This window comes from Streptomyces iakyrus, from assembly GCF_000717055.1.
Classification (GTDB): Bacteria; Actinomycetota; Actinomycetes; order Streptomycetales; family Streptomycetaceae; genus Streptomyces; species Streptomyces iakyrus.
On the sequence record NZ_JNXI01000003.1, the window covers coordinates 1 to 57,236 of the forward strand.

The window sequence follows — 57,236 nt, forward strand, 5'->3', positions numbered from 1 at the left end:
ACATCTCGGCCAGCAACGAGCCGAGACTTCCGCGACAGCCGTGATCTCATGTCTGAGCAGCAAAAGTCGCACCTGAGGTTCGGAAAGAGAACGACCTCTGAGATGACCAGTTGGACGCCGGACAGGCCGCGGGCGATGAGCGAGCGCAGGAAGGCGAGCCAGCCGGCGCCGTTCTGAGGTTGGGGCACGGTACTGCCGACGAGCAGCAGCAGGTTCTCCAGTCGGCGACGGAGCTGTACGACTTCGTGGTCCAGTGCGTAGAGCCCATCCCTGAATTCGGTGTCCTGGTCGGAGCGGCGCTGCATGTCGTCCAGCTCCCGCAGCAGGGCGGCGACCGCGACCAGCGCGTGTTCGGCGGCTCCGGCGCAGAAGCGGTTGAAGCCCTCGCGTTCCCGGTGGACGGCGTAGGCCGAATCGAGGGTCTGCAGGGCGAGCCCGGCCACGGCATCTCTGGCGCACGGTGGGTTTGGGCAGATCGTGGGCGTTCACGTCCTCTCCGTGTCTGAGGCGCGCGATCAGATCGCGAAGGTGTTGCTGGGCGACCGTCAGGGCCATGGTCCGGGCATGATCGGCCCGCCGGGTCACCGTGCGGCTGATGACGAGGGTCAGCCCGGTCACCACGAGGCCGACGAGGCACCGGCTCCGGCGAGTGCATACGTCTCGCGTCGCAGCTGCCGTCCGGCTCCTCACCGCTGACGGAGCCGTCGACCAGGGCATCGGACTTCTGGAGCATCCAGGTCGTGCGCGCGACGACCAGGCCGGTCATGGCGACCGCGACAGTGATCGCGAGAAGACGAAGGAGGCTGCGCAGGGATAGCGGACCGGGCCAGGCATCGTGTCTGCGGAGCGGCAGGGATGGTGCCGAAGTGGGCGGAGAGAGCATCGATCCTGACGGAGGGTGGCAACGAGGGGAAGCAGGGGGACAAGGTACCGCCGGGCCGCGCGTCGGCTTCGGAAGGTGAACGAAGCCGAGGCGCGGCGCGGCCCGGCGGCCGATCTGGGCGACCGGCCAGGTCGTGTCCGACCATTCCCGTCGTCGCCCGGGAGGGCGGCCTCGCTGCGTCGTGTGTGTGCTCTCGGCCGCCGGGCGTAGAGCCTCGTACTGGGTGTACTCGGGTCTGCGCTCGGTGCGGCGGGAGTGCGAGCATGGCGTCGCGAGGCAGACGGGATTTGTCAGACAGGGCCTACTAGGCTCGGGCGAACCCACGCTGCCGGTCGACATCGGTCACGTGCGTGTGAACGACGTCCAGCTCGATCTCGGCGGCCCGGGAGTAGTGCTCGACCACGGCGGGGCCGAGGATACGGCACGCCGACTTGCTGTTCCGGAACGCCTCCAGTGCCTCGTGCAGGGTGGCCGGGACCGGCCGGTCCCCTGTTGCCTGGTACGCGTTGCCGGTCTGCGGCGGCGGCAAGGGCAGCTCATGGTCGATCCCGTGCTGTGCGGCGGCCAGAACCGCCGTGAGGGCCAGATAGGGGTTGACGTCCGCCCCTGGCAGCCGGACCTCCAGGTGGAGGCCTTCATCGTGGCCGACCACACGCACGGCGCAGGTGCGGTTGTCCCGGCCCCAGGTGAAGGCGGTCGGGGCGAATGAACCGGCACGGTATCGCTTGTAGGAGTTGGGGTTGGGAGCGTAGAGGGGCGCGAGGTCGGGCAGAGCGTCGAGCAGACCGGCGACGACCTCGCGCGCCGTCTCCGGCAGGCGACCGTCCCGCTCGGCGAAGACCGGCTCGTCTCCCCGCCACAGGGACAGATGCACATGGCATCCGCTGGCTACGCCGGTATCGGGGGCCGCCATGAACGTCGGCGCCATTCCGGCGCGCTCAGCGGTGTGGCGTACGGCGTGCTTGAAGACCACGTGTCCATCACATGCCCGTAGCGGATCCCCGTACGGAAAGGTCACCTCCACCTGGCCGGGGCTGCCTTCGCCCTTCACCGCTTCGACGGGGAGACCGGCACCCGCGAGGGCGGCTTGCAGCCTGCGCAGATACGTGTCCGTTCGCCGGGGCATGTCAAGGGAGTAGTCAAGATTGGTCATGACGATGGGCCGAAGCTCCCGGTGTCCGGACTGTTCAAGGTCGTGATGGGTTCCCCGGTAGAGGACGAACTCGCTCTCCAGGCCCACTTTGGCGCTCAGACCATGCCTGCGGAGCCCTTCCAACTGGCGGTGCAGCATATGGCGGGGAGCCACCTCCACGGGCCGGTCGGCGGTGTCCAGCGCATCGGCGAACACGAGAGCAGCGCCGGGAATCCAGGGAAGCATCCGAACGGTGCCCGGGTCGGGGAGCAGGCGCACGTCCCCGTACCCGCTCTCCCATGAGGTCAGCGCGTAGCCGTCGAGGGGACGCATGTCGACGTCCGTGGCGAAGACATAGGCGCACATCTCCGCACCGCCGGAGAGAACCCGGTCCACGAAATGGCGTGCGCCGTGACGCTTGCCCTTCAGCCGGCCCTGCATGTCGGGTGCGGCGAGCAGCACGGTGTCGACGTGTCCGGCGGTCACATGGTCGACGAGCTGGTCGAGGGTGAGCAGCCCGGAGGGCCGCTGCGGCCTGGAGCGGCCCGCGGGCGGCGCAGTGGCCTGGCGGGCTTGGCCGGCGAGTTGCCCGGGGGTGACAGCCTGTTGCTCAAGCGCCATCAGACGACGTCCCTCTGGATCGCGGCCATTTCGGGGTTGCCGCTGTACAGGGGGGTGGAATAGGACCGGTGAGCCACCCACCACCAGACACTGGCCAGCAGCAGCACCACGGCCAGTGCCACCGACGCGTAGTTGAAGGAATCGACCGTGACGGGATTGCTCTGCGGCAGGCAGAACAGAACGGTCACGACCGCTACCCACACCACTGCCACCCAGCCGATCGGCCTGCTCCAGGCTCCGAGGTTCCACGGCCCCACGGGGAACCGGTGGCCGGCGCGCAGCCGAAGATAGATGGGGATGGCGTAGGCCGGAGTGATACCGATGACGTTGATCGCCGTCACCGCTGCGTAGGCCGTCGCCGAGTACAGGGACGGAAGGGCCAGGACCAGGGCCACTCCGACCGAGAACCACACGGCCCGGGTGGGTGTCCCGGTCCGGGTGGAGACGCGCCGCCACTGCCCGGATCCGGGCAGTGCACCGTCCCGGGAAAAGGCGAACACCATCCGGCTCGCCGCCGCGACCTCGGCGTTTCCGCAGAACAACTGGGCCACGATGACGATCAGCAGCAGTGCCTTGGCCCCGGCCAGTCCGACGGCGTCAAGGAAGATCTGCGCCGGCGGCACCCCGGTCGCCGTGCCCTGCGTGGCGGCGTAGTCCTGAATCGCCCAGGTCAGCCCGGTCAGCAGGATGAAGCCGGCGATCCACGAGACCCAGATCGAGCGCACGATGCCACGCGCGGCGGACACCTGGGCCCGGGTCGTCTCCTCGGACAGGTGCGCGGACGCGTCGTAGCCAGAGAACGTGTACTGCGCCAGCAACAGCCCGATCGCCGCGACATAGAACGGACTCTCCCAACCGGTGCCGTTGGCGTAGTGCCCGAACACGAAGTCCGCGGACTGGTGGTGCGGCGGCACGATCGCGAGGACGCCGACGATGACGGCCACGCCCCCCAGGTGCCACCACACGCTGACCGAGTTGAGGATGCTCACCAGGCGTACGCCGAACAGGTTCAGCGCGGCGTGAAGGACGAGGATGCAGGCGTAGATGATCAGGATCGATCCCGGTGTGGGATCGAAACCCCACTGAAGGTTCAGCAGAGCGCCGGTGAACAGCGCGGCACCGTAGTCGATCCCGGCGATCGCCCCGAGCAGACCCAGCAGGTTCAGCCAGCCGGTGTACCAGCCCCATCGGGGACCGCCCAGCTGATGAGCCATGTAGTACAGCGCCCCCGATGTGGGGTAGGCGCTGGTGACCTCTGCCAGTGCCATGCCGACGCACAGGACGAACAGACCCACGGCGACCCAGCCCCACAGCATCACGGCCGGGCCGCCCGTGTTCAGCCCGAAGCCGTAGAGAGTCATGCAGCCGGACAGCACCGAGATGACCGAGAAGCTGATGGCGAAGTTCCCGAAGGGGCCCATACGGCGGGCGAGTTGTGGTCTGTAACCGAGCTGGGAAAGCAGCTCGTCGTCCTCCGCGGACGGCGAAACTGCGGATCGTGCCGAGTGCGACACCGAACTACCTCCATCAAGAGAATCTGTAAGGACGCGCGGAAACAGGCGCGGAGGGAAGCGGCCGCCGGAAACGCGCTACCTGTAGCGGGCACCACGTGCCGGTTCGGCTTGGGCCGCGGCGAGGCACTGCGCACGTGCCCACACGAACGCGCCCTCGGCCAGGTTTGCGCGGCCGGAGAGATCGGCGGTGTCCTCCCACGGCTGGTGCGTGGCGTACTGACCGATCGCGCGGAAGACGTCGGCGGCTTCTGAGAACCGGTGGCCGGCCCACAGGGCATGGGCGAGGTGGTTGAGATCCAGTGGTGGGCGAAGAACCTCTCCTGGATGCCTGAACCACCGGTGCAGGGCCCGGTCCACGTCGCGGACGATGTGTATGCGCTGCCATTGCTGACGCGCAAGTGGATCCGCCGCTTGAAGCCGCTCGCGTTGCAGGCGGTGGTGGGCCGCGTACGCGTACAGCGGCAGTACGAGGACCGCCGATCCGTCCGGCGCCGACGCAGCCGCCCACTGCACGAAGTGCAGCGCGTCCGCGAGCGACCCGCCGGCGCGGGCGTAGAAGAACTGCAGCATCCGGTGGCAGGCCTCGCGGTTGAACGGATCCCGTACGTGAGCCTCCCGCAGGAACTGCCACGGACCGTGGGGCAGGGTCGGGTCCGGCGGCGCCACCTGCTGTTCCTGGCGCAGTTGCTGCTCGTCGAGTTGCGCCAGCGCCAGCAGACACACCCATGGAACCGGGTCGTCCGGGGCACTGTGAGCCGCGAGCCGTACCGCCTCACGGGCCGACTCGGCCAGCTCTTTCTCCCTGGGATGCCGCCGGCGCCGGGCCTGCAGCGCCCGCTCCACCGCGACCCGGGCCCGCATCATCATCGCGTCCGCGTTGCCGGGGTCCTCGGCCCGCCATGTCTGCACCACGTCCGAAGCCGCGGCCGCCGCAGCCAGCACCTGACTGCGCGACGTCCTGAGCGCCCAGTTCCCGTCTGCGCGGGCCAGCACGGTCCGCATCGCCATCCAGCGTCCGGTCCGGAGGTCCTCCAGCGCCACCCGCAGTTCCTGGTCGTGACCGGCCGGGTGGTACACAGGCCAGAAGCCGTCACGTCCCACGAGTTCGCCTCTGCAAGTCAGCTCGCGTATCCCCGCACTGTGGGAAGCAGGGCCGGCGCACAGCCCCGCTCGGACTGTTCGATTCCTTATTCTGTTTCATCTGAGCCTCGTGGGTGGGCAGTTGTCGGCGTTGTGGGGCGGGGCGTTCGCCCCATGGCATGGGTCGAGCAGTCTTGTGAAGGCGGCGGGAAAGACGGGTGTGGCTCCTGTTGGTCTTCCAGGCCGTCGAAGAAGAAGAACCCGGTCCGGTCCCGTTTCGAAAGACACGGTCTTCACGGCGATCGGCGGTCGGGCACCACACCCCACACCGGGAGGGGACTCGCCTCGCCCGGTGATGTCGTGATCAGAATGCACCATCTGACGGGCCGCCGGAATCGGTGGAAACACCCATCCGTAGAACTACCTATAGAGCGCCATCCCTCACCGTGATCGCTGCCGAGACCCGGACTGCCATGTGACGACGTCCCCAGCCGTGCTGGGCAAGTCTTGGTCAACTCAGTTCGGCGTCCGCCCTCGGTACGAAGCCGCAGGGAACCTTGGGTACGGCAGTACCGGTCGGCAGGTGGCGTACTCGCAAGTCAGAGTTGCCGGAGCCCGGTGTTCACCCATACCACCCGAGCGTGTCTCATACTCCGAACGCTCTGACGGCGGTCGTTCCCGAAGGGTCTCAACAAGTCCGGCATGATCACTGTTCATCTGAAGTACGAGATCGACCCCGACAAGCTTGAGGACTTCGAGGAATACGGTCGCCGCTGGGTCCGGCTCGTCAACCGTCGCGGCGGGACGCACCACGGTTACTTCCTGCCGAGTGAGGGCGACAGCGACATCGCCTACGCCGGCGTCGATCAGGTGCGCGGTGAACGCGAAGGGACGTGTACTGACTGCCCGCGTCGCAATGGTGAACCAGCCCCGGTCCAGTAGGAGTTCCAGCGCGGGCACGTCGCCACAAGGCCATGCCGAGGGCGTCGCGGACGAGCTTGGCCCGCTTGCTGACGGCAGCGGACCAGCCCACGATCGTGCGGGAGAAGACGTCCACGACGAACGCGACGTAGACGATCCCGGACCAGGTGGCGACGCAGGTGAAGTCGGCCACCGACCGCTCGTGCGGACGGGACGTGGTGAAGTCGCGCTGGAGCAGGTCACCAGCCCTGTCCTGGCCGTCGTTCCGGATGGTGGTGCGGATATTCTTTCCGCGTTGGGCGCCCTCCAGGCCGAGGTCGCGCATCAGCCGGGCGACGGTGCAGCGGGCCGCTGGTATGCCCTCGCGGTGCAGTTGCCGCCAGACTTTTCGCACGCCGTAGACACTGAAGTTGTCCGTGTGCACGCGGCTGATCTGCGTCTTCAGCTCCGCGGCGCGGACCGACCGGGCGCTGGGGGCGCGGTTCTTGGCGGCGTAGTAGGTGCTCGTTGCGATCTTCAGTCCGTGGCTGGTCAGGACACGGCAGATCGGCTCGGCCCCGAACACCTGGCGGTGTGCGTCGATGAACGCTACGAGCGTTTCGACGGCCGGTCGAGCTCGGCCGCGAAGAAAGCCGACGCCGCCTTCAAAGTCTCGTTCGCCCGCCGCAGCTCGGCGTTTTCGGCCCGCAGCCGCTTGATCTCCGCGGCCTCCTCGGACGTGACGCCGGGCCGCTGGCCGGCGTCGACTTCGGCCTTGCGGACCCAGGTCCGCACTGTCTCCGCCGCACCGATCCCCAGCTTGGCCGCGACCGCCTTCAGCGCGGCCCACTCGGCCGGATAGCTCGGGCGGATCTCCGCGACCATGCGCACCGCGCGCTCACGAAGCTCGGGAGGGTAGGGGGACGGACGTGCCATGACTCGATCCTTTCAGGGAATCGAGCCTCCACCAGACCCGGAGCGGTTCACCGTAGTACTGCATCCAGCCACGCATAATGGCGTTGAACCATCGTGCGAACTCGCCGAGGGTGCAGCCGATCGGCATGTGGAGCCGCCAGGAGCGACCGGACCTCTTGGCCGTGTGCAGTTGAAGGCCGCCCTCATGTCGGATCTGCTCTACTCGCTCAGCCACCCCGCAAGTTGGGTGGCGGTCTTCTCGCCCGCTCGCTGCTTGATCAAGCCTTCCTTGGCAGCTGCACGAAGCCTGACCTTCGAGCTACCCATCCCGCAATTGGTCACCAGCGCCGTAACCACTACAGGATTCATGCCGAGCGCGCCTCCCCTGGTGACGACACGGATGGTCTTCTGGTCCACGCAAGGCTCGACATGCATGGGCCCCACTGCTCGTCCGGCGAGACCAAGCACGTTGGCGACACGCCTGACGGCATCATCGAACGGCAAGGGCATCTCGAGGTCGATCTCATGGACATTCTTCCTCATCAGCTGGGCCACAAGCCGGGTCAAGCGACCGCCCCTGGCTGCCAGATCAGCAAGCTCCTCGGCAAGGATCTCGTCCTCACTCCGGTCCACGCGCCCCCCTCACTGTCTGCATTTACCATGTAATCAGCCACACGCTCCCGCCCGCCCATCACGGGCCGGCCCTTACACGCCCAGCTCCTGAGTGACATCAGAACTCTGTTCTGGCACGGAGGCTTCGCCTTCGGACTGGCGGGGGTGAGGCTTCGTCAGGTTTGCGGCTGAAGTCACCGCCGAACGACTCCTGCGGAAACCGACACGGCCAACCGTTCCAGGGAGTATTCAGAGAAACGTCGCCCTGCCGGGGCCTTCCTCGACGAAGCTGCGCATGCCCCGCTCGCGGTCCTCTGTCGCGAACAGGCCCGCGAACCAGTTGCGCTCGATGGTGAGACCGGTGTCGAGGTCGGTCTCCAGACCCTGGTCGATCGACTCCTTGGCGGCCCGCAGGGCGAGTGCTGGGCCCTTGGCCAGTCGGGAGGCCCAGACCCGCGCCTGCTCGTACACCTCGGCGGCCGGAACCACGAGGTCGACCAGGCCGATACGAAGAGCCTCGTCGGCCTTGACCATCCGGCCGGTGAAGACGAGGTCCTTGGCCTTGGAGGGGCCCACGAGCCGGGACAGGCGCTGGGTACCGCCCGCGCCGGGGATCAGGCCGAGCAGGATCTCGGGCTGGCCGAGCTTGGCGTTGTCGGCGGCGATCCGGTAGTCGGTGCACAGGGCCAGCTCGCAGCCGCCTCCGAGTGCGTAACCGGTGATCGCGGCGACGACCGGCTTCGGGATGCGAGCGACGGCCGTGAAGGCGTCCTGAAGCGGGCGTGAGCGCCTGACCATGCCCGCGTGGTCGAGGAGCTCCATCTCCTTGATGTCTGCTCCGGCCGCGAACACCTTCTCGCCGCCGTACAGGATCACCGCCCGGATGTCGTCGCGCTCGGTCACCTCCGCGGCGAGCTCGCCGAGCCGGTCCTGGGTGGCGATGTCGAGGGCGTTCATCGGCGGGCGGTCGAGGCGGATCGTGCCGACGCCTGCGGCGACGTCAAGGTGGACGGACATGGGCTTCCTCAGCTGTCGAAGTCGACGGTCAGCGTCTCGGAGACGGGGAAGGTCTGGCAGGTCAGCACATAGCCGGCCTCGACCTCGGCGGCTTCGAGCGCGAAGTTGCGGCGCATGTCGGCCACTCCTTCGGTGACTAGGGCGCGGCAGGTACCGCATACGCCGCCCTTGCAGGCGAAGGGCAGGTCGGGGCGCGTCTTCTGGGCGCCGTCCAGCACCGTGGCCGCGCGCGGCAACGCGGCGGTGGTGGACCGGCCGTCGAGCGTGATGGTGACCTGGCTGACCGGGCCCTCGACAGCGGCTTCCTCGTGCCGCGTCTGCCGTACCGGCGCGTCGTCCGCGTAGAACAGCTCCTGGTGGACACGGGTGTCGGGCACCCCCAGGCCGGTCAGCACCTCCTGGGCATCGCGGACCATGCCGTGGGGTCCGCACAGCCACCAGTGGTCCGCGGCGGTGACGTCGACCAGCCCGCCGATGAGGGCGGAGAGACGATCGGCGTCCAGGCGGCCGGAGAGCACCTCGGCCTCGCGGGGCTCGCGGGAGAGGACGTGGGCGAGCTGGAAGCGCACCGGCTGGAGGTCCTTCAGGTCGGCGAGTTCGTCGGCGAACATGACCGAGCCGGTGCGGCGGTTGCCATAGAACAGCGTGACCCGCGAGCGGTCGTCGGCGGCGAGGACCGACTCGGCGATGGAGAGCATGGGGGTGATGCCGGACCCCGCGGCGATGAGGACGTGGTGGCCGGGTGCGGCGAGGTCGGGGGTGAAGGCACCGGTCGGGGCCATCACCTCCAGGGTGTCGCCGGGCCGTACGTCGTGGACCAGCCAGGAGGAGAACAGCCCGCCGGGCACTTCGCGCACCCCGATGCGCGGCGGTGCGCCCACCTGAGAGCAGATCGAGTAGGAGCGCCGCTCGTCCCGCCCGTCGACCTCACGGCGAAGGGTGAGCGACTGGCCCGGGGCGAAGACGAACTCCTCGGCCAGGTCGTCCGGGATGTCGAAGCCGACCGCGACCGCGTCCTCGCACAGCCGCTGCACGGTGGCCACGCGCAGGTGGTGGAAGGCCGGGCGGCGGCGCCGCACGGGCGTGGGGGCCAAGGTGCCGGGTGGCAGCAGGTCCTCCATCAGATCTCCTTGATGTACTCGAAGGGTTCGCGGCAGGCGCGGCAGCGCCACAGTGCCTTGCAGGAGGTGGCGCCGAAGCGGGAGGTCTCCTCCGTGTCCGCCGAGCCGCACTGGGGGCACGGCACCGCGGGCCGGGTGGGGGACAGGGCCAGCGGCACCGGGCCGGGGGCGGGGCGCGGCGCCGGCCCGGGGGGCGCGATGCCGTGCTCGGCGAGGGTGCGGCGGCCGCTCAGTGTGATCCAGTCCGTGGTCCAGGGCGGATCGAGCACGGTGCGCAACCGGACATGCGCGTATCCGGCAGCTGTGAGGCGCGCTGCCACTTCGGCGCGCATCTCGGCCATGGCCGGGCACCCGGAGTAGGTCGGGGTGAGGCTGACGACGACCGTCCCGTCCTCACCGACCTCGACGCCCCGCAGCACGCCGAGGTCGGCCAGGGTGAGCATGGGCAGCTCGGGATCCGGTACGGACGCGGCGATGTGCCGAGCGCGGCGCGCATCCGTCAGTACGGTCACCATGTCGCGTCCGGGTGGGCGCGGGCAAGGCTCTGCAGCTCGGCCAGAAGCGGGGCGAGGTGCTCAGTGTGCTCGCCGTCGCGGCCGGCGCCGGGCAGCGGCCGGCACGTCGGCAGAGGCACTCCGGCCGCCTTCGTGACCTGCTTCAGCACCGCCCCGACCTCGTCCTCGACGTCGTACGCGGTGAACAGCTCGTCCAGGTACGGCGCGATTTGCTCCAGCGCGTCCTGCATCCGGTGATGCGACTCGGCGGTGCCGTCGCCGAGGCGGACGACCCACTCGGCGGCGTACTGCCGGTGATAGCTCAGCTCCTTGACGCCCTTGGCGGCGATCGCGGCGAGCACCGGATCGTCGGAGGCGGTGAGCCGCTCGAAGTGGGCGAGCCTCCAGGCGGAGAGCGCCAGCAGGCGTGCGACGCAGAACGCGAAGTCGCCGCCCGGGAGTTCGGCGAGGCGAACGTTGCGGAAGTCGCCGGCGTCCCGGAAGTAGGCGTAGGCGTCCTCGTCACGGCCGGTGCCGTCGACCTGGCCCGCGCGCGAGTACAGCAGGCGGGCCTGGCCGAGCAGGTCGAGCCCGATGTTCGCCAGCGCCACCTCCTCCTCCAGCTCAGGGGCGCGGGTGGTCCACTCGGCCAGCCGTTGCGCCAGGACGAGGGCGTCGTCGGCCAGCGCGACACAGACGGCGGCCAGTTCACCGGCGTCGATGCCGTCGGGTACCGCGCTGTCCACGCCGTGCAGGGGGTCCTCGAAGCCGGTGCCGTAGGCCCAGCGGGTGTCGTCCTCGTGTCCCTCGGCCAGGGTCAGGTGGACGTGGTCGTCGCTCATTCCCTGCTCCTCAGATGTGGGGGACGTCGTCGGGGATGTCGTAGAAGGTCGGGTGGCGGTACACCTTGTCCGCGCTGGGCACGAAGAAGGGATCCTTCTCGTCGCGGGTGGAGGCGGTGATGTTCCCACTGCGCACCACCCAGATCGACACGCCCTCGTTGCGTCGGGTGTACAGGTCGCGGGCGTGCGTGAGGGCCATCCGGTCGTCGGCCGCGTGCAGCGAGCCCACATGGACGTGGTTGAGCCCGCGCTTGCCACGCACGAACACCTCGTACAGCTGCCAGTTGTCCTTCTCGGTGGTCATGCCACCGCTCCCTTCTGCGTACGGGCCGCCTGCTTGGCGGCGTGGGCGGTGGCCGCCTCCCTGACCCAGGCGCCCTCCTCGTGGGCAGCCCGGCGCCGGGCGACGCGCTCGGCGTTGCAGGGCCCGTCACCGGAGATCACCCTGGTCAACTCGGCCCAGTCGGGCGTGCCGAAGTCGTGGTGGCCGCGCTCCTCGTTCCAGCGCAGCTCCGGGTCGGGGAGCGTGACGCCGAGCTTCTCGGCCTGGGGCACGGTCATGTCGACGAAGCGCTGACGCAGCTCGTCGTTGCTGTGCCGCTTGATCTTCGGCGCCGTCCACGAACCAGCCGATCACGCCGACGTCCGCGAAGCTCAGCGTCGGGTAGTTGAAGATCGACGAGTACTTCTGGCGGCCCTCGATCAGCCGGTCCGTGAGGTCCGCGCGATCGGCACCCAGGGTCTCCGCCGCCGAGTACAGATACAGCCCGTGCCCGGCCTCGTCCTGCACCTTGGCGAACAGGATCGCCTTGCGGCGCAGCGAGGGCGCCCGGGTGATCCACTCCCCCTCGGGCTGCATGCCGATGATCTCCGAGTGGGCGTGCTGCGCGATCTGGCGGACGAGCGTCTTCCGGTAGCCGTCCGGCATCCAGTCGCGCGGCTCGATCCGCCAGTCGCGGGCGATCGTCGCCTCGAAGTGCTCCTGCAGCTCCGATCCTGCGCAGCCCACCGCCGACACGTCGGCGTGTGACGCGGTCATCTGTCCCTACCTTCCCGACCGACCGTTCGTTCGGTCGACATCATGGTTGAGCGTTCGTGTTCCCGCAAGTGCGGCAGCCGGATCAGTGTCCGGTGAAGGATGGCTGCTGACCTTCGAGAAAGGCCCGCACAGCGGCCCGGTGGTCCCCGGTCGTGCCCAGCCGTTCCTGGGCCGCCGCCTCGCGTTCCAGCACCACGGGCAGGGGCGCTCCGTCAGCACGCAGCAGCGCCTTGACTTCGGCGTACGCGGCCGTGGGGCCGGTAGCGAGACGCTGGGCGAGGGTCAGACCCTGCGCAGCGGCACCGCCGGCCGGCACGACGCTGTGGACGAGGCCCCACTGCTGCGCCGCCTCGGCGTCGAAGCGGTCGCCGAGCAGCATCAGAGCGGCGGCCCGCGACGGACCGACCGCCTGCGTCAGAGCCCCGCTCAGACCGCTGTCGGCGGCGAGGCCGATCCCGGTGAACGCGGTCGAGAAGCGGGCACCGGCTCCCGCGACCCGCAGGTCGGCACAGAGCGCGAGCCCCAGCCCCGCTCCGACGCAGGCGCCCTCGATGGCCGCGACCACGGGCTGCGGCAGCGTGCACAGTTCCTCGACGAGCGGGTTGTACTCGTCCCGGACGATGGCGAAGGCGGAGGCGGGTGCGCTCTCCAGGGCCCGCGCGTGCTCCTTGAGGTCCTGGCCGACGCAGAAGTGCCTGCCCTCGGCGGTGAGCAGCACCGCCCGGACGAGGTCACCGTCGGCGCGCACCCGGCGTACCGCGGCGATCAGTCCGGCGCGCAGCGACACGTCCAGAGCGTTTCCCGCGGAGGGCCTTCGTAGTTCGATGACAGCAACGCCGTCGTCCAGGGTGTAGCCGACGCCCGGCGGCGTCTCGTCGGCCGGAGGCCCGCTCGTCGCGCTCATTCCCACGTGTAGAAACCCTTTCCGGTCTTGCGTCCGAGCTCGCCGCGGGCGACCTTCTCCCGCAGCAGCCGGGGCGGGCCGAAGCGTTCGCCGAGTGTGGCGTGCAGGTGCTCGGCGATGGCGAGGCGTACGTCGAGCCCGACCAGGTCGGTCAGGCGCAGCGGCCCCATCGGGTGCTTGTAGCCGAGCCGCATGGCGTCGTCGATCGCCTCCGGTTCCGCGACGCCCTCCTCGACCATGCGGATCGCCTCCAGGCCCAGGGCCAGGCCAAGGCGGCTGCTGGCGAAGCCGGGCGAGTCCTTGACGACGACGTCCTTCTTGCCGAGGCAGCGGGTCCAGCCGAGGGCCGCCTCGACCGTGTCGGCCCCGGTGTCGGGTGCGACAACGATCTCGACCAGTTCGGAGGCGGGCACGGGGTTGAAGAAGTGCATGCCCAGGAAGCGGTCCGGCCGGGTGAGGGCTGCGGCGAGATCGGTGACCGACAGGGAACTGGTGTTGCTGGCCAGTACCGTCCCGGGGCTCACCGCCTGCTCGGCGGCGGCGAGGAGCCGGGCCTTGAGCGCGGCGTCCTCGGGGACGGCCTCGACGACCAGGTCGGCGTGCGAGGGCAGGGCGTCGACGGACGGGACCGTCGCCACCCTGGCCAGCACCTCCTCCGCGGGCTCGGCGAGTGCGCCGCGTTCGGCTGCTCTCTTCAGGCCGGCGGCGACGCGGTCCAGCGCCGCGGCCGCGGCCTGCTCGCCGCTCTCCACGACGGTCACGGCCGAGCCGGCCGTCGCGAAGGACTGTGCGATACCGGCGCCCATGCGGCCGCCGCCGATCACCCCGACGACTGCGGGTGCTGAGGTCATGCCCGGCTCCTCTTCTCCAGAAAGCGTGTCATGCGGTCCTTCTTGTCCTGTCCCTCGAACAGCACGGCCTGGGCCAGGTCGTCGGCGACCGGGTGGGCGCCGGGCGAGTCGACGACGAGCTTTGTCAGCCGCAGGGCGGTGGCGGAGGAGCGGGCCATGCGGTCGAGCAGGGCGTGCGCCTCGTCCAGCAGCTTCTCCGCCGGTACGACGTCGATGACCAGGCCGGCCGCCAGTGCCGCAGCGGCGTCGAGGTTCCGCCCGGCGAGCAGCACCTGCTTGGCGATCGACTCGCCCACGAGCTCGGGCAGCCGCCAGCAGGCCCCGGCCGCGGCGAGGATGCCGAGCCCCGGCTCGGGGTTGCCGAAGACGGCCTCCGGACCGGCGATGCGCAGGTCGCAGGCGTACGACAGTTCGGCGCCGCCGCCCAGCGCCCAGCCGTCGACGGCGGCGAGCGTGGGCATGGGGAGTCTGCGCACCCGATCGAACAGGCGGCTGTTGACGCCCTGGAGGGCTTCGTCGCGGCCGCGTCGCAGCAGTTCTGCGATGTCGGCGCCGCCCGCGAAGACGCGGCCGTGGCCGGTGAGCAGCAGCAGCTTCGGATCCGCTTCCAGCAGCCCGCACACCTCGTGCAGTTCGGCGATCATGCGGCCGCTGATGGCGTTGCGAGCCTCGGGCCGGTGCAGGGTGACGACGACCCGGTCTTCCCGTTCCTCGACGAGCAACGTCTCATAGGCGGTACTCACACCCGCTCCACGAGCATCGCGACGCCCTGACCGACTCCCACGCACAGCGTCGCCAGGCCCCGGCGGGCGTCCTCGCGCTCCAGCCGGCCGAGCAGCGTCAGCAGGATGCGCGCACCGGAGCAGCCGAGGGGATGGCCGAGCGCGATGGCGCCGCCGTCGGCGTTGACCCTCTCCTCGTCGAGCTTGAGACGGCGTATGACGGCCAGCGCCTGGGCGGCGAACGCCTCGTTCAGCTCGACCGCGTCCAGGTCGCCCGCCTGCCAGCCGGCCCGGGCGAGGGCCTTCTGCGTGGCGGGCACCGGGCCGAGGCCCATGATGTTGGGCTGGACGCCGGCCGACGCGGACGTGACGATCCGCGCCCGCGGGGTGAGCCCGTACCGCTCCACCGCCTCGCCGCTCGCGACCACCAGCGCGGCGGCGCCGTCCGACAGCGGCGAGGAGGAACCGGCGGTGACGATGCCACCCTCGCGGAAGATGGTCCGCAGAGCTCCGAGCTTCTCCAGCGTCGTGCCGGGGCGCGGCCCTTCGTCAGCGGTGACCTCGCCGTCCTTCACCGGGACCGGCACGATCTCGCGGTCGAAGCGCCCCGCCTCCCGTGCCGCCACGGCCCGCTGGTGACTGCGCAGCGCGAACGCGTCGGACTCGGCACGGGTGATGCCGTCCAGGGCGGCGACCTCCTCGGCCGTCTCCCCCATCGCGAGAGTCACCTTGGCCGTCTCGGGACCGGCCCCCGCGGGCACGGCCCGGTCGGCGGCTGCGAAGCGCGGATTGGTGAAGCGCCAGCCCAGTGAGGTGTCGTGCACCTCCCCCGGCTTGGCCCAGGGGGTGCCGGGCTTGGCCATCACCCAGGGGGCGCGGGTCATGGACTCCACCCCGCCCGCGACCACCAGATCCGCCTCCCCGGACCGGATCGCCTGGGCGGCACTTGCGACCGCGGTCAGCCCGGAGGCGCAGAGCCTGTTGACCGTGTAGCCGGGGACGGTGTGCGGCAGCCCCCCCAGCAGCACGGCCATGCGCGCCACGTCCCGGTTGTCCTCACCCGCCTGGTTGGCGGCCCCCAGGACCACCTCGTCCACGGCCTCCGCCGGGATCCCCGCGCGGCGCACGGCCTCACCCACCACCAGGGCGGCCAGGTCGTCGGGACGCACGGATGCCAATGCGCCGCCGTAGCGGCCTTGCGGGGTGCGCGCCCCGTCGATCAGAAAGACGTCGTCAGGCATGAGCGGACTCCTCGACGAGAACGGGCCGACGTGACTGCAGCGTCGCGAAGCGGCCGGTGACAAAGGCAGGATCGGAAAGGGTGGCACTGGCCGCCGGGTTGGCGGCACTGCCGTGGAAGTCGCTGAAGGCAGCGGACTGGTTGACGAAGACGCCGCCGGTGAGGTTCTCCGACAGGTGCACACCGGCGTCCAGGGCGGCCGACTCGGCGGCGGCCAGCACGTCTTCGCTCGTGGAGTGGACGGCGGCGGTCAGCGCGCCGTGTTCCCGCACGGTCTCCCGGAAGACCGAGAGGCTGTGCTCGGTGGAGTCGGTGTCTATGACGAAGGAGACGGGCCCGAACCACTCACTGGTGTAGGTCTCGCGGTCGGCAGTCGCATCCAGCCGTACCACCAGCGGCGTACGGACGACCGCTTCCGGGTACTCCGGATGCTCGACCGGCGCCGACGCACGCACCGTACGGCCGAGCCCGGCGGCCCGCTCCAGCCGCTCGCGCACACCGTCGTTGACGAGGGCGCCCAGGGTGCCGGCCGCGCGGGCCGGGTCGCCGAGCAACCGGTCCAGCGCGGCTCCGAGGTCGGCGGCGAACTGGTCGGCGCTCTTGACGCCCTGGTCCGTGGCGATGCCGTCGCGCGGGATCAGCAGGTTCTGCGGGGTGGTGCACATCTGACCGCTGTAGAGGGCCAGCGAGAAGGCCAGGTTGCCCAGCAGTCCGCGGTAGTCGTCGGTGGAGTCCAGGACGACGGTGTTCAGACCCGCCTTCTCGGTATATACGACGGCCTGGCGGGCGTGTGTCTCCAGCCAGTCGCCGAACTCGGTGGAGCCGGTGAAGTCAATGATCCGTACGTCCGGGTGGAGGGCGTACACCGACGCCGTACGGTCCTCGGGGCTCTCGGCGGCCAGGATCACCACGTTCGGGTCGAAGCCCGCCTCGGCCAGCACCTCGCGGGCGATGCGCACGGTGATCGCGAGCGGCAGGACAGCACCCGGGTGCGGCTTGACGACGACCGGATTGCCGGTGACCAGGGAGGCGAACAGGCCCGGATAGCCGTTCCAGGTGGGGAAGGTGTTGCAAGCGATCAACAGCGCCACCCCGCGCCCTACGGGCGTGAACTTTTTGTCCATCACCAGCGGTCCGCCCTTGCGCTGCGGCTTGCTCCAGCGAGCCGCAGCCGGGTGCCGCTTCTGCTCGGCCCAGGCATAGGCGACCGCCTCCAGGCCGCGGTCCTGAGCGTGCGGACCGCCCGCCTGAAAGGCCATCACGAAGGCCTGGCCGGTCGTGTGGTGCACGGCGTGCGCGATCTCGAAGCTCGCCGCGTTCAGACGGGCGAGGATCTCCGCGGCCACGCCGGCGCGGGTGTCCGGCCCCGCGTCACGCCACGGGCCGCTGGCGGCCTTCGCGGCGGTCACCGCCTCGTCCGGGGCGACGCGGGGGTAGGTCATATCAAGCGGAAATCCGTACGGAGAGGTCTCGGTCGCCGGTACCGCTCCGTTGCCGGGATGGCCGGGGAGCTCGAAGTGGCCCCCGAGCCCGTCCCGGAAAGCGGCTTCTCCGTTCTTCGCGGCGTCCTCGCCGTACACCGACTTGCTCGGCGACTCCGGATACGGCGTCCAGTGGTCCCGGCTCGCGGTGGCGGCGACCGACTGTTCCAGCAGCGTGCGATGGAGCGCGAAGAAATCAGGGCCATTCGACCTCTTGTGCGACATGTGGTCCACCTCTTGACAGGCATTGGTCCGGTCGGATTACTTAGCCGTGCCGCACGCTAACCGAATGTTCGGTCGGGAGACAAGGTCGTATAAATGGTGATACAAACCACAGACGCGACTCCTACGGAGGCGATGTTCTCCGCGGACGAGGCGTCCCGCGGTCTGGGAATCGAGCTGCTCGAACACAGCGCAGGGACCGCCGTGCTCCGCATGACGGTGACCCCGGCGATGGTGAATGGGCACAAGATCGCCCACGGCGGCTATGTGTTCCTGCTCGCCGACACCGCCTTCGCCTGTGCCTGCAACAGCCACGGTCCCGTGACCGTCGCGGCGGGCGCCGACATCACCTTCGTCGGCCCGGCGTACGAGGGCGACGTGCTCGTGGCGACCGCCGAGGAGCGCACCCGGTTCGGCCGCAGCGGCATCTACGACGTGAGCGTCCGGCGCGGCGAAGAGGTGATCGCGGAGTTCCGCGGACGCAGCCGCAGCATCCCCGGCACGCCACCGGGCTCGACCAGGGACACGACGGCGCACAGCGCGCCGGGCACCACCACGAAGGAGTCGCGATGAGCAACGAGACGACGGCCACGGCAGCCCCCGCATCCCGCATGGGGGAACCGCTCCCCCACGACCTGCTGGACAACGGCGAGCGCCTGACGCGGGAACAGCTGAGAGAACTTCAGCTCGACCGTCTGCGATCGACGCTGCGGCACGCCTACGACAACGTGGGGCTGTACCGCACAAAGTTCGACGAGGCCGGTGTGCGGCCCGACGACTGCCGGTCGCTGGAGGACCTCGCCCGGTTCCCCTTCACCACCAAGGCCGACCTGCGGGACACCTACCCCTTCGGCATGTTCGCCGTGCCGATGGCGGACGTACGGCGCATCCACGCCTCCAGCGGCACCACCGGCCGCCCCACGGTCGTCGGCTACACCGACAACGACCTGTCCATGTGGGCGGACATGGTCGCGCGCTCGATCCGCGCCGCCGGCGGCCGCCCCGGCCACAAGGTTCACATCTCCTACGGCTACGGCCTCTTCACGGGCGGCCTCGGAGCGCACTACGGCGCCGAGCGGGCCGGCTGCACAGTGATCCCGGCGTCCGGCGGCATGACCGCGCGCCAGGTGCAGATCATCCAGGACTTCGAGCCCGAGATCATCATGGTCACCCCGTCCTACATGCTCACCCTGCTCGACGAGTTCGAACGGCAGGGCATCGACCCGCGCACCAGCTCCCTGAAGGCGGGCATCTTCGGGGCCGAGCCGTGGACGGAGGAGATGCGCCGCGAGATCGAGGAGCGCATGGACATCCACGCCGTCGACATCTACGGCCTGTCGGAGGTGATCGGCCCCGGCGTCGCCCAGGAGTGCGTGGAGACCAAGGACGGCCTGCACGTGTGGGAGGACCACTTCTACCCCGAGGTCGTCGACCCGGTCACGGACAGCGTGCTCGCGGAGGGCGAGGAGGGAGAGGCCGTCTTCACCTCACTCACCAAGGAGGCCCTGCCGATCATCCGCTACCGCACCCGCGACCTGACCCGGCTGCTGCCCGGCACGGCCCGGCCCGCCTTCCGCCGGATGCAGAAGATCACCGGCCGCTGCGACGACATGATCATCCTGCGCGGCGTGAACGTCTTCCCCAGCCAGATCGAGGAGATCGTGCTGCGCACGCCCGCAGTGGCCCCGCATTTCCAGATCCAGCTCACCGAGCGCGGCCGCATGGATCATATGGTCGTGCAGGTCGAGGCCCGCCCTGACGCCGGCCCCGAACAGCGCGAGGCCGCCGCCAGGGCGATCAGCCAGGGCATCAAGGACGGCGTGGGCGTCACCGTCGAGGTGGCGACCGTCGACCCCGAGACCCTGGAGCGGTCCCTCGGCAAGCTTCGTCGTGTCAAGGATCTCCGGGGGGGGTAACAGCTGATCTTGCGGGTTGCGGGGTGTGGGAAGGGAGGCTGCCATGTCGGACGCACGCGCGGGCCGGCCGTGGCGGCCCCGGATGGTCGTGTTGGCGTTCCGCCTGACCATGGCGGTGGTGATCGCGCTGTTCGCCCGTCGGACGTACGAGAAGGTGGCCATCGCGTGGGCCCGTTCCTCGGGGACCCTGTATGTTCGGCATCATCGTCGGACTGGCCACGATCGCTCCCCTGGCCCTGGTCCCGGCCGTCCTCGGCACCGACGATCTCCGATTCTGGCCGCTCATCCCGGTCGCCACCGGTACCACGGCCTCACTGCTCCTCATACGCGGGCAGCGCCGGCGCCGGCAGAGCAAGGCCACCCGCGCCGCGGCGGACGACACCACCGCGTAGAGCTCGTCCGCTCGGCCCTGAGCGCCGTGACGGAGGCGGTCAGCCGTCCCGAGCTGCAGCGAGTTTCACCGTGTGCGGTGACCGGCATAGCCTGGCCGGCTGCCCTGTGTTCCTGCGGCGCCGGCCCGAGTGGACGGTGCACAGGCTCCCGGCGAGGGCTCGGTGAGCGTCCTCGGCCCGCCGGATCGCGTGAGCGCCGACCCACGGATGCGGCAAGCGGATACGTGGACGACTCAGTGTTCTCCCTGATGTGCGCACGGCCCTCAGCGGTAACAGTTGTCACCCCGGCGCCCGAGTCACCCCGGACGGGCGCCGGGAACCAGGAGACAAGGATGGTGCAGTGCGCCTGTCCGACGACAGGCGGTCCGAGCCAGACACAGGTCCCGGGGATGCCCTGTGGCCCGCGTCCTTCTCCCATCGCCCCGCAGCCCGCACGGGTGCGCACGCACTGGCGAGGCCCGTCGTCGAGTCCGCGCTCTTTCTGGCGTATGCCGGGTACTTCTTGGGCGGATTCACCCCACGCGGCCGCCCGACCGGCCACGCATACGACGTTGACTTCCTGCCGGCTTGGTGGCTGTCTCGCTGTCGCCGCGGCCGCCCGATCGGCCGCACGGCAGCACGCCGCTCCCAGCCCTCGCCCCTGCGCCGGGTGACGGGGGCGGCGGCGAGGGCTGGGGATTCACCTCACCGTCCGGCCGTCGCAATGGCCGCGGTGCTCGAAGACGCCGCGTACGTCGGGCCCAGCGATGAGGGAGGCGAGCGTGGCGAGGTCCATGTGCGGCCGGTACTTCGCCAGGTAGGCGGACAGCTCCAACGACCGGCACCAGGCCCACGCCGGCCGCCTCCAGGTTGCGCAGGGCCGTCTCCCACTGGACGGCGACCTCATCCTGCAGCGGCTCGGTGAAGTAACCGGTCGGCACCCCCAGCCGGATCGACCGCGGCGGACGCGCGGCGACCGGGGTGTCCTCACCACTGAGGACGCCGTCCAGCAGAGCCAGGTCCACCACCCGGCGCGCCATGGGCCCGATGGTGTCCCTGGTGCTCGACAGGGGCGTCACACCCTCCCCGGAGTAGCGCCCGACCGCGCGTGCCGTGACCACGGCAGGCATGCGCGGCCCGTCTCGAAGGTGTTCTACGCACGATGGCGCGGAATGGAACATGCACAAACCGGGCCGCCCTTGCCCTCGCATGCCGCCGCCGGAGCACTCGGGCATCCACGCGCGACGCACGCCGGCAAGGCGTTGAGCCGGGCGAAGTCCCATCCGGTCAACTCCCTTGACAGGGGATGCACGGCTGCCTTTACTTACCAACCATGAACCGACCAATCGTTCGGTCGGTAGGTCTGGCGACGATTACTCAAACCGCCCAGCACCTCAGTCAGCACAGGTGAACGACCAGGTCCGCTAACCAGCAGACTCTCTATCTCCACCTCGCGGAAGCAGTCCGGGCACAACCGTGCCTCAGCCTTCCTGCTTGAGACGACCGGCCCGACCCGACTCCAAGAGGTATGCCGGAAATGGAGCACAAGGCGGCAGCGCATACCCAGCCGTCAAATGAGGTGAGGACAGGCCGCCTCATCAGCTTGGCAACTGGGCGAGTCCATCGTGATTTCACTCCGACCTCTCTTCAAACCCCGATGATCAGCCGCGGCAGCATCATTCACCCTGGCAGGAGACAGCATTGACCATCGACAGAAACCTATCCGAGTCAGCCACACCAAAGCAGGTACGCCCACTGCGGGTAGCTACGGCCAGCTTCATCGGAACCGCCATTGAGTGGTACGACTACTTCATCTACGGCATGGCTGCGGCAATTGTCTTCGGACCGCTCTTCTTCCCCTCTGCCTCGTCGACGGCCGGCACCCTGGCCTCCTTCGCCACGTACTCGGTCGGATTCTTCGCCCGTCCAGTGGGCGGCGTCATCATGGGTCACTACGGTGACCGCCTAGGCCGCAAGTCCATGCTGGTGATCTCGCTCCTCACCATGGGACTCGCCACGGTGGGAATCGGACTGCTTCCCACCTACGAGACCGTCGGCGTCTGGGCGCCGATCCTGCTGGTCACCCTGCGCTTCATCCAGGGCATAGGCGTCGGTGGCGAGTGGGGCGGAGCCGTCCTCATGGCGGTCGAGCACGCCCCGGAGAACAAGAAGACGTTCTACGGCAGCTTTCCGCAGATGGGTGTGCCGGGCGGACTCATCATCGCCAACCTGGTGTTCCTCGGTCTCACAAAGAACCTCAGCGATGACGCATTCCTGTCCTGGGGCTGGCGCGTTCCCTTCCTGGCCAGCGCCATCATGATCGTGGCAGGGCTTGTCATTCGGCTCTCCATCGAAGAAAGCCCTGACTTCGAGGCGGTCAAGCAGTCGAAGAAGGAGCAGCGCCTGCCCATTGTGACCGTACTGAAGGGAAACTGGAAGGAGGTACTCCTTTCTGCCGGTGCCTTCATCGGCATCAACGCGGTCGGCTATATCTTCATGGCCTACCTACTGGCCTACACGACTGTCGGGCTCGAATTGAAGCGGGATCTCATTCTGACCTTCACGCTCGTTGCTTCCCTGGTGTGGCTGGCGGTCATTCCTTGGGCTTCCGCCCTCTCGGACCGGCACGGCAAGGCGACGGTGCTCAAGGTCGGTTCTGTAGGCCTTGCAGCGAGCACGCTCATCCTGTTCCCGTTGATCAACACCAAGAATTCCGCCTTCATTCTGTTCGCGCTCCTGGTGACGGCAGTATTCATGGGTGCGGTCTACGGGCCGATAGCGGCACTGTTCTCGGGGCTCTTCAAGGCCGAAGTCCGCTACAGCGGTGCCTCTCTCGGTTACCAAGTGGGATCGATCCTGGGGGGCGGTATCGCACCGACCATCGCCACAGCGCTCTACGCGAGTTACTCATCCACCACACCGATCGGCCTTTACCTCACAGCCATGACATCGCTCAGCCTCGCATGCGTGTGGGTGGTTACCCGCAAGACAAACTGACGCTCGGTGCGCCGGTGGCGGTAAGGCTGATCCGCTGTGCGGCTTTCACACAGCCAGGGTTGACCGAGCCGCCATCGGAATCTCCCGGTATCCCCGCCCCGGTGGCGCCGACGCGTACTCGCTGGTCGGGGACGCAGCGCCAGCATGGACGGAGGCTGAGCTGCCAGGTGATGCCGCAGACCTGGGCAGCGGCCCAGAACTCCGAGTCAGGAGTGGTGCACTCCTCAATGGTGATCAGCTGCGCGGCCAGCGCGTGGGCGGTGCCCCGGGCACGGGGTGTGCCCGGAAAAGAGGCAGGCCACAACACGTGGTGGGCGCGTGTCTCAGGCTGGGGGGGGGAGAAGGACCTTGGCATCGATCGATTGCCGCACGTGCCAGTGCCTTCGGACTCGAAGGGGATGCGGACGGGTGCACCGCAGGCCCCAGTGCGGGTATGACTCTGGTGCATCGCCTCATGAAGCGACATCCGTGGAATCACGTAGTCCAACAGTCGGAACATCAGCCGGGTCCGCCGGAGATGGCGGCGTCCGGCGAGGAACGAACGCCTCGGAGGAGGCAGGGCGGGGCGTAAGTCATGGGATTGCAGCCGACGACGGCACCGCACGACGGCGGGGTCGTCGTGATCGACAAATCTCACGAGCCCCGGCCTGTTGGCATGGTGGGGAGAGCCTGTTCAGCCCAGATCGTCTTGCCGGTGCGGGTGGGGCGGCTGCCCCAGCGCTGGGTGAGCTGGGCGACGAGCAGCAGACCGCGGCCTCCCTCGTCGAAGACCCGGGCCCGGCGCATGTGAGGGGCGGTGCTGCTGGAGTCCGACACCTCGCAGATGAGCGCGGTATCACGGATCAGGCGGAGCTGGATGGGGGATCCGCCGTACCGGATGGCGTTGGTGACGAGTTCACTCACGACGAGTTCGGTGACGAATTCGAGGTCCTCCAGATGCCAGGCGGCCAATTGCTCGCCTGCCAGCGCACGGGCCCGGGCGACGGACGAGGGGTCCGCCGGCACCTCCCAGGTGGCGATCCGGCCCGCTTCCAGCGCGCGGGTGCGCACCACAAGGAGAGCGATGTCGTCGGCGGGTTGCTCGGGCAGGTTGTGCAGGATCCCGTCACAAATCTCCTCCAGCGCACGGCGGGGCCCGCCGAGGGCTCGGCGGAGCAGGGCCAGTCCGTCGTCGAGGTCGAGGTCGCGGGCGTGGACCAGTCCGTCGGTGTAGAGGGCGAGGACGCTGCCCTCGGGGAGCTCGAAGTCTGCCGTTTCGAACGGCAGACCGCCCAGCCCGAGTGGTGGTCCGCTCGGCAGGTCGAGGAATGAGACATGCCCATGTGGGGTGACCATGGCCGGGACGGGGTGACCGGCGCGGGCTGCGGTACAGCGGCGTGAGACGGGGTCGTAGACGACGTAGAGACAGGTGGCGCCGACCTCGCCCGGGCTCTGTGGTTCCCCGGCAGCGTCCGGTGCCCGCTCGGAGTCCAGACGCAGGACGATGTCGTCAAGGTGTGTGAGGAGCTCGTCGGGGGCCAGATCGACATCGGCGAGAGTGCGTACGGCGGTGCGGAGACGGCCCATCGTGGCGGACGCCTGCACCCCGTGGCCGACGACGTCGCCGACGACGAGAGCGACCCGGGCTCCGGACAGGGGGATGACGTCGAACCAGTCGCCGCCGAGGCCGGCACGGGAGCTTGTGGGCCAGTAGCGGGACGCGACCTCGACAGCCGCCTGCCGGGGAGTGTGCTGCGGGAGCAGGCTGCGCTGGAGAGCGAGTGCCGTTTCGCGTTCCTGCGTGTAGCGGCGGGCGTTGTCGACGCAGACCGCCGCGCGCGCCGCGAGTTCCTTGGCGAGCAGCAAGTCGTCGTCGTCAAACGGCTCAAGTGTTCGATGGCGGCCGAGGATTGCCAGGCCGAGCGTGATGCCGCGGGCGCGCAGGGGCACGACCAACAGGGCGTGGATGCCGTGTTCGTCGATGCTGCGGACGCTGTCGGGGGAGTCCGCGGCCCACCAGCGTCGGCCGGCGTCGTCAACCGCGTGGAACATGCCACGGCCATCGGTCAGCACGCGCCCTTGCGGCGAGCCCTCGCGGTAGCCGTGGAGGGCGCCGACGGGAATAGTCACCTCGGGACAACCCTCGAGCACGGAGCGGCAGGCGGTGCGACGGAAGACGGGCGCAGTAGGAGGCGGGGCCGCCGTCTCGCCCCCGGCCAGCGTGGAATCCAGCAGGTCCACGAGGGCGAAGTCGGCGAAGTGCTCCGTGCACACCTCGGTCAGTTCTTCGGCCGTGCGGGTCACGTCGAGGGTGGAGCCGATGCGGACGCTGGACTCGTTCAGAACGCTCAGTCTGCGTCGGGCGCGGAGCTGGTCCGTACTGTCCATGGCCGCCAGGCACATGCCTCGTACGCGGTCGGCACTGTCCTTCAACGGGCTGAGGGACACCAGCCAGGCGTGTTCGCCGGGCTCGGCACGGGGTTGCAGCCAGGCCTCGTACGGCACGGTCTCCCCCGTGCGCAGGACTCGCTGCGCAGCGTCGTCGAGACCCTCGAATCCGGGAAGGCGCCGGAGGCTGTCGGCGGACTCGCCCACCCGCCGGCCCCGCAGTTTCCAGAAGGGGCTGCCTGTCACCCTCTCCATCGCGGAATTGGTCGACACTACGATCCCGTCCTGGTCGAAGAGAGCCACCGGTACGGGGAACTGCTCCAAAGCCCACTTCTGCAGCCGCGCCGTCGGCTCCGGCGCGGTGACCCTCAGGAACCAGCGGACCGCGTTGTCCGAGCTCCGCAGCGGGTGTGCCTCAAGCCGCACCTCGACGTGGTGGCCGTCCTGGTGCCGGGCCGTGACCGTGCCGGTCCATCCGTCCGAGTCGGCAAGGCTGTGCAGCGCATCAGGCGGCAGGGGTTCGGCCAGCAGATCTGTCACAGGGCGGCCCAGCACGTCCCTGGTCTCGAAGCCGAGCAGGCTGCGGGCCGCGTCGCTCCACGCGGTGACCAGCCCTTTGGCGTCCGCCTCGGCTGCGGCGGCGCCTCGGGTCATCGGCGTGGCCCAGTGCTTGTCCACCCGCACCCCTTCTGCACGACACAGGTGTCGCTATCCATTGTGCGCCGGGATCACCTGAGTACGCCCTGTCACTGCGCGATTCGGGTGGATGGTGAGGGAGCCCGGCGCGACAGTGGCGGGGCCGCACAGAGTGAACATCGTCAGCAGGACGGGGCCCGATGACCACAGCGGACAAGCGCGGCACCCTTGGCGGACTGCAGGAGAAGCGCATCGCCCACCCCGGCCGAGGGAACTTCAGCCGCAGATCTCCTCAATGGTCAGCCCGAGGGCGAGCAGTTCGCGGTCGGCTCCGACGGGAGCGTCGATCTCGAGGCCCGTCGGCAGGCCGTTGGTCGCCACGCCCATGGGGATGCTCAAGCCGGGGGCTCCGATGACGCTGGCCGGGCCGGTGTTGCGGATGAAGGTGGCGAATGTGTCGGCGTCTTCTCCGCACAGGATCATGCCCTGGTCACAGGTGGCCAGGTCAAGCGCGGTAGCCGGGGTGGTCGGGAAGGCCAGGCCGTCCAGGCCGTGTGCGGCGATCGTGTCCGCGTAGGCCGCGCGCAGGCGCCGGCGCTGGGCCAGGCACTCGCGGTAGACGTCCTCGGAGACCCGGCCCGGGGCCCCGTCGAGGATGCAGCCCTCGAAGACGCCGCGTACGTCGGGCCCAGCGATGAGGGAGGCGAGCGTGGCGAGGTCCATGTGCGGCCGGTACTTCGCCAGGTAGGCGGACAGCTCCAACCCCGCCGCTGCTGCCACCGGCGAAACGGCTGGGGTCGCGTGGGTTGCGGACGGGGCCGAACGCCTGGTTGTTGCTGGTGATACCGAACGCCAACTCGTGCATGTTGGCCTTGCCGAGGATGACGGCACCGGCGTCACGCAGTCGCCGTACCGCGGGCGCGTCGCACGGGGGGACGAAGTCCCGCAGGGCGGGGGTACCGGCCGTGTTGGGCAGCCCGGCGACGTGGATGTTGTCCTTGATCGCGAGGGTCATGCCGGACAGCGGGCCCGGCTTGTCTGAAGTCGTGGCGGCTGCATCACGGTCGAGGGTGATGAAGCCGCCCAGGTGGGCCGCCTCCTCGGCGCGTTCCAAGGACGTCTGCACGGCCTCGTGCCGGCTGCGCGCGCCCGCGGGCGCAGCCCGGCCGGTCCGCGTGCCGGGTTCCTTCGTGGTGGGTTCGCTCATGGCCTGCTCCTTCGTGCGGATCCGCTTCGACAGCTCACGGACGATCACTGCGCCGCCGCCCGTACGACGCCGGCTTTGGTTGCGGCTTTTGGAGGGTTGACCACCCCTGAGGGTCATGTCATCGTTCGCTCACGCGATGACATGTTGGAGGAAAGAGTGTCCACCATCAAGTCCCACCAGCTGAACAAGACCTGGCTCGCCGTCACGGCTGCCTCCGCTCTCGCCCTGACGGGCTGCGCCACCGACGGCGGAAAGTCGAGCGCCGGAAAGCAGCGGTCCGCCTCCGGCGGCGCATTGAAGATCGGCCTGCTGACCAGCATGTCCGGGCCCGCCGGGCTCTTCGGGCCGGCGACGAGGAACGTCGCGGAACTCGCGGCCCAGGAGATCAACGCCTCCGGCGGAGTGCTCGGCCGCAAGGTCAGCGTGGTCATCGGCGACGACGCGACCAACCCCGACACCGGCAGACAGACGGCCACCCGCCTGCTCAACTCCGACGGGGTCTCGGTGCTCGTGGGCATGCACACCTCCGCCACCAGGGAGGCGGTGCTGCCCGCGGCGAGATCCGCCGACACGCTCTACATGTACACACCCGTCTTCGAGGGCGGCACCTGCGACCCGGATCTCTTCACCAACGGCGAAGTCCCCAGCCAGCAGCTGAAGCAGACCATCCCCTGGACGCAGAGCGCCACGGGCCGCACGAAGTGGTTCCTGCTCGGCAACGACTACGCCTGGGGACGCGCGAGCCTCGATGCGGCCAAGCAGTACATCACCGCGTCGGGCGGGGAGGTCGTCGGGACGGCGTTCGTGCCGCTCGGCACCACCGACTTCCAGGCCGTGATCCAGAAAATTCAGCAGGCGAACCCCGGACTGCTGCTCCCCGCCCTCGTCGGAGGTGACGCGATCGCTTTCGAGAAGCAGGCGTACGACGCCGGGCTGGGCAACAGCGAGGCTCAGCGGCTGGGAATCCTCTACGAGGAGAACACGCTGGCCGGCATGGGCCCGAAGGTCACGGAGGGGATGTACACCTCGCTCGGGTACTTCCAGTCCCTCGAGTCCCCCGCCAACTCCGCCTTCCTGACGGCGTACCGGAAGAAGTTCGGCGCCGAGGCCCCGACCGTCACCTCCCTCTCGGAGCAGACCTACGTCGCCATCAAGGCATGGGCCCAGGCGGCCAACGCGGCCGGGAGCACCCAGGCGAAGGACGTGGCCGCCAAGCTCGGCGGGCTCTCCCTCGACGCGCCCGCCGGCAAGGTCACGTTCGAGAAGAACAGGACCGCCACCCAGCCCGTCTACGTCGGACGGGTGGCCGACGGAGCCGTCAGGATCGAGAAGACCTTCACGGGCGTCGCCGCCGACAGCAAGTGCACGGGGTGACGGACGCATGGACCAGACCATCGCCCTGACCCTGGGCGTACTCTCCTCCGCCGCGGTCCTGGCACTGACGGCCGTAGGACTGTCGCTGTCCTTCGGGCTGATGCGCATCATCAACCTGGCGCACGGCGAGTTCCTCACCGTCGGCGCGTACAGCTCCGTGGTCACCGCCGACCACGGCCTGTCCTGGGGGGTGGGCCTGGCGGCGGCCGCCGCCGTCGGACTCGGGATGGGGGCACTGACCGAGCTGCTGCTGATACGCCGGCTGTACCGGTCACCGGAGCTGTCCATCCTGGCGACCTTCGGCCTGTCGATCGTCGTACGTCAGCTGATCCAGCTGGCGTACGGCAAGGACTACCGGACGGTGGCCAATCCGCTGCCCGGTGCGACCCAGGTGCTCGGCGTCCCCTTCCCCACCTACCAGTTGCTGCTCACCGGGTTCGCGGTGGCGATCGTGGTGGCGGTTCTCGCCGTGCTGCGGTTCACCTCCCTCGGACTGCGGGTCCGTGCGGTCGCCGACGACGCCGCACTGTCGGAGACCCTGGGAGTGCCTTCCACGCGGGTGAACCTCGTGGTGTTCGCGACGAGCGCGGCGCTCGCGGCGACCGCTGGAGCACTGGTCGCGCCCCTCACCAACGTCCAGCCCGACATGGGCCTGGACTACGTCTTCACCGCCTTCCTCGTGGTCATCGTGGCCGGGCGGCGCGTGGCGCCCGTACTCGTCGCCGCGCTGGGGCTGGCGGCGGTGCAGAACCTGACGACCTTCTGGACCGATCCGCTCCTGGCCCGCCTGGCGATCCTGGTGCTGGCCTTCCTGGCGGTGCAGGTCCGTCCCTCCGCTGGTTTCCGGGTGGCCACATGAACCCCTTCGTCCGACAACTGCTGCCCATACCGCTGGCAGCCGCAGCGGCAGTCCTCGCCGGGCCCTATGCGGGCGGCCTGCTGGCCCAGTTCCTGGTTCTCGGCACGGTGACCGCCGCACTGGCCCTGACCTGGGGAACCGCGGGAATCCTCAATCTCGGTCACAGCGTGACCTTCGGCGCGGGCGCGTACGCGGGTGCCTGGTTCAGTCTGTTCGCGGAGGCGCACGGAGGGGCCTACGGATCGCTCGCGGGGCTGGGTGCCGGGGCGCTGCTCGGCGGGGTCATGGCGTGGCTGATCGCGGCGGTGGGCCTGCGGCGCAGGCTGGACGCGGTCGGCTTCGCCCTCGTCACCTTCGTCGTGGCTCTCGCGGCGGAACAGGTCGCAGGCCGCTGGACCGGGGTGACCGGCGGCTTCAACGGCCTGACCGACATCCCGCGCTTCCACATCGGCGCGCTCTCCTTCACCCCGACCGCGGCGCGGGGTGTGACGGCGGGCCTGGCAGTGCTGGTGATCGTGCTGCTGGCGAGTCTCGCACGGCGCCCGTACGGTGTCGCCCTCGCCGCCGTACGTGACAACGAACGCCGGATGGCTGCACTCGGCTACGACGTGGGAGCGGCGAAGACCGGTGTGTTCACCTTCACCGGCGTCGTGGCGGGACTGATGGGCGCGGTGTACGTCATGCAGGTCCAGTTCGTCTCCCCAGGTCTGATCGGGCTCGTCATGGGCACGAATTTCGTGGTCTGGGCGATGCTGGGCTCGCGGCGGACCGTCTGGGGACCGGTGGTCGCCACGCTGGTGGTCAGCGCCGGTGCGAACCTGCTGGCCGACGCGGCGCTGGACTACTGGCTGCTGGTGACGGGTGCGGCGTTCGTCGCCGCCGTGGTCCTCGTGCCCGACGGGGTGGCGGTCGTCGTACGCCATCGCATGCCCGCCAGGTGGTTCCCCGCCCGGCGGGTGGTGCTCGGCAGGGCGGCCCCCGTGGCGGACGGCCAGGCCAGGGAGGGACTGGTGGTTCGGTCGGTCGGCTGCCGCTTCGGTCCCTTCACCGCGCTGCGGGGGGTGGACCTGGACCTCACCGAACCGGGCGTGCACTGTCTCATCGGTCCCAACGGGGCAGGCAAGTCGACGCTGCTGGACGTGCTGTCCGGGTTCACGCCGGCGACCGACGGATCCTGGCGGCTGAACGGCCAGGACGTCACCGGCCGGCCTCCATGGGAACTGACGCGCTCCGGGCTGGGCCGCAAGTTCCAGGCACCGAGCATCGCCGGTTCACTGACCCTGGCGGAGAATCTCGCCCTGGCCCGGTGGGGTAGGACGCACGGTGCGCGCGCACTGGTGCGGCAGCGGTGGACGGCAAACCTGCCGCCGGAGGCGTGGTTCGTCCTCGACGCCGCCGGGTTCGCGGACCGTATGGACACCCTCGCAGGCAGTCTCTCGCACGGCGAGCAGCAGCTGCTGGAGCTCGCCATGACGCTGACCGCGGGCTGCGACGTGCTGCTGCTCGACGAACCCACCGCGGGCATGACCCGGAGCGAGACCGAGCAGGTCGCCGAGGTGCTCCGCGGACTCGTTCACGACCACGGACTGCCGGTCCTGGTCGTCGAGCACGACATGGCCTTCATCCGCAGCGTCGCCGACCGGGTCACCGTGCTGCGCGGCGGCGAGGTCATGGCCACCGGGACGGTGGCGGAGATCGAGTCGAATTCCGAAGTGTCGGCGGTCTACGTCGGCCGGGCGGCGGGAGGCCGGCCATGAGCACCTCTTCTCCCAGTGTCCGGGATGTTTCGAACGCCATCGGCAGGAAGGCGCTGGAGATCCGTGGGCTCACCGCGGGCTACGCGGGGACCACCGTGGTGCGCGGCGTCGATCTGTCGGTCGCGCCCGGCGAGGTCGTGGCGCTGCTGGGCCGCAACGGCGTCGGGAAGACCACGCTGGTGTCCGCGGTGTCGGGCACCCTGAGCGCCGACGCCGGGGTGACGCTCCTGGCGGACCGGGATGTCACCGACTGGCCCGGCTCCCGGCGCAGGCGGAGCGGGCTGCGGGTGGTCACCCAGGACCGGCCGGTGCTCGGCGAACTGACCGTGGCGGAGAATCTGCGGCTGGCCGGTATCCGCGACCTGTCGGAGCCGGCGGAGCTCTTCCCCTTCCTCCGGGGCCGGGAACGCCAACGTGCGGGAACCCTTTCCGGCGGGGAGCAGAAGATGCTGGCGATCGCCCGGACGGTCGCGGCTCCGGGCACGGTATGCGTCTTCGACGAGCCGACGGAGGGCCTCCAGCCCGCCAATGTGGACCGGTTCGCCGAGGCGGTGAGACTGCTCGCTGCCATCGGGGTCGCCGTACTCCTCGTTGAGCAGCACCTGGACATGGCGCTGGGCGTGGCGGACCGGTGGTATCTGATGGAGAAAGGGCAGATCGCCGAAGAAGGGCAGGTTCACGAGGGAATCGTCGAGCATGTGGCGGGCCGGATGTCGCCCTGAGCATCCGCCCTCTCTGGCCGGGCGGGCACGAAGACAGTAAAGTCAATGGGTACACATACATTGACACGTTGTCGCCGCCTCACGGTGCCGCCGCATTCCGAAAGGATGAGAGGTCCCAGGAAGTGATCGACCACAGCCACGAGAGCGACCTGGTATTCCGTGCCCTCAACGACGCGACCCGTCGGGCCGTTCTGGCCCTGCTGGCATCGGAACACGAACCCACGGCCGGAGACATCGCGGCCGCGTTCCCGGCGATCGGCCGGACCGCGGTCTCGGCGCACCTGAGGGTCCTGCGGGACGCGCAGCTGGTCTCCGAGATCCGAGACGGCAAACACCGACGGTACCGTCTGGGTCCCAACCGCGCGGACGCAGCGATCGCGTTCCTGCGTCAGATCTATGAGCAGTCGCTGCCCACGGACCAGCGGGTGGCAGAAGACCGGCCGGAGGGCGGGCTGCGTGAAGCGAAGAGCGGATGACGGCAGCGGGTACGTCTCCCGGCGTGCCCGTCAGCCTGGCCTGGTCACGGCCTGCTGAGGAGAGCCCATGCACGAGATCGTCCTCGTCAACGAGACGCACCTCGGTGTGCCCCCGCACGAGGCGTTCGGCATGTTCGGACGAACCGGCGGCCCGGGCTGGTTGTTCTCCGCGCGGTTCGACCGCGCGGAGCCCGGCGCGGCGGCCGGCATCGACATACCCCTGCCGTTCGCGACCCCAGGGGGCGAGAAGACCGTACGGGGCACGGCACGCATCGTGGAGATGCGGCCGTACCGGCGGATCGTGCTGCAGCACGAGACGCCGTGGACCGGGCGGATCACCATCACCTTCGCCCGTGAGCCCGGGGGCACACGGGTGCGCACGGTCACCGAACTCGATCAGGAGGCGCTCGGCTGGATGACGGGCGGCCTGTGCTGCGTGACGCCGGACGGCGAGAGCCGAGCCGACGAGACGTGTGTCGCCTTGCTGACCAGCATGTCGGGAAGCGCCGGCCTGTTCGGCCGGGCCGCCGCCAACTGCGCGGCGCTAGCGGCCGAGGAGATCAACGCCGAGGGCGGGATCGGCGGCCGGCCGGTGCGGATCGAGGTGATCGACGATCGCACTCACGCCGCCACGGGGCTGGCCCGGCTGCGGGAGGTCGACCAGCGGCACGGTCTGGCGGCCGTGGTAGGGGTACACAGCTCGGCGACCTTCAACGCGGTGAGCCGCTACGCGCGGGCGTCGGGGCTGCTGTATCTCTACACCGCCGCCAACGAGGGCAGCCGTATGCAGGACGGAACGTTGTTCCGGCTCGGTGAGTCAGTGGCGGACCAACTGGTGCAGGCGGTGCCGTCGCTGATGCGGGAGAGCGGTGGTCGCTCCTGGTACCTGATCGGCAACGACTACTCCTGGCCCCGGGCCGTCTGCACACGGGGCCGGCGCATCACCGAGCACCACGGCGGGCAGGTCGTCGGCGAGCGCCTCGTCCGGCTCGGCGAGTCGTCCTTCGACGACGTGCTGGAGGACATCGAGGCGTCCGGCGCCGACCTGGTGCTCTCCAGCCTGGTGGGGTGGAGCTCGATCGACTTCGAGCGGCGGTTCCACGCCGCGGGGCTGCGCCGCCGTATCCGTACGCTCGCACCCCTGCTGGAGGAAAGCACCAGAGAGCATCTGGGCGCCGCAGGCAGCGGGGTCTGGTCCTGCATGCCGTATTTCTCCGCCCTGGACACAGCGGAGAACGCCGACTTCCTGCGACGCTACCGGGCCGCTTTCGGTCCCTGGGCGCCGTCACCGTCGGCGCTGACGGAATCGGCGTACGAGGGCCTGCATCTGTTCGCCCGGGCCGCGCGGAAAGCGGGGTCGCCGCGGGGCGGTGAGGTCTCCCGGGCCCTGCACGGTCTCACCCTGGCCGGACCGCGCGGCAGAGTCTCGGTGGGAGCCGACGGCCGGCTGCGGCAGAGCATGTACCTGGCCGAGGCCACCGCCACGGGGTTCGCGATCCGTGAACAGATGCGGTCCGGTACCGCCTGACCATGCATACCCACGAGCCCATGCCAATGGCGATGGCAGGCGGTCGCGGGCATACACGCATGCGGCCATGCTGTGGCCCAACTAGCGCTCGGAGAGGTTCATGAGAACTCTGGATCCCACGGATCCACCGGCCATTGGCGGCTATCCCCTGCTGGCACAGCTCGGTGCCGGCGGCATGGGACAAGTGTTCCTGTCCCGTACCGTGTCGGGCCGGCCACTGGCGCTGAAGACCATACGGACCGAGTTCGGCGCGGATCCGGGGTTCGAGGAACGATTCGCCCGCGAAATCGCCAGCAGCAATCAGGTGCGCTCTCCGTGGACGGTGGCAGTCGTCGACTACAGCCCCGCGGGACACAGGCCACAGTGGCTGGCCACCGAGTACGTCGCCGCACCTTCCCTCGCGGACTGGGTGGAACGGCACGGCCCGCTGCCCGAGCCCGTGGTCCGCGCCCTCGCAGCGGAACTCGCAGAGGGCCTGCGCGCAGTGCACCGGACGGGCCTCGCACATCGCGACGTGAAGCCCTCCAACGTACTGCTCGCCCGCCGCCACCCGCTGCTCATCGACTTCGGCATCGCCCGAGCCGCCGAAGACACCCGCCACACCCGGACCGGCGGGGTCATCGGCTCACCCGGATACATGGCACCGGAGCAGGCGACCGGAGGAGACTCGGCCGAACCCGCCGACATCTTCGCCCTGGGGGCCGTACTGGTCTACGCAGCCTCCGGAAATGGCCCCTTCCTGCACCCCGGCGAGGATCTGTCGGCGGCACAGCTGCTTTACCGGATCATCCACGAGGAGCCGGTGCTCGACGGCGTACCACCCGCCCTGATGCCGCTGGCGGCCGCCTGCCTGCACAAGTCGCCCCAGGCCCGTCCTACCACGGACGAACTGCTCAAGCAGCTCGGCACCGGCCCCCGTGCCTGGGTCACGGCGCTGCCACCGGACCTGGAGGCGGAGATCGCCGCGAGGGAGGCCGAGCTGCAAACGGCGCTGAAGCGGCCGGCGGTCCCTTCCCTCTCGCCGTACCCGCCCCCCTCGGCGGGGTTCGGACCGCCGATTGCCCACCTCCCCCCTCCAGCCCTCCCGCCCGGGACCGCTCCGCGGCCTCCGTCCTTCGTCCCTCCCGGCATCGGACCCGGCCCCGCACCCGGTCGGCGGTCGGCTTACACCCTTACGGTCGCCGTCCTCGCGGGCATAGTGACGGCGGCGGCCGCCACCGCAGCAATCACCTGGCCGGAGGGAACCGAAGGCACGCCCACAACGACTTCCCCCTCCGCCTCGACGCCTTCGGATGCCCTGCCCGCGTCGTGGGCGGGCACATGGCGGGGCACCGGCCCCGGCAACTCCTCCGGTGACGGCATCACCAGCGCCCGGACGACCAAGGTGTCCGTCACCGTCACGCTCCACGCGGCGGGGCGCGGCGAGATCGTGGGCAGACAGGTCAGCAAGGTGACCGAAGCCACGACAGGCCGGGACATCGGGTGCACGGAAACTCTTCGCCTGCAGGAGTCGCATCGAACGACCATGGTCTTCCAGGCGGTCACGAGCGCTCCCACCGACCCCTCCGCGGGCGTACTGTGCGCGCGGGGCAACCTCTACACGCTGACGAAGACCGGCGCCGACGTCCTCACCCTGGAGGACGAGGGCAGTCAGACGACGGGATCCCCGTCGCGGTTGGTCCGCTCTTCCTGACGTACGGCTGCCATCGCGCTGCACTTCGTCGTGTGACCGCCAGCACGGGTCACGGCACGTCCGTAGCGGTCAACTGTTGTTCGGCCCAGATGGTCTTGCCACGAGGAGTGTGGCGGCTGCCCCAGCGTTCGGCGATCTGGGCGACCAGTAGCAGGCCGCGTCCGCCTTCGTCGAAAATGCGGGCCCGCCGCAGGTGCGGCGCGGTACTGCTGCCGTCCGACACCTCACAGATGAGTGTCGAGCCGCGGATCAGCCGCAGCTCGATAGGGGTGCTGCCATACCGGATCGCGTTGGTGACCAGCTCGCTCACGATCAGTTCGGTGGCGAACACCGTCTCAGACAGGCCCCATGCCGCAACCTGCTCACCCGCCATCCTGCGGACTCGCGCAACAGCCGCAGGGTCCTGTGGCAGCTGCCAAGTACGGACCCTGTCGGCGTCGAGTCCCCGTGTGCGGGCCATCATGAGCACGATGTCGTCGGAGTGACGGCTGGTGAGCACGGTTCGCAGCACCCGGTCGCAGGTTTCCTCCAACGCGCCGCCGACCGGGCTGCTCAGTGCTTGGTGCATCAGTTCAAGCCCGACCTCAATGTCGCGGTCGGCGGCCTCGACAAGGCCGTCGGTGTAGAGAGCGAGCAGGCTGCCCTCGTCGACCTCCACCTCGGCTGCCTCGAACGGCAGGCCGCCAAGGCCAAGTGGGGGGCCGGCAGGAAGGTCGAGGAACCGTACATCGCCGTCCGGGGTGACCAGGGCGGGCGGCGGGTGCCCCGCGCGGGCCACGGTGCAGCGGCAGGACACCGGGTCGTATACCGCGTACAGACAGGTGGCCCCCACTTCGCCCGAGGCCTCTGTCACCTTCCCTCGTGTTTCCGGGCCTTCCTCGCGGTCGAGCCTGATCACGAGGTCGTCAAGCTGGGTAAGCAGTTCGTCGGGGGTGAGGTCGACATCCGCGAGAGTCCGTACGGCGCCCCGCAGTCGTGCCATCGTTGCCGATGCGTGAAGGCCATGGCCCACCACGTCACCGACGACGAGGGCAACCCGAGCGCCGGACAGCGGAATCACATCGAACCAGTCTCCGCCGATGTCCGTGCCAGGACCGGACGGGAGGTAGCGGTAGGCAACCTCCACTGCGGGCAGCGTCGGCGGCCGTTCGGGCAGGAGGCTGCGCTGGAGTGCCAGGGCCGTCCGTCGCTCACGTGTGTAACGGCGGGCGTTGTCCACGCTCACCGCCGCCCTGGCGGCGATCTCCTCGGCGAGCACCAGGTCGTCGTCGTTGAAGGGTTCCGCCGTACGATGGCGGATGAACTGCGCCAGCCCCAAGGTCACTCCGCGGGCCCGCAGCGGGACCAACATCACCGAGTGGATCATGAACCTGGACACGGACTCGGTGCGAGCGGCGGAGGACTCCACCCATTCCAGCATTCCCGGCTCTCCGGGTACGCGCCTTGTGCCCCGTCCGGCGATCAGGGTCCGCATCGGCTGGGTATCCACGGGGTAGACGACCCTGTCGCCTGTGGCGGCCGCCGATTCCGGGCAGCCCTGCAGCACGGACCGCTGCGCTGTGCGTCGCACGGTTGCCGACTCACTCCGCTTTACCGGCTCCGGCTCATCGCCCGATGCAACCGACTCCAGCAGGTCCACGGTAACGAAGTCCGCGAACCCGTTCACCGCCACCTCTGCGAGTTCCTCGGCTGTGCGGGTCACGTCCAAGGTGCTTCCTATGCGGAGGCTGGCGTCACTGATCACTGCCAGTCGAGAACGGGCCCAGTACTGCTCGGTGGTGTCGAACACAGCTGTGGAGAGCCCTTGCACCGTGCCGTCCTGATCCTTCAACGGCCAGAGATACACGGACCAGGAATGTTCCCGTAGCTCTCCAGGAGATCGCCAGTGCTCCTCGTGAAACACCATCGTGCCGGTCCTCAAGACCTGTCGCTGGAGGCGGGCGTACTCGTCGAAAGGCGGGTGGGGCTCGATCTCCCCCAGGGTCAGGCCCCGCATCTCCCCCTCGGTCCTGCCCATCACCCGGGTCATGAACTCGTTGGCGGCCACAAGGCGGTTCTCGCGGTCGTAGACTGCCACCGGTACAGGCATCTGTGTGACAGCGAGGTCCCACAGGCCCACGGCGTCGGGGTGGATCCGACGGGCTGGGTGCGCAGGCGCTGTACCAGTCACCAGCCACATCTGTCTGCCGCCGGCGTCAATCAGAGGCGTTCCTTGCAGCCGCACCACGACACGGTCCCCGTTCTGGTGCCGAAGCGCTGTCTCGCCGGCCCACCGCACGCCGTCACGCAGCTGACGCCGTGGAGAGCCGGGGAGGTCAGCGGCAAGCAGTTTGGTGGCGGTCAGACCGACGATCTCGTCGGATCCGTATCCGAGCAGGCGCTGAGCCCCAGCACTCCACGCCATGATCACTCCACGGGCATCGACCAGGACCTCGAAGTCCTCCAGCGGGCGGCCCTCGAATCCACCTCCGGAAGTCACGTCCCTGCTTTCCATGGACCGACCCACTTTCGGCGTCGCCCCCTCCGAAGCATGGCGGTGAAGCAACGCCCGGGGGGGCTGGGTTCGGCGGAATCCGGGCGCTGTGTTCAGTGTTCCTCCGGACCGCCTGCGGCTCAAGCGAGCGGTATGCGGCAAGCTCCGAGCCGCACCATGAGGCGCCAGTCCTCCATGAATGATCGGCGGCTGGGCGTGTACATGGAGTCGACGAAACACGGCGAACCCACACCGATCACCGTACAAAGAGTCCAGCGCGCAAGCGAGAGAGTCATCGAGCGTGCGGCGGCTGGAGGACGCCGAGCGGGCCGCGCTACCCGGGGGACGCATCAGCGGTATAATCCACGTTTAGTCATATTTCCGGATCCTGTGGGACGCCCAATTTGTTCCGAGGTGCGTGACGGCGAGCACTGCCGGTTCTCGGACGCGGCGATCACGTTCCTGCGGCAGATCAATGGGCAAGGCGCTGCCTGCCGACCAAGGGGCAGCATCGAACCGGTGAGACGGGCAATCCGATATGAAGAGCGGACAGGAGTCCACGGCACGCTCCCCCGCATGTCCTCCAGGCGGGCTCTCCGCTAGCGGGCACCCGCGGGACACCAGAACATGGCTTCTCGCGGAGCCCTCGAGGTGGCCCTCCTCGTCCCGGCCCCTTGAGGAGGGCCCCATGCGCGAGACCGTCCTGATCAACGAGACGCACCTTTGTCTCCCCCCGCACGAAGCGTTCAGCATGTTCGGGCGGGCTGGGGGGTCCGGGTGGATGTATCCAGCCGGCGGGGTCGGCTGGATGTTCTCCGCACGATTCGAGAAAGCGGAGCCCGGTACGGCGGCCGGAATCGAGATTCCCCTGCCCTTCGCGGGCCCGGACGGTGAGACACGGGTTCGGGGCACCGCGCGCATAGTAGAGGTTCGACCGTACTGGCGTCTCGTGCTGCAGCACGAGACGCCATGGACCGGACGGATCACCATCACGTTCACTGAAGCGCCCGGAGGAACGCGGGTCCGCGCAGTCACCGAACTGGACGACAACGCCCTCGGGCGGACGACTGGAAGTCCGTGCCTCGCGGCGCCTGACACCGAGAACAGAGCCGACGAGATCCGTGTCGCCCTCCTCACCAGCCTGTCCGGGAGCGCTGGCCTCTTTGGCCGGACCGCCGCAAACTGCGCGGCATTGGCGGCCTATGAGGTCAACGCTCAAGGCGGCATCCGCGGCCGACCGGTGCGCGTCGAGGTGATCGACGACCGTACCGACCCCGCCACCGGGCTGACCCGGCTGCGGGACCTCGACCGACGGCGCAGCCTGGCGGCCGTGGTGGGGGTGCACAGCTCCGCGACCTTCACCGCGGTGAGCCCCTATGCGCAGGAATCGGGCCTCCCGTATCTCTACACCCCCGCGAACGAGGGCTGCCGGGTACAGCGCGGAACCCTGTTCCGGCTTGGGGAATCGGTGGGAGACCAACTGGCGGAGGCGATCCCGGCACTCATGCGCGAAAGCGGCGGCCGCACTTGGTACCTGATCGGCAACAACTACTCCTGGCCCCAGACGGTCTGCGCGCAGGGCCGCCGTATCGCGGAACAACATCGCGGGCATGTCGTCGGCGAGCGACTCGTCCAGCTCGGCGATTCGATGTTCGACGACGTGCTCGAGGACATCGACGCGTCTGGCGCCGACCTGGTGCTCTCCAGCATGGTGGGGTGGAGTTTGATCGACTTCGAGCGGCGCTTCCACGCCGCGGGGCTGCGCGGCCGCCTGCGCACCCTCGCACCCCTGCTCGAGGAGAGCACACGTGAGCATCTGGGCGCGGCGGGCAACGGGATATGGTCCTGCCTGCCGTACTTTTCCGCTCTCAACACGGCAGAGAACACCGACTTCCTGCAGCGCTACCGAGCCGCGTTCGGGGCCTGCGCGCCGACCCCGTCAGCCGTGACCGAATCGGCCTACGAGGGCCTGCACCTGTTCGCCCAGGCGGCCAGGCAGGCCGGATCACCACAGGGCCCCGAAGTTGCTCGCGCCCTGCGCCGTCTCACGCTGACAGGGCCGCGCGGCAGGATTTCGGTGGGAGCCGACGGCCGACTGAGGCAGAGCATGTACCTGGCCGAGGCCACTGCCACTGGGTTTGTCGTCCGCGCACAGATGCCGTCCACTGCGCCCTAGAACGGATAGGAGGACCACCCGGACCATCCATCCGGTCGCCACCTGGGCGCATCGGCGACCGGATCGCCTATCGCGCCGAAGATCACCTCGTCCACGGCATCAGCCGAGATCACCGAGCGCCGTTCCGCCTCACCGACGGCGAGGGCAGCCAGGTCGTCGGGGCGTACCGAAGCCGGTGCGCCCCTGTGACGGCCCTGCGGGGTGCCCCGTCGATCAGCTGGACCTCGGCATCAGACCGCTGCTCTCCTCCTCAGGGGCGTGGCGGCGTGACTGGACTACCGAGAAGCGGCCGGTGACAAAGGCCGGATCGGTGAGGGCGGCGTTGGCGGCGGGGTTGGCCGCAGTGCCGTGGAAGTCGCTGAACGCGGCGGACTGGTTGACGAAGACGGCGCCGGTCAGGTTCTCCGACAGGTGCACGCCCGCGTCCAGAGCGGTCTCGCGAGCCGACTCCAGCACGTCGTCGCCGGTGGTGTAAACGGAGGCGGTCAGCGCGCCGTACCGCCGGACGGTTTCGTGCAGGAGCCGCAGGCCGTGGGCGGTGGAGTCCGTGCCGATGACGAACGAGACTGGTCCGAACCACTCGCTGGTGTACAGCTTCTCGTCGGCCCGGGCGTCGATCCGGGCCACCAGCGGGGTGCGGACGACCGCGTCGGGGTGCTCGGGGTGCGTCAGCTCCCGGGAAGGGTGCGCGATACGGCCGGTGAGGACCGTCGCCGCTTCCTCCAGCCGGTTCAGGACGCCCTCGTTCACGATCGCGCCCAGGGTGCCGGCAGCACGCGCGGGGTCACCGAGCAGCTTGTCCAGCGCCGTACCCAGGTCGGTGGCGAACTCGTCGGCCGTGCGCAGCCCCTGGTCGGTGGTGAAGCCCTCGCGTGGGACCAGGATGTTCTGCGGGGTAGTGCACATCTGGCCGCTGTAGAGGGCGAGCGAGAAGGCCAGGTTGCGCAGCAGTCCCGCGTAGTCGTCGGTGGAGTCGACGAGGACGGTGTTCAGTCCGGCCTTCTCGGTGTGCACGGCGGCCTGCCGGGCGTTGGTCTCCAGCCAGTCGCCGAACTCGCTGGATCCGGTGAAGTCCACGATGCGCACATCGGGGTGTGTGGCCAGGGTGGTGGCGGTTCGCTCGCCGGGGCGCTGGGCGGCGAGCAGCACCACGTCCGGGTCGAATCCGGCCTCCGCCAGGACCTCACGGGCGATGCGCACCGTGATGGCCAGCGGCAGCACGGCCCGCCGATGCGGCTTGACGATCACCGGGTTGCCGGTGACCAGGCTCGCGAACAAACCCGGGTAGCCGTTCCAGGTGGGGAAGGTGTTGCAGGCGATCAGCACGGCGACGCCGCGTCCGACGGGGGTGAAGGTCTTGTCCATGGCAAGCGGGCCGCCCCTGCGCTGCGGCTTGCTCCAGCGGGCGGTGGCCGGGTGGCGCTTCTGCTCGTACCAGGCGTACGCCACCGCTTCGAGCCCGCGGTCCTGGGCGTGCGGGCCGCCGGCCTGGAACGCCATGACGAACGGCTGGCCGGTGGTGTGCTGGACGGCGTGCGCGATCTCGAAGCTGGCCGCATTCAGCCGGGCCAGGATCTCGGCCGCGACTCCGGCCCGGGTGTCGGGGCTCGCGGCGCGCCACTGCGCGGCGGCGGCCTTGGCCGTGGCGACGGCCGTGTCGGGGGCGAGGTAGGGGTAGCTGACGTCGAGCGGAAAGCCGTAAGGCGAGAACTCGGCGGCGGGGACGGTACCGGCGGTGGGGTGTCCTTCGAGGGGGAAGGGGTTGCCGAGGAGGGCGTGGAAGGCGGCCTCGCCCTGCTGGGGCGCCTCGGCTCCGTAGACGGAGGTGCTGGGTGTCTCCGGGTACGGCGTCCAGTAGCCACGGGCGGCGGCGTGCTCCACGGCCTGCTGGAGCAGGTCCGCGTGGCGGGCGTAGAAGTCGGGGGACATCGGGAACTCCTGCCGAACTTTCGGTAGATCGGTGGACGCGGGCCGCCTAGGGGCGGATGCGCGGAAGGGCTGGGGTCAGGGGCTGAGGAGCGAGGGGCCGGGCTGAGGGCCTGACGGGTGGGGTCGGCGGATCAGACGTCCGCGAGCAGGATCGCCGGGCGTTCCACGCAGTCGGCCACGAAGCGCAGGAAGCCACCGGCCACTCCGCCGTCGCAGACCCTGTGGTCGAAGCTGAAGGAGAGCTGTGTGACCTTGCGGACCGTCAACTGGCCGTCAACGACCCATGGTTTGTCGACGAGGCGGCCCACGCCGAGGAGAGCGGCCTCCGGGTGGTTGATGATCGGCGTGGATCCGTCGACGCCGAACACCCCGTAGTTGTTGAGGGTGAAGGTGCCTCCGGTCAGCGCGTGCGGCGGCAGGTTCCCGCCGCGCGCGAGCTCGGTCAACCGGGCGAGTTCGGCGGCCAGTCGGACGGTCGTCATGAGGTGGGCGTCGCGGACGACCGGGACGACCAGCCCGCGTTCGGTCTGGGCGGCGAAGCCCAGGTGCACCTCGTCGTAGCGGAGGATCTCCCGGCGCTCGGTGTCGACCGTGGAATTCAGCTCGGGGAAGCGGCGCAGTCCGGCGACACAGATGCGGGCGAACAGCGCCAGCAGGCCGATGCGGGTGCCGGTTCCGGCGGACTCCAGCGCCTTCTTGGTCTCGAGCAGCCCGGTCGCGTCCACGTCGACCCAGGTGGTGGCGTCGGGGATCTCGGTCCGGCTGCGGGAGAGCTTGTCGGCGACGGCGCGGCGGACTCCGCGCAGGGGGATGCGCTCGGGGCCGACGGCCGTGGCCGGCTCCTGCGGGGCGGGGGCCGCGGCCTTGTGAGCCGGGCTCGTGCTCGCGGTCTGCCCGGCCCGGGCGATGGCCTGCTCGACGTCCCTTCTGAGGACGAGTCCCGCCGGGCCGGACGGTGACACACCGGCGAGGTCGACGCCGTGGTCCCGAGCCATCCTCCGTACGAGGGGCGAGATCACCCGGGGGGCGTGCGATGCGGTGGCGGCCGAGGTGTCGGGTGCGGCGTGCGAGGCGGATACGGCGCCGCCCGCCGGTGCGGCACTGTCGACCGCGCCGGATCGCGGTACGGCACTGGCGCTCCCGGCGGCCCCGGCAGGCGCGGCGCCCGCGGACGGGTCCGCTGCCGCGGCGGCGCGCCGACGGCGGCGGCGCGAGGGCGTCGGGCCGTGGCCGGTGCCATAGCCGATCAGCACATTGCCGGATCCGGCCTGTTCCTCCTCCCGGTAGCGCTCGGCCGCCGCGTCGGCGGGCGCCACCGGCTCCGGTGCGCCACCCGCCTCCTCGGGCCGGGGCCCGCAGGCGGATCCGTCGGCCCCGGCGGGAGCACCCGCCCCCACGGTGATCAGCGGCTCCCCCACCGCCAGCGCCGTGCCCGCCTCCGCGTGCAGCCGGAGCACTGTGCCCGCGTACGGCACCGGCACCTCGACCGCGGCCTTGGCGGTCTCGACCTCGACCACGACCTGGTCGACGGTCACGGTGTCGCCGACGGCGACCTTCCACTCGACGATCTCCGCCTCGGTCAGCCCTTCGCCGAGGTCGGGCAGCCGGAACAGCTGCTCCAGGCGCGTTGCCGTGGTCATGCGACCGCTCCCTTCAGTAGATGCCGGGTGTCCGGTTCGTCGCCGAACTGAAGACGGTCGACGGCGTCGAGAATCCGGTCGACGCCGGGCAGATGCGCGTGCTCCAGCTTCGGTGGCGGATAGGGGATGTCGAAGCCGGCCACGCGCAGGACGGGTGCGGCGAGCGAGTGGAAGCAGCGTTCCTGGACGCGCGCGGCGATCTCCGCCCCGACCCCGGCGAAGCCCTGGGCCTCCTGGACGACCAGACAGCGCCCGGTCCGCCGTACGGAAGCCGTCACCGTCTCGTCGTCGAAGGGGACGATCGTGCGCAGGTCGACGACCTCCAGCTCGATGCCCTCGGCCGCTGCGGCCTCGGCGGCGGCCAGGGCCACCGGAACCGACGGCCCGTACGCGACGACCGTGGCGTCACGGCCCTCCCGCCGTACGGCGGCCCGCCCGAACGGCAGCGCGCCCCGGCGCTCCAGGTCGGTGTCCTCGCGTGACCAGTAGAGCTTCTTCGGCTCCAGGAAGACCACCGGGTCGGGGTCGGCGATGGCGTCCCTCAGCAGCCAGTACGCGTCCTCGGCAGTGGCCGGGGTGACGACCTTCAGGCCGGGTGTGTGCGCGTAGTACGCCTCGCTGGAGTCGCAGTGGTGCTCGACTCCGCCGATGCCGCCCGCGTACGGGACGCGGATCACCATCGGCAGCGTGAGCCGTCCCCGGGTCCGGTTGCGCAGCTTGGCGACGTGGGAGGCGATCTGCTCGAACGCCGGGTACGCGAAGGCGTCGAACTGCATCTCCACCACGGGCCGGAAGCCGCCCATCGCCATGCCGACGGCGAGTCCGACGATGCCGGCCTCGGCGAGCGGGGTGTCGAAGCACCTCTCCTCGCCGAAGTCGCGGGTCAGTCCGTCGGTGATGCGGAAGACGCCGCCGAGCGGGCCGACGTCCTCGCCGAAGACGAGCACGCGGTCGTCCTCGCGCAGTGCGTCGCGCAGTGCGGTGTTGAGCGCCTGCGCCATGGTGACCTTGGTGGCCTTGGTGGTCTCGGCCATGGGTCAGTCCTCCTGAGTCAGGGCGGTCTCGGCGAGCTCGGCCGCCAACTGGGCGCGCTGTTCGCGTAGTTGCGGGGTGGGCTCGGCGTAGACGTGGTCGAAGAGCTCCATCGGGTCGGCGGTGGTGTCCGCGTTCATGCGGGTGCGCAGGTCCGCTGCCAGGGCTTCCGCCTCCTCCCGTGCCGCCGCCGCGTCGGCGTCGGTGAGGCCGCCACGGGCACGCAGGTGCGCCTCCAGCCGGCTGAGGGGGTCCGCGGCACCCCAGCGCTCGACCTCGTCGGCGTCGCGGTAGCGGGTCGCGTCGTCGGCGTTGGTGTGCGCGTCCATGCGGTAGGTGTGCGCCTCGACCAGGACGGGGCCGTGCCCGGCGCGGGCGTGCGCGACGGCGTCGGTGAGCACCGCGAGCACGGCGACCAGGTCGTTGCCGTCGACCTGCTCGGAGCGCACCCCGTAGCCGATGCCCTTGTAGGCGAGGGCGGGCGCCGCGGTCTGCCGGGCCAGCGGGACGGAGATCGCGTACTTGTTGTTCTGGACGAAGAAGACGACCGGCGCGCGCAGGACGGCCGCGAAGTTCAGCGCCTCGTGGAAGTCGCCCTCGCTGGTGGCACCGTCGCCGACCAGGGCCATCGCCACGCCGTCCTCGCCCTTGCGGCGCTGCGCCTCCGCCATGCCGACGGCGTGCAGCACCTGGGTGGCCAGCGGGGTGCACTGGGGGGCGACGCGGGTGGCGGCGGGGTCGTAGCCGCAGTGCCAGTCGCCGCGCAGCAGGGTGAGCACCTCGACCGGGTCGATGCCACGGGTTACCAGGGCGACGGAGTCCCGGTAGGTCGGGAACAGCCAGTCGTCCGCGCGCAGTGCGAGCACGGCGCCGATCTGGCAGGCCTCCTGGCCCCGGCTGGACGGGTAGACGGCGAGCCGCCCCTGCTTGGTGAGCGCGGTGGCCTGGGTGTCGAAGCGGCGCCCCAGGACCATCCGCCGGTAGGCCTCACGCAGGGCCTCCACCGAAGGCTCGCGGTAGCCGGCCGGAGGCTTGGCCACGGGGGTGCCGTCCTCGGCCACGAACCGCACCGGCGTGAGGGACGGCAGGAGGCCCTGGACTGTCTGTCGGAGGCTCTTCACGGACATGGAGGGCGCTCGCTTTCTCTGGACGCTTGACAGGAGAATGGTGACGGCGGGGAAATATGTGTTCAAGACTTCACCTGAACCACAGATGAAGTGCCGAATTCCAATGTCGTGGAGAGCAATGTGTCTGAGATGGACTCGTCGACGGGGGCTGTGCCCGGACGAACTGCCGTCCCGCTCGACGACATCGACCGCCAGATCCTGGCCCGGCTGCTAAAGGACGCCCGCCAGTCGGTCCGCGCGCTGGCCGAGCAGGTGCACATCTCGCGCGCCAACGCCTACACGCGCATCGGCCGGCTCGTGGCCGAGGGGGTGATCACCGGCTTCACCGCGCAGCTGAACCCCAAGCGGGCCGGCCTCGGCACAAGCGCGTACATCACGTTGAGCACCGAGCAGGCCGCCTGGCGGGACATCTCGCGCGAGCTGCGCGAGATCCCGTACGTGGAGCACGTCTCCCTGGTGACGGGCGACTTCGATGTCCTGGTGCTGGTGCGCGCGCCGGACAACGAGGCGCTGCGCTCGGTCGTGCTGGAGAGCATCCACCGCGTTGCCGGGGTGCGTTCGACACGGACCTGGCTGGTGTTCGACGAAGTGCCGGGGCGCGGGGCGGACTGGACGGGCTGACGAAGTACCGGCCGGCCTCGACCGCGCGGCCAGGGGTACCGGCCGGCCACGACCGCGCGGCCAGAGGTACCGGCTGACCGGGAGTGCCGTCCGGCCCGTCAGGCGCCGACGAGTTCCTCAGGGTCGCGCACGGGCGGGCGCCCGGCGGTGGCGAGGCGGCCGCGCGAGCGCACCACCCGGAACCGGCCGGTGACGAAGTGCGCGCCCCCGCCCGGCGGTTCGGGCGCGGCAGAGGAGGGGTCGGCGGGGAGGTCGTCGGCGAGGTTCTCCACCAGGTGGACCCCGGCGTCCAGCGCCGCCGCCTCGGTGGCCGCCAGCACCAGCGGATCGGTCGAGTGCACCGCGGCCAACAGCGCACCGTGGCGGCCGACCGTGCGGCGGAAGATCTCCAGGCTGTGCGAGGTCGAGTCGGTGCCCACCAGGAAAACGACCGGCCCGGGCCACTCCCGGGCGTAGACCCGCTCGTCCCGCGCCCCCAGCCGGACCACGAGCGGGCTGCGCAGATCGGCGCCGGGATGGTTCGGATGATGCAGCGCCCCGGAGGCGTGCACCACCGCGCCGTATCGCGCGGCCTGCGTCAGCCCCGTGCGCACCTCGTCGTCGACGATCGCGCCCAACAGCCTCGCCACGCGTACCGGGTGCCCGAGCAGCCGGTCGACGGCCTCGCCGAGGTCGGCGCCGAGGTCCCGGAGGGTCTTGCGCCCCTCGTCGGTCGCGACGCCCGTCGCGGGCACCAGGATGTTCTGCGGTGTCGTACGGACCGTTCCGCTGCACAGGCACAGAGAGAGCGCGAGGCCGCGCAGCAGGCCCCGATAGTCCTCGGTGGAGTCGACGACCACGGTGTTCAGCCCGGTCCGGTGCGCGAACACGGCGGCCTGCCGGGCGTGTTGTTCCAGCCAGTCGGCGAACCGGGCCGGACCGGTGAAGTCGACGATACGCACCGCCGGATCCGTGGCCAGCCGCTGCCGCAGGGGTTCCCCGGGTGCCGCCACCGCCAGGGTGACGAGGTCGGGCTCGTGTCCGGCCTCCGCCAGCACCTGCCGCGCGACGCGCACGGTGATCGCCAGCGGCAGCACGGACCTGGGATGCGGGGCCACGATCACCGGGTTGCCGGTCACCAGGCTGGCGAACAGCCCCGGCCAGCCGTTCCACGTCGGATGCTCGGGGCAGCCGACGAGCAGCGACACACCGCGCGGCGCCAGAGCGCAGGTGCCCGCCATCGCCAGCGGTTCCTTACGGCGGCGCGGACTCTCCCAGTGCAGGTCCGCGGGAACACGCTCCGACTCGGCGAAGGCGCGGGCCACCACCTCCAGTGCGCGGTCCTGGGCGGGCGGCCCGGCGGCCCGGAACGCGGCCGCGAGGGACCGGCCCGTGGTGTGGTGCACGGCGAGCGCCAGCTCATGGCTGCGGGTGTTCAGCCGGCGCAGTATCTCCACCGCCACCCCGGCTCGGTGGTACGGCCCGGCGGCCCGCCAACCGGCCATCGCCCGGCCGGCCGCCGCCACCAGCGCCGCGGGGTCGCACCGCGGATAGCCGATGTCCATGGCGACCCCGTACGGCGAGGCCTCGGTGCTCACACGGCCGAGTTCACCGGGCTGGCCGAGCTCGAAGGCGCGGCCCAGCAGCGAGCCGAACACCTTCTCCGCGGTCCGTGTCGACCTCATGCCCGCATCGGCGCCGCCCCGCCCTACCCGAGTGAACGCTGCGCAGCACTCACCGGCCGCCACGGCCCGTACAGCCTGCTGGAGCAGCTCGCGATGCCGCTCGTACGGCCCCACGCGCATGGCCGTCAGCCTCTCCAGCTCGCGGCGAGCGTGAGCAGGGCGTCGTTCTCCGCCCGCAGCCCGATCGTCACCCGGACGCCCTCACCGACGAACGGGCGCACGACGACGTCGTCGCCGAGGCAGTGCAGGGCGAAGTCCCCGCTGTCACCGGCGAGCGGCAGCCAGACGAAGTTGGCCTGGGAGTCGGGGACTTCGAAGCCTATGGCACGCAGCCGCCCTGTCACCCGCTGCCGCTCGGCGACCGTGAGGGCGGCCCGCCGGACGACCTCCGCGTGCTCGCCGAGGGCGACCGTCGCCGCCTCCTGGGCGAGCGCGCTGACGCTGAACGGGATCTGGGTCTTGCGGACGTGCGCGGCGATGCCGGGCGGGCCCACGCAGTAGCCGACCCGCAGCCCGGCCAGGCCGTACGCCTTGGAGAAGGTCCGCAGCACCACCACGTTCGGCCGGTCGCCGAGCAGCGCGAGGGCGTCGGGGACCAGCTCCGGGTCGGCGTACTCCCGGTACGCCTCGTCGACGACGATCATTACGTCCTCCGGCACCCGGTCCGCGAAGTCGCGCAGCGCCTGCTCGCCGACCGCGGTGGAGGTGGGGTTGTTGGGGTTGCAGACGAAGACCAGCCGGGTCCGGTCACTGACCGCCTCGGCCATCGCATCGAGGTCCAGCCCGTGCGCACGCAGGGGGACCTGCACGGCGGTGCCGCCCGCCACCGCGGTGAGGATCGGGTACGCCTCGAAGGACCGCCAGCCGAAGACGACCTCGTCGCCGGGCCCGACGACCGAGTGCAGCAGCTGTGCGCAGACCTCCGAAGAGCCGGCGCCCACAGCGATCCGCTCGGTCTCGACATCGTGGTGCTCGGCGAGGGCCTGGACGAGTGCGGTGGCGCTCAGGTCGGGATACCGCGACACCCCTCCGGCCATTTCCGCGAGCCTCGCCGTGACACCGGGCAACAGCCCGTACGGAGACTCGTTGCTGGCCAGCGCGACCGCGCCGGGCTTTTTGCGGCCGGGGACGTAGGCGGGCAGCTGGACCAGGGACGAACGGACACGCACCATGCTCGACTCGCTTCTGCAGCGGCGGGTGCCGGAAGTCGTACCTCCGGGCACTTGACAGGAGAATCGTGGACAGCAATCGACAATCGTTCAACCAATTGGGAAATCAGGCGACAAACTGCCGATCAGCCACATCCGTACCGGCAAGTAGTCCCTCCGATCGCTCGTCAGAACCGCTCCCGCAAGACGGACGGCCCGGCCCGGCAAGCGTGTGTTGATCACAAGTCGGCCACATGCCCCTTTCCGGTCCCCCGGCCGCCGCCGTGCTCCGCAAAGACTGCCCTCACTCCGCGAGGCCGCCATGCCTCGCCCACGCCGATCGAGGGAGACCATGTCCAGGCCCCAGCTCGCCCACGGGTCGTTGACGTCACTGGCGGCGGCTCTGACACTGCTGACAACCGGCTGCGCGCAAAAAGCCGACGGCGCGCAGGTCGCCGCCGACGCCTGCCGGGCGGGCGACGGCTGGTCGGCCCAGAAGCGGGCGGAGTGGCTGCGCACGGCCGTGTCGCTCCCCGATGAGGCGGCGGCCGAGGACGCGGCGGTGGTGATCGGTTCGCACACCGGCGCGCCCCTGTGCGAACCGATCGCGGTGCAGGTCCAGTTCTGGGAGGCCACCGCCACGACGGCGGGAACGGACCTGAGGTCCGTCCTGCGTATCCGCCTGACCACCGACGGAAGCAGGCCCCGGACCATCGGCTTCCCCGGGGGCCTCGCCCCGGAGGAACGCGACGACTGCACCGGCGTCCTCATGGCGGCGTACCCCGGCACGCCCCTGGCCGAGAGCGAACTGCCCAAGGACATCGGCCTCCTCGTTCCCGGCAGCCCGAAGGTGAAGTTCAGAACCGGCAGGATCGGCGCCTACCGACTCCTCCCTCCGTCGCAACCGGAATCATGCCGCGCGAACGGAGAGCCCATGACCGCACCTCCCGCCATCCCAAACCCATGGGGCAGCAACCATCCGTGAACGACACCCCAGGGGAAGGACCGTTCACACAGACCGCGCAGGCCGTCCTCCGCTCCGCACGCGGGAGCCGTGGAACCCGGCGCCCACCCGACACAACAGCCGGGCCACTGGCACGATGACTTTCAGTGCACGGTGCCCGCGGAGGGGGCCCGTGCCAGTGCCAGCGGGTCGGTGCGGATACCGAAGCGCCGGCGCAGGGCCTGCCGCGCGGCGTACAGCCCGCACATCCCGTGGACGGCCGGGCCGGGTGGGGTCGACGCGGAGCACAGATACACGCCGGGGATCGGGGTGGTGTACGGATCGCGGGCCGGCACCGGTCGCATTGCCGTCTGCCACGAGGACAGCGCGCCTCCCGCGATGTCGCCACCGACGTAGTTGATGTTGTGGTCCGCCAGTCCGGCGGCGGGGATGGCGTGTCGGGCGAGCACGAGGTCACGGAAGCCCGGCGCGAAGCGTTCCACCTGCGCGGTCACCGCGTCCCCCATGTCCAGGGGTGAGCCGTGCGGAACGTGCGCGTAGGTGTACAGGGTGTGGCGGCCGACCGGCGCGCGGGTCGAGTCGACGACGCCGGGCTGGACGGCGAGAACGAAGGGACGCTCGGGGTGTCGGCCGGCGGCGACCTCGCGTTCGGCGGCCAGGGCCTCTGCACGGCTGCCCACCAGGTGCAGCGTGCCCGCGAGTTCGCAGCCGTGCGCCTTCCACGGCACCGGTCCCGACAGCGCGAAGTCGACCTTGCAGACAGCCCCGCCGTACCGGTACGACCGCAGGCGGCGGGCGTACCGGCCGGGGAGCGCGTCCCCGGCGACGCGCAGCAGTCCGGCCGGTGTCACATCCAGCAGGACGGCGCGGGAGCGCGGCAGCTCGGAGAGGCTGTGGATGTGCCGGCCGGTGATGATCCGCCCGCCACGGCGGCGCAGCTCGGCGGCCATCGCGTCCGCGATGGCCTGGCTGCCACCGAGAGGGATCGGCCAGCCCACGGCGTGTCCCAGGGCCGCCAGGACCAGTCCGACGCCCGCCGGGACGGGGGCGCGCGGTGGGGCGATGGCGTGCGCGCTCACTCCGGTGAGCAGCGCCGGGGCGAGGGGGCCGCGGAAGCGTGCTCCCCACAGCGGTGAGCCCTGCTCCGCGACGCGCAGTGCGAGGCGGGCCGCCGTGACGAGGTCCGGCGGAAGGCTTCGCAAATCCGACATGGCGGCGCCGGCCAGCCCCTGCCAGCGGTCCACCAGCGGGCCGAGCAGCGAACGCCAGGCCGGTCCGTCCTGTCCGAGTCCGTCGACGGTGCGGTCCAGGTCCCGCCAGGCGAGTCCCGCCCGGCCCTCGTCGAGGGGGTGGGCGTACGACACCGCGGGGCGTAGCATCCGCACCCCGTGCGCCGCGAGGTCGAAGGCGCGGAAGAAGGGCGAGGCCAGACCCATGGGGTGGGCGGCGGAGCACACGTCGTGGCGGAATCCGGGCAGGGTCAGCTCGGCGGTGCGGGTGCCGCCGCCGATGGTGGGCGCGGCCTCGTACACCTCGACCTCCAGCCCGGCCCCCGCGAGGACGATCGCCGCGGCCAGGCCGTTGGGCCCGGCCCCGACGACCACGGCGTCCACCTCGCCGTCGGATGCACCCCTCATGTGCCCGCCACCACGATGGTCTGCCCGTCGGCGGGGACACTCTCGGCGGGTTCCCGGCCGTCGACACCGACATCGGAGAAGACGAACGGCATCCCGGCGGCGACGAGCGGGGAGGGATGGTCCATCAGCTGGAAGTGCAGGTGCGGCTCACTGGAGTTGCCGGAGTTGCCGCAGCGTCCGATCACCTGGCCGCGGTGGACCCGCTGACCGGGTCTGACCCTGGCCGACCCGTGTTGGAGGTGCGCGAAGAGCGCGTAGGCGTGGCCGCCGAGGTCCAGGACGATGTGGTTTCCGAATACGCCCCGGGGGCCTGCGAGTCCTCGGACCATGCCGTCCAGGGTCATGTAGGCGAGCGCAGGCCGGGTCGAACGGCTGCGGTGGTCCTTTGCCCGGTCCCGGACCGTCACGACCCGCCCGTCGCAGGGCGCCACCAGCTCGCGGCCGAAGGCGGGGAAGTCGTCGGGCGGCCGGAAGCCAGGGGTTTCACCGAACTTCGGGCGTGAACCGCTCTCGGGCTCGTGTACCAGGTCGATCGCGAACGTCTGGCCATAGGCGTGCGTGCGATGGCTCGGCACCCTGGTGCCGGGGCTGTTCACAGCAGACCAGCGACCGGTGACAGGGGCGCCCAGGGAGCGTGGCGTGACCCGCGGTGCGGCCGGCAGGAAGGACAGCGCCAGCCCCAGTACCAGCACCGCGGATCCGGTCAGCCACAGGTCGGACGCCAGCCCCGGGGTGAACACGGATGGCAGTGCCGAGGGGCCCAACACACCGCTGATCAGTACCGCGGGACCCACTGGGGTGGCGATCCCCCTGACCCGGGCGCTGAGCCGGAACCATGCCGGCAGTGCCTGCGGCACGTTTTCCACAGCCCCCGCGCCGCTCATGACGCCTGGCCCGTGGGAACGAACGGGGACAGGAACACATAGTCCGGTTCGTGGCCCTGGTCGTGCCCGGTGTGTCTGGCGATCAGGAACTGGAACCCCTGCGGCGGTGAGTCCTGACCGGCGCATGCGTCCCGCACGGTCAGCGCCACGGAGTCCCGCAGGACCCGGTACACGGGGAACCGTACGATCTCCAGGCCCGGCCTGTTCATGAGCATGATCAGTTCGGCGCACACGTCGAACAGTGCCTTCTCGCGGCGGCGGTCCGGGAACCACAGGAGCTGGTGCCAGGCCCGGGGGGTGATCCGCGTGGTCTCCTCCCAGGGGGTCTGGGTGCCGTCCGCCGTCAGCACGCGGTGCAGGACGTGGAAGTCGTGCTGGGCGGGCTCGGGGGCGAAGAACTTCCAGTTCGGTATGAGCAGTCCGGTCCTGTCACGGTTGCGGACACGGCCGAACGTGCTGTGCGGATGCTGGCCGGCGGTGGTCGCGCCGAGCCACGCCGCGAGCCCGCCGAGGAGCAGCAGGGTGAGGGCGCCTCGCGACTTCTTCCGTACCGCGCCGCCGTCAACTCGCTGGGCGTTCATGGGAATCTTCTTCCTTCTCGGTCCTCGCTGCTTCCTCGCCGAGGCTCGCGACGAAGTCAGACATCAGCTTGACGACGTACTCGGCCGTCTCCCTGTTCGTGAGTACGGAGTCGTGGTCGGCGTTGTCGATGATGTGGTGCGCGGCGTGCGGAGCCGATTCGGCCAGCTCGGCGTGGAGTTCCGTCTGGACCGGGTCCTGGGATGCGGTGTGGCCGGCCGTCATGACGAGCAGGGGGACGCCGGGGTCCGGCATCGTCCCGTCGAAGGAGGTGAACTCCTCCTGCACGGCGCGCCACTCGCGGCGTCCGGCCGCCCACATCCGCGGGTCCCGGTACTGCGCCACCAGCAGTTCCCGTATCTCCTCGGGCAGCCGGTCGACCCAATCGGGGTGAGTCAGCAGTGCGCCCATGCCGAGCTTCAGCGAGACGTTCATGTTCGAGAGCACTCTGCTGAACTGCTCCGCGCCCCGGGCCTGGCGGGACGAGCGCTGGAGCTCGGCGGGATGACTGGAGTCAAGCAGTCCGATTCCGAGGATCCGGCCCGGGAGCCGGTCGGCCGCCTTCAGCGCCAGATAGCCGCCCAGGGAGTGGCCCACCACGAAGACCGAGCGGTCGCCGGCCGTGTGCCCGACCAGGTCGACGAGATCGTCCACGGCGGTGTGGAGGCCGTACTCGTCGCCCTCGCGCCCGGCATAGGTGCTGCGGCCGTAGCCCGCCCGGTGGTAGGTCACGACGGGGAACCGCTGCGAGAGCCCTCGGACGATCCACTCCCAGTGCTCGACGGTCGCGACGAGGCCGTTCTCCAGGATGACGACCGGCTGTGTGCCGTCGTCGGCCGCACCGTCCGGACCGGTGCGGCGGTAGGAGATCGTGTTCCCGGACGAGGCCGTGAACTCCCGCTCGTCACCCCGGCCCCGCAGCACCGTGCGGCTCTGGCGGACCTTCTCCGCCTGGAGGGCGCCCAGTCCGGCTGCCAGCATCCCCATCGCCAGCACCGGCAGAGCGTCGTCGCGCCGCTCCACCCGGCCCTCGGCCCCGACGTGCTCGCGCGGGCCCGCGGCGTACAGAACGGCCGGGTGCATGGAGACGAACGACCACAGGAAGCGGCCAAGTCCCATCACCCGGGCGTTGGCGAGGTGGAAGAGGGCCGCCGAACCCAGCATCAGCGGAGCCGGCCGCCCCTTGGCGAGGAACACGGCGGGGAACGCGCACTCCAGGGCGAGCACACCGGCGCAGAGCACGTGCGCGGCACGCGGGTGACGGCGCGCCAGCTCCCACGCGGTCCGGTCCCCATAGGTCAGGGTCCGCATCACCCCGGGCAGCGCCCGGCCGCTGCGCCAGGTCGGGCTGATTATCTTGACCCAGCCGGACACGGCGTACGACAAGGTCGACTGCAGGGCGACGAACCACAGGCAAGCGTCCACGACCTGCGGATTCCGCTCACCCGCCCGGGCGACCGTAGCGACCGACTGGACCAGGAAGGACACCTGGTCGGAGCCGTCGGTGCCGTAATGGTTGATCGGATACAGCAGAAGCGAGGTACCCGACAGCACGGCGTTCGCGGCGACACGCACCGGGCGGGGCGACGGCGCCAACAGCGCCACCGCGGCTCCCACCCGGGCGACATGCACCGCACGCGTGACGCGTGGCCGGGCGGCGAAGTCGAGCACCTTGACGAGCCGCGGCGACCAGGTCGAGAAGGCCTCCCGGTTGACCTCCCAGTTGTTCAGCCCGCCCGGCCGCCTGTCGCGGTCGGTCGTCAGATACTCCAGACTCGACGCGAGGTGCGTCGCGGCGCTCAGCCGCTCACTGAGTGAGAGGGCCTTGGCCCGGCTCACGTTCGGCGGCGACAGGACGGCACGCATCAGTTTCGGCAACCGTGCCACGATGCGGACCCCCTTCCCTCATTGCTGCGGATGGTGACGGTGGTCATTGGTGCGGCCGCTGACACGGGGCCGCTGTGGTGCTCAGCCGAGCAGTTGGTGTGAGGCGAGCTCGGCGTACAGGGCGTCGTCGCGCAGCAGCGCGTCGTGTGTGCCGACGGACCTCAGCCCGCCGTCCTGGATCACCGCGATACGGTCGGCCGAGCGCACGGTCGACAGGCGATGGGCCACGACCACGACAGTGGTCCGCGTCGACAGTTCCTCGATGACCTCGCGTAGCGCCGCCTCGTTGACGGCGTCGAGCTGTGAGGTCGCCTCGTCGAGGAGGAGCAGGCGTGGGCGGCGCACCAGGGCCCGCGCGATGGCGATGCGCTGCCGCTCGCCCCCGGACAGGGAGGTGCCGTGGTGGTCGATGGAGGCGTCGAGGTCGCCGCCGAGGCGTTCCAGCAGCGGCAGGAGACGGGTTGCGGCCAGCGCCGCGTACAGATCGTCGTCCGTCGCCGCGGGGGCGGCATAGGCGAGGTTGTCGCGCAGCGTGCCCGCCATCACCGGGGCGTCCTGCTCGACGTAGCCGATGCCGACGCGCAGGTCCTTCAGGTCCCAGTCGCGCAGATCGCGCCCGTCGAGAAGGACGCGGCCGCGGTCCGGGTCGTAGAAGCGCTCGATGAGATTCAGCGTGGTGGACTTGCCGGCGCCGGAGGGGCCCACCAGGGCGGTCAGCCCGGTGGCCGGGATCCGCAGGGAGAAGCCGTCCAGCGCGGGGGTGTTCCGGCCCGGATAGGTGAAGGCGACGTCCTCGAAACGCAGGTCGGCCGCACCCGTGTGCCGCCCGCCGGTCACGTGCAGCGGTGAAGGAGCCTGTTCCACGGGCTCGGTGGGCAGCCGGGTGACCTCGGCCAGGCGTTGCACGGCAGCCCGCGCGGCCTGGAAGTAGGTGCCCACGTCGGTCAGCGACATGACCGGCTGCGCGAGATAGAGGACGTACAGCAGGAACGCCGTGAGCGTGGCCACCGAGATCGCGCCGCTGCTGACCCGGGCACCGCCCACGCCGAGCACGACGAGAAAGGCCACCTGCATGGCGAGCCCCGCGGCGGTGCCCGCCACCGAGCCCCAGCGGGCGAGCACGACACCCTGGTCGTACGCGTCCCGGGCCGCCGCGTCGACCCGCTCGGCCTCGACCTCCTCCGCCCCGGACGCCTTGACCGTGGTGAAAGCGCTCAGCGCACGTTCCAGAGCCGCGCCCATCAGCCCCACCGACTCCTGCGCCCGCAGCGCCGCGCGCCGGATCAGGGGCAGGATGACGCCGACCACGCCCCCCAGGAGGACGACCACACCGACGGTGACGGCGAGCAGCACGGCGTCGACGACGGCCATCATCACCAGCGTGCCGACGATCATCACGACTCCGGTGAGGGCCTGCACCAGGGTCTGGGTGACGATCTGCCGCAGCAGCGAGGTGTCGCCCGCGGCCCGGGCGAGCAGATCACCCGGAGCCTGGCTGCGCATGGCCTTCATCGGCAGCCGCAGTATGTGACGCACCAGCCCGCTGCGTCCGGCCAGCACCACGCGCTCGGCCGCACGCAGCAGCAGGAAGTTGCCGACCGCCAGCGCGAGCGCGGCCACCAGCACCAGGGCGACGAGCTTCAACAGGTCCGGCGCCACCTCGTTCCCCTGTGCGTACACGGTGAGGACGTCTTCCACCACGAGTGGCTGGAGCAGGCCGAGCACCCCCGCCCCCACCAGCAGCAGGCTCGCCACCGTGATCTCCCGCCAGTGCGGGCGCACATAGCCGCGGAAGACCATGAACGTCTCCCGCAGGGAAAGCCCGTCCCCTGACGCGGCGCCGGCGCCGGTGGATTCCGCGCCCGCGTCCGGCTCATCCGTGATGGTCCCCGTGTCCGGGGCGTCGGTGCTCAGTGAAGTGCTTGCCATCGTGGCGTCCTCACCGTTCCTGGCCCGGGGCTGCGGAAGCGGCATGCTCGTCC

General features: G+C 70.3%; 47 protein-coding genes and 6 pseudogenes (1 of these 53 running past the window's edge). 15 read left to right on the top strand and 38 right to left on the bottom strand.

What is annotated here, in order from left to right; genetic code table 11:
- The 4 genes and pseudogenes from OO68_RS48425 to OO68_RS05025 all read right to left on the bottom strand — a co-directional run.
- Positions 1-443: pseudogene (locus tag OO68_RS48425) on the bottom strand (hypothetical protein); the annotation flags it as partial.
- A gap of 744 nt (positions 444-1,187) precedes the next feature.
- Positions 1,188-2,636, bottom strand: a complete 1,449-nt coding sequence (locus tag OO68_RS05015) for a glutamine synthetase family protein (RefSeq protein ID WP_078625184.1) — start codon at positions 2,634-2,636, stop codon at positions 1,188-1,190.
- Positions 2,636-4,150 (bottom strand): amino acid permease, encoded by a 1,515-nt coding sequence (locus tag OO68_RS05020; protein ID WP_033306936.1) that lies wholly within the window; start codon positions 4,148-4,150, stop codon positions 2,636-2,638. The genes OO68_RS05015 and OO68_RS05020 overlap by 1 nt, the downstream gene beginning before the upstream one ends.
- A gap of 75 nt (positions 4,151-4,225) precedes the next feature.
- Entirely contained in the window at positions 4,226-5,251 is a 1,026-nt protein-coding gene (locus tag OO68_RS05025; protein WP_033306937.1) for a hypothetical protein, read from the bottom strand.
- A gap of 681 nt (positions 5,252-5,932) precedes the next feature.
- Between OO68_RS05025 and OO68_RS47415 the strand changes: the two are divergent.
- Positions 5,933-6,088 (top strand): annotated as a pseudogene (locus tag OO68_RS47415) (NIPSNAP family protein); the annotation flags it as partial.
- Here the strand turns inward: OO68_RS47415 and OO68_RS45270 are convergent.
- From OO68_RS45270 to paaN (OO68_RS05095), 15 genes and pseudogenes are all read right to left on the bottom strand, one after another.
- A complete protein-coding gene (locus tag OO68_RS45270; protein WP_167345872.1) occupies positions 6,018-6,716 on the bottom strand; it encodes an IS3 family transposase in 699 nt (232 codons plus the stop codon). The pseudogene OO68_RS47415 and the gene OO68_RS45270 overlap by 71 nt on opposite strands.
- Before the next feature lie 23 nt (positions 6,717-6,739).
- Entirely contained in the window at positions 6,740-7,066 is a 327-nt protein-coding gene (locus OO68_RS47420; RefSeq protein ID WP_033306938.1) for a transposase, read from the bottom strand.
- A complete protein-coding gene (locus OO68_RS43750) occupies positions 7,029-7,280 on the bottom strand; it encodes a group II intron maturase-specific domain-containing protein (RefSeq protein ID WP_280922463.1) in 252 nt (83 codons plus the stop codon). Before OO68_RS43750 ends, OO68_RS47420 begins: the two co-directional genes overlap by 38 nt.
- The gene (locus OO68_RS05040; RefSeq protein ID WP_033306939.1) at positions 7,265-7,678 is read right to left on the bottom strand and encodes a hypothetical protein; all 414 of its coding nucleotides are present in this window, start codon (positions 7,676-7,678) and stop codon (positions 7,265-7,267) included. Before OO68_RS05040 ends, OO68_RS43750 begins: the two co-directional genes overlap by 16 nt.
- A 228-nt stretch (positions 7,679-7,906) precedes the next feature.
- The gene (locus tag OO68_RS05045; protein WP_033306940.1) at positions 7,907-8,674 is read right to left on the bottom strand and encodes an enoyl-CoA hydratase/isomerase family protein; all 768 of its coding nucleotides are present in this window, start codon (positions 8,672-8,674) and stop codon (positions 7,907-7,909) included.
- Positions 8,675-8,682: 8 nt separating this feature from the next.
- Positions 8,683-9,795 carry a 1,2-phenylacetyl-CoA epoxidase subunit PaaE gene (gene paaE, locus OO68_RS05050; RefSeq protein ID WP_051814441.1) on the bottom strand — a complete coding sequence of 371 codons (1,113 nt, stop codon included), beginning with the start codon at positions 9,793-9,795 and terminating at the stop codon, positions 8,683-8,685.
- Positions 9,795-10,310, bottom strand: a complete 516-nt coding sequence (paaD, locus tag OO68_RS05055; protein WP_033306941.1) for a 1,2-phenylacetyl-CoA epoxidase subunit PaaD — start codon at positions 10,308-10,310, stop codon at positions 9,795-9,797. The genes paaE and paaD overlap by 1 nt, the downstream gene beginning before the upstream one ends.
- Positions 10,304-11,131 (bottom strand): 1,2-phenylacetyl-CoA epoxidase subunit PaaC, encoded by an 828-nt coding sequence (gene paaC / locus OO68_RS05060; RefSeq protein WP_033306942.1) that lies wholly within the window; start codon positions 11,129-11,131, stop codon positions 10,304-10,306. Before paaC ends, paaD begins: the two co-directional genes overlap by 7 nt.
- Before the next feature lie 10 nt (positions 11,132-11,141).
- Positions 11,142-11,435 (bottom strand): 1,2-phenylacetyl-CoA epoxidase subunit PaaB, encoded by a 294-nt coding sequence (paaB, locus tag OO68_RS05065; RefSeq protein WP_033306943.1) that lies wholly within the window; start codon positions 11,433-11,435, stop codon positions 11,142-11,144.
- Positions 11,432-12,170: pseudogene (locus OO68_RS42095) on the bottom strand (Phenylacetic acid catabolic protein). Before OO68_RS42095 ends, paaB begins: the two are co-directional and overlap by 4 nt.
- Before the next feature lie 82 nt (positions 12,171-12,252).
- Positions 12,253-13,074 (bottom strand): enoyl-CoA hydratase/isomerase family protein, encoded by an 822-nt coding sequence (locus tag OO68_RS05075; RefSeq protein ID WP_051814443.1) that lies wholly within the window; start codon positions 13,072-13,074, stop codon positions 12,253-12,255.
- Positions 13,071-13,925, bottom strand: coding sequence for a 3-hydroxyacyl-CoA dehydrogenase family protein (locus OO68_RS05080; RefSeq protein WP_033306944.1), 855 nt, complete (start codon positions 13,923-13,925; stop codon positions 13,071-13,073). Before OO68_RS05080 ends, OO68_RS05075 begins: the two co-directional genes overlap by 4 nt.
- Positions 13,922-14,668 carry an enoyl-CoA hydratase/isomerase family protein gene (locus OO68_RS05085; protein ID WP_033306945.1) on the bottom strand — a complete coding sequence of 249 codons (747 nt, stop codon included), beginning with the start codon at positions 14,666-14,668 and terminating at the stop codon, positions 13,922-13,924. Before OO68_RS05085 ends, OO68_RS05080 begins: the two co-directional genes overlap by 4 nt.
- Positions 14,665-15,888, bottom strand: coding sequence for a thiolase family protein (locus OO68_RS05090; RefSeq protein WP_033306946.1), 1,224 nt, complete (start codon positions 15,886-15,888; stop codon positions 14,665-14,667). Before OO68_RS05090 ends, OO68_RS05085 begins: the two co-directional genes overlap by 4 nt.
- A complete protein-coding gene (gene paaN, locus OO68_RS05095; protein WP_033306947.1) occupies positions 15,881-17,593 on the bottom strand; it encodes a phenylacetic acid degradation protein PaaN in 1,713 nt (570 codons plus the stop codon). The genes OO68_RS05090 and paaN (OO68_RS05095) overlap by 8 nt, the downstream gene beginning before the upstream one ends.
- Before the next feature lie 93 nt (positions 17,594-17,686).
- On the opposite strand from paaN (OO68_RS05095), the gene paaI reads away from it, so the two are divergent.
- The 3 genes from paaI to OO68_RS05110 all read left to right on the top strand — a co-directional run bounded on the left by paaI (position 17,687) and on the right by OO68_RS05110 (position 19,898).
- Positions 17,687-18,163 carry a hydroxyphenylacetyl-CoA thioesterase PaaI gene (gene paaI, locus OO68_RS05100; RefSeq protein WP_106974268.1) on the top strand — a complete coding sequence of 159 codons (477 nt, stop codon included), beginning with the start codon at positions 17,687-17,689 and terminating at the stop codon, positions 18,161-18,163.
- Positions 18,160-19,506, top strand: a complete 1,347-nt coding sequence (gene paaK / locus OO68_RS05105; RefSeq protein ID WP_033306948.1) for a phenylacetate--CoA ligase PaaK — start codon at positions 18,160-18,162, stop codon at positions 19,504-19,506. Before paaI ends, paaK begins: the two co-directional genes overlap by 4 nt.
- A gap of 191 nt (positions 19,507-19,697) precedes the next feature.
- Entirely contained in the window at positions 19,698-19,898 is a 201-nt protein-coding gene (locus OO68_RS05110; protein WP_033306949.1) for a hypothetical protein, read from the top strand.
- A gap of 679 nt (positions 19,899-20,577) precedes the next feature.
- On the opposite strand, the gene OO68_RS48240 is transcribed toward OO68_RS05110, so the two are convergent.
- Both OO68_RS48240 and OO68_RS48575 read right to left on the bottom strand, forming a co-directional pair.
- Complete coding sequence (locus OO68_RS48240) at positions 20,578-20,712, bottom strand: hypothetical protein (RefSeq protein WP_280922464.1); 135 nt, start codon at positions 20,710-20,712, stop codon at positions 20,578-20,580.
- A 13-nt stretch (positions 20,713-20,725) separates the two neighbouring features.
- Positions 20,726-21,160: pseudogene (locus OO68_RS48575) on the bottom strand (amidase family protein); the annotation flags it as partial.
- 418 nt (positions 21,161-21,578) lie between these two features.
- Between OO68_RS48575 and OO68_RS05115 the strand changes: the two are divergent.
- Complete coding sequence (locus OO68_RS05115; protein ID WP_033306950.1) at positions 21,579-22,874, top strand: MFS transporter; 1,296 nt, start codon at positions 21,579-21,581, stop codon at positions 22,872-22,874.
- Positions 22,875-23,507: 633 nt separating this feature from the next.
- Here OO68_RS05115 and OO68_RS05120 read toward each other — a convergent pair.
- From OO68_RS05120 to OO68_RS48430, 3 genes and pseudogenes are all read right to left on the bottom strand, one after another.
- Positions 23,508-25,895, bottom strand: coding sequence for an ATP-binding SpoIIE family protein phosphatase (locus tag OO68_RS05120; protein WP_033307459.1), 2,388 nt, complete (start codon positions 25,893-25,895; stop codon positions 23,508-23,510).
- 258 nt (positions 25,896-26,153) lie between these two features.
- Positions 26,154-26,600 (bottom strand): amidase family protein, encoded by a 447-nt coding sequence (locus OO68_RS47110; RefSeq protein ID WP_209442548.1) that lies wholly within the window; start codon positions 26,598-26,600, stop codon positions 26,154-26,156.
- Positions 26,601-26,655: 55 nt separating this feature from the next.
- A pseudogene (locus OO68_RS48430) lies at positions 26,656-27,201 on the bottom strand (amidase family protein); the annotation flags it as partial.
- Between the two features lie 39 nt (positions 27,202-27,240).
- Between OO68_RS48430 and OO68_RS05135 the strand changes: the two are divergent.
- The 7 genes from OO68_RS05135 to OO68_RS42970 all read left to right on the top strand — a co-directional run bounded on the left by OO68_RS05135 (position 27,241) and on the right by OO68_RS42970 (position 35,493).
- On the top strand, positions 27,241-28,458 hold the full coding sequence (locus OO68_RS05135; RefSeq protein ID WP_051814445.1) for a substrate-binding protein: 1,218 nt from the start codon (positions 27,241-27,243) through the stop codon (positions 28,456-28,458).
- 7 nt (positions 28,459-28,465) lie between these two features.
- The gene (locus OO68_RS05140; RefSeq protein WP_051814447.1) at positions 28,466-29,317 is read left to right on the top strand and encodes a branched-chain amino acid ABC transporter permease; all 852 of its coding nucleotides are present in this window, start codon (positions 28,466-28,468) and stop codon (positions 29,315-29,317) included.
- Entirely contained in the window at positions 29,314-31,074 is a 1,761-nt protein-coding gene (locus OO68_RS05145) for a branched-chain amino acid ABC transporter ATP-binding protein/permease (protein WP_033306953.1), read from the top strand. Before OO68_RS05140 ends, OO68_RS05145 begins: the two co-directional genes overlap by 4 nt.
- A complete protein-coding gene (locus tag OO68_RS05150; protein WP_051814449.1) occupies positions 31,071-31,796 on the top strand; it encodes an ABC transporter ATP-binding protein in 726 nt (241 codons plus the stop codon). Before OO68_RS05145 ends, OO68_RS05150 begins: the two co-directional genes overlap by 4 nt.
- Before the next feature lie 122 nt (positions 31,797-31,918).
- Complete coding sequence (locus tag OO68_RS46140; protein WP_051814450.1) at positions 31,919-32,272, top strand: ArsR/SmtB family transcription factor; 354 nt, start codon at positions 31,919-31,921, stop codon at positions 32,270-32,272.
- Positions 32,273-32,339: 67 nt separating this feature from the next.
- Positions 32,340-33,800, top strand: a complete 1,461-nt coding sequence (locus OO68_RS05160; RefSeq protein WP_051814452.1) for an ABC transporter substrate-binding protein — start codon at positions 32,340-32,342, stop codon at positions 33,798-33,800.
- A gap of 100 nt (positions 33,801-33,900) precedes the next feature.
- Positions 33,901-35,493, top strand: a complete 1,593-nt coding sequence (locus tag OO68_RS42970; RefSeq protein WP_078625190.1) for a serine/threonine-protein kinase — start codon at positions 33,901-33,903, stop codon at positions 35,491-35,493.
- A 49-nt stretch (positions 35,494-35,542) separates the two neighbouring features.
- Here OO68_RS42970 and OO68_RS05170 read toward each other — a convergent pair whose 3' ends face one another.
- On the bottom strand, positions 35,543-37,987 hold the full coding sequence (locus tag OO68_RS05170; protein WP_051814456.1) for a SpoIIE family protein phosphatase: 2,445 nt from the start codon (positions 37,985-37,987) through the stop codon (positions 35,543-35,545).
- 667 nt (positions 37,988-38,654) lie between these two features.
- On the opposite strand from OO68_RS05170, the gene OO68_RS05175 reads away from it, so the two are divergent.
- On the top strand, positions 38,655-40,142 hold the full coding sequence (locus OO68_RS05175; protein ID WP_051814458.1) for an ABC transporter substrate-binding protein: 1,488 nt from the start codon (positions 38,655-38,657) through the stop codon (positions 40,140-40,142).
- Between the two features lie 71 nt (positions 40,143-40,213).
- Here the strand turns inward: OO68_RS05175 and OO68_RS47430 are convergent.
- The 5 genes and pseudogenes from OO68_RS47430 to pdhA form a co-directional block, all read right to left on the bottom strand.
- Positions 40,214-40,357: pseudogene (locus tag OO68_RS47430) on the bottom strand (3-oxoadipyl-CoA thiolase); the annotation flags it as partial.
- Positions 40,356-42,071 carry a phenylacetic acid degradation protein PaaN gene (gene paaN, locus OO68_RS05180; RefSeq protein WP_033306954.1) on the bottom strand — a complete coding sequence of 572 codons (1,716 nt, stop codon included), beginning with the start codon at positions 42,069-42,071 and terminating at the stop codon, positions 40,356-40,358. The gene paaN (OO68_RS05180) and the pseudogene OO68_RS47430, both read right to left, overlap by 2 nt.
- Positions 42,072-42,202: 131 nt before the next feature.
- Positions 42,203-43,711 (bottom strand): dihydrolipoamide acetyltransferase family protein, encoded by a 1,509-nt coding sequence (locus tag OO68_RS05185; RefSeq protein WP_033306955.1) that lies wholly within the window; start codon positions 43,709-43,711, stop codon positions 42,203-42,205.
- The gene (locus OO68_RS05190) at positions 43,708-44,745 is read right to left on the bottom strand and encodes an alpha-ketoacid dehydrogenase subunit beta (RefSeq protein ID WP_033306956.1); all 1,038 of its coding nucleotides are present in this window, start codon (positions 44,743-44,745) and stop codon (positions 43,708-43,710) included. Before OO68_RS05190 ends, OO68_RS05185 begins: the two co-directional genes overlap by 4 nt.
- A 3-nt stretch (positions 44,746-44,748) precedes the next feature.
- Positions 44,749-45,870, bottom strand: a complete 1,122-nt coding sequence (gene pdhA / locus OO68_RS05195; RefSeq protein ID WP_033306957.1) for a pyruvate dehydrogenase (acetyl-transferring) E1 component subunit alpha — start codon at positions 45,868-45,870, stop codon at positions 44,749-44,751.
- A gap of 129 nt (positions 45,871-45,999) precedes the next feature.
- On the opposite strand from pdhA, the gene OO68_RS05200 reads away from it, so the two are divergent.
- Positions 46,000-46,491, top strand: coding sequence for an Lrp/AsnC family transcriptional regulator (locus OO68_RS05200; RefSeq protein WP_033306958.1), 492 nt, complete (start codon positions 46,000-46,002; stop codon positions 46,489-46,491).
- Between the two features lie 98 nt (positions 46,492-46,589).
- On the opposite strand, the gene OO68_RS05205 is transcribed toward OO68_RS05200, so the two are convergent.
- Together OO68_RS05205 and hisC are read right to left on the bottom strand one after the other, a co-directional pair.
- Positions 46,590-48,275: an aldehyde dehydrogenase family protein gene (locus OO68_RS05205; RefSeq protein WP_403548244.1), complete on the bottom strand. Its 1,686-nt coding sequence runs from the start codon at positions 48,273-48,275 to the stop codon at positions 46,590-46,592.
- 5 nt (positions 48,276-48,280) lie between these two features.
- Positions 48,281-49,327, bottom strand: coding sequence for a histidinol-phosphate transaminase (gene hisC / locus OO68_RS05210; protein ID WP_033306959.1), 1,047 nt, complete (start codon positions 49,325-49,327; stop codon positions 48,281-48,283).
- A gap of 328 nt (positions 49,328-49,655) precedes the next feature.
- Between hisC and OO68_RS05215 the strand changes: the two genes are divergently transcribed.
- Entirely contained in the window at positions 49,656-50,288 is a 633-nt protein-coding gene (locus OO68_RS05215) for a hypothetical protein (protein ID WP_157852673.1), read from the top strand.
- Positions 50,289-50,410: 122 nt separating this feature from the next.
- On the opposite strand, the gene OO68_RS05220 is transcribed toward OO68_RS05215, so the two are convergent.
- The 6 genes from OO68_RS05220 to OO68_RS05245 all read right to left on the bottom strand — a co-directional run.
- Positions 50,411-51,904, bottom strand: coding sequence for a phytoene desaturase family protein (locus OO68_RS05220; protein WP_033306961.1), 1,494 nt, complete (start codon positions 51,902-51,904; stop codon positions 50,411-50,413).
- Positions 51,901-52,644 carry a M23 family metallopeptidase gene (locus tag OO68_RS05225; RefSeq protein WP_157852674.1) on the bottom strand — a complete coding sequence of 248 codons (744 nt, stop codon included), beginning with the start codon at positions 52,642-52,644 and terminating at the stop codon, positions 51,901-51,903. The genes OO68_RS05220 and OO68_RS05225 overlap by 4 nt, the downstream gene beginning before the upstream one ends.
- A gap of 140 nt (positions 52,645-52,784) precedes the next feature.
- Positions 52,785-53,369, bottom strand: coding sequence for a hypothetical protein (locus OO68_RS46145; RefSeq protein WP_051814462.1), 585 nt, complete (start codon positions 53,367-53,369; stop codon positions 52,785-52,787).
- On the bottom strand, positions 53,350-55,254 hold the full coding sequence (locus tag OO68_RS05235) for an alpha/beta fold hydrolase (RefSeq protein ID WP_157852675.1): 1,905 nt from the start codon (positions 55,252-55,254) through the stop codon (positions 53,350-53,352). Before OO68_RS05235 ends, OO68_RS46145 begins: the two co-directional genes overlap by 20 nt.
- An 81-nt stretch (positions 55,255-55,335) precedes the next feature.
- Positions 55,336-57,183, bottom strand: a complete 1,848-nt coding sequence (locus OO68_RS05240) for an ABC transporter ATP-binding protein (protein ID WP_078625225.1) — start codon at positions 57,181-57,183, stop codon at positions 55,336-55,338.
- Positions 57,184-57,193: 10 nt separating this feature from the next.
- Positions 57,194-57,236, bottom strand: partial view of a class I SAM-dependent methyltransferase gene (locus tag OO68_RS05245; protein ID WP_063739297.1) — the 3' portion only. 767 nt of this gene lie beyond the right edge of the window; the window shows 43 of its 810 coding nt (coding positions 768-810); its start codon lies off the right edge, out of view; its stop codon occupies positions 57,194-57,196.

What these genes read in the sequence shown, in the direction of transcription:
- OO68_RS05015 (WP_078625184.1), bottom strand. Translation starts at nt 2,636, where the DNA reads ATGGCGCTTGAGCAACAGGCTGTCACCCCCGGGCAACTCGCCGGCCAA.
- OO68_RS47420 (WP_033306938.1), bottom strand. Translation starts at nt 7,066, where the DNA reads ATGGCACGTCCGTCCCCCTACCCTCCCGAGCTTCGTGAGCGCGCGGTG.
- OO68_RS05045 (WP_033306940.1), bottom strand. Translation starts at nt 8,674, where the DNA reads ATGTCCGTCCACCTTGACGTCGCCGCAGGCGTCGGCACGATCCGCCTC.
- paaE (WP_051814441.1), bottom strand. Translation starts at nt 9,795, where the DNA reads ATGGAGGACCTGCTGCCACCCGGCACCTTGGCCCCCACGCCCGTGCGG.
- paaD (WP_033306941.1), bottom strand. Translation starts at nt 10,310, where the DNA reads ATGGTGACCGTACTGACGGATGCGCGCCGCGCTCGGCACATCGCCGCG.
- paaC (WP_033306942.1), bottom strand. Translation starts at nt 11,131, where the DNA reads ATGAGCGACGACCACGTCCACCTGACCCTGGCCGAGGGACACGAGGAC.
- paaB (WP_033306943.1), bottom strand. Translation starts at nt 11,435, where the DNA reads ATGACCACCGAGAAGGACAACTGGCAGCTGTACGAGGTGTTCGTGCGT.
- OO68_RS05075 (WP_051814443.1), bottom strand. Translation starts at nt 13,074, where the DNA reads ATGAGCGCGACGAGCGGGCCTCCGGCCGACGAGACGCCGCCGGGCGTC.
- OO68_RS05080 (WP_033306944.1), bottom strand. Translation starts at nt 13,925, where the DNA reads ATGACCTCAGCACCCGCAGTCGTCGGGGTGATCGGCGGCGGCCGCATG.
- OO68_RS05090 (WP_033306946.1), bottom strand. Translation starts at nt 15,888, where the DNA reads ATGCCTGACGACGTCTTTCTGATCGACGGGGCGCGCACCCCGCAAGGC.
- paaN (WP_033306947.1), bottom strand. Translation starts at nt 17,593, where the DNA reads ATGTCGCACAAGAGGTCGAATGGCCCTGATTTCTTCGCGCTCCATCGC.
- paaI (WP_106974268.1), top strand. Translation starts at nt 17,687, where the DNA reads ATGGTGATACAAACCACAGACGCGACTCCTACGGAGGCGATGTTCTCC.
- paaK (WP_033306948.1), top strand. Translation starts at nt 18,160, where the DNA reads ATGAGCAACGAGACGACGGCCACGGCAGCCCCCGCATCCCGCATGGGG.
- OO68_RS05110 (WP_033306949.1), top strand. Translation starts at nt 19,698, where the DNA reads ATGTTCGGCATCATCGTCGGACTGGCCACGATCGCTCCCCTGGCCCTG.
- OO68_RS05120 (WP_033307459.1), bottom strand. Translation starts at nt 25,895, where the DNA reads ATGACCCGAGGCGCCGCCGCAGCCGAGGCGGACGCCAAAGGGCTGGTC.
- OO68_RS47110 (WP_209442548.1), bottom strand. Translation starts at nt 26,600, where the DNA reads ATGGACCTCGCCACGCTCGCCTCCCTCATCGCTGGGCCCGACGTACGC.
- OO68_RS05140 (WP_051814447.1), top strand. Translation starts at nt 28,466, where the DNA reads ATGGACCAGACCATCGCCCTGACCCTGGGCGTACTCTCCTCCGCCGCG.
- OO68_RS05145 (WP_033306953.1), top strand. Translation starts at nt 29,314, where the DNA reads ATGAACCCCTTCGTCCGACAACTGCTGCCCATACCGCTGGCAGCCGCA.
- OO68_RS05150 (WP_051814449.1), top strand. Translation starts at nt 31,071, where the DNA reads ATGAGCACCTCTTCTCCCAGTGTCCGGGATGTTTCGAACGCCATCGGC.
- OO68_RS05160 (WP_051814452.1), top strand. Translation starts at nt 32,340, where the DNA reads ATGCACGAGATCGTCCTCGTCAACGAGACGCACCTCGGTGTGCCCCCG.
- OO68_RS42970 (WP_078625190.1), top strand. Translation starts at nt 33,901, where the DNA reads ATGAGAACTCTGGATCCCACGGATCCACCGGCCATTGGCGGCTATCCC.
- OO68_RS05170 (WP_051814456.1), bottom strand. Translation starts at nt 37,987, where the DNA reads ATGGAAAGCAGGGACGTGACTTCCGGAGGTGGATTCGAGGGCCGCCCG.
- OO68_RS05175 (WP_051814458.1), top strand. Translation starts at nt 38,655, where the DNA reads ATGCGCGAGACCGTCCTGATCAACGAGACGCACCTTTGTCTCCCCCCG.
- paaN (WP_033306954.1), bottom strand. Translation starts at nt 42,071, where the DNA reads ATGTCCCCCGACTTCTACGCCCGCCACGCGGACCTGCTCCAGCAGGCC.
- OO68_RS05185 (WP_033306955.1), bottom strand. Translation starts at nt 43,711, where the DNA reads ATGACCACGGCAACGCGCCTGGAGCAGCTGTTCCGGCTGCCCGACCTC.
- OO68_RS05190 (WP_033306956.1), bottom strand. Translation starts at nt 44,745, where the DNA reads ATGGCCGAGACCACCAAGGCCACCAAGGTCACCATGGCGCAGGCGCTC.
- pdhA (WP_033306957.1), bottom strand. Translation starts at nt 45,870, where the DNA reads ATGTCCGTGAAGAGCCTCCGACAGACAGTCCAGGGCCTCCTGCCGTCC.
- OO68_RS05200 (WP_033306958.1), top strand. Translation starts at nt 46,000, where the DNA reads ATGGACTCGTCGACGGGGGCTGTGCCCGGACGAACTGCCGTCCCGCTC.
- OO68_RS05205 (WP_403548244.1), bottom strand. Translation starts at nt 48,275, where the DNA reads ATGCGCGTGGGGCCGTACGAGCGGCATCGCGAGCTGCTCCAGCAGGCT.
- hisC (WP_033306959.1), bottom strand. Translation starts at nt 49,327, where the DNA reads ATGGTGCGTGTCCGTTCGTCCCTGGTCCAGCTGCCCGCCTACGTCCCC.
- OO68_RS05215 (WP_157852673.1), top strand. Translation starts at nt 49,656, where the DNA reads ATGTCCAGGCCCCAGCTCGCCCACGGGTCGTTGACGTCACTGGCGGCG.
- OO68_RS05220 (WP_033306961.1), bottom strand. Translation starts at nt 51,904, where the DNA reads ATGAGGGGTGCATCCGACGGCGAGGTGGACGCCGTGGTCGTCGGGGCC.
- OO68_RS46145 (WP_051814462.1), bottom strand. Translation starts at nt 53,369, where the DNA reads ATGAACGCCCAGCGAGTTGACGGCGGCGCGGTACGGAAGAAGTCGCGA.
- OO68_RS05240 (WP_078625225.1), bottom strand. Translation starts at nt 57,183, where the DNA reads ATGGCAAGCACTTCACTGAGCACCGACGCCCCGGACACGGGGACCATC.